This window comes from Clostridium collagenovorans DSM 3089, from assembly GCF_900130005.1.
Taxonomy (GTDB): Bacteria; Bacillota; Clostridia; order Clostridiales; family Clostridiaceae; genus Clostridium_D; species Clostridium_D collagenovorans.
The window spans coordinates 13,951-71,621 of the sequence record NZ_FQXP01000011.1 but is presented as its reverse complement, the minus strand read 5'-3'; the positions used below and the strand labels follow the sequence as shown (position 1 = coordinate 71,621).

At 29.2% G+C, this 57,671-nt stretch carries 45 protein-coding genes, 1 pseudogene and 1 riboswitch (1 of these 47 running past the window's edge); of the genes and pseudogenes, 42 read left to right on the top strand and 4 right to left on the bottom strand.

Translation table 11 applies throughout. The features are described 5' to 3' along the window. From BUA48_RS12860 to BUA48_RS12850, 3 genes are all read left to right on the top strand, one after another. Nucleotides 1–119, top strand: the end of a protein-coding gene (locus BUA48_RS12860) for a DUF5662 family protein (RefSeq protein ID WP_072832474.1). The gene continues 436 nt to the left of window position 1, outside the view; only the last 119 of its 555 coding nucleotides appear in the window; the start codon falls outside the window, past its left edge; the stop codon is at nucleotides 117–119. Between the two features lie 164 nt (nucleotides 120–283). Next, nucleotides 284–988 (top strand): response regulator transcription factor, encoded by a 705-nt coding sequence (locus tag BUA48_RS12855; protein ID WP_072832473.1) that lies wholly within the window; start codon nucleotides 284–286, stop codon nucleotides 986–988. Further along, the gene (locus BUA48_RS12850; protein ID WP_072832472.1) at nucleotides 966–2,369 is read left to right on the top strand and encodes a sensor histidine kinase; all 1,404 of its coding nucleotides are present in this window, start codon (nucleotides 966–968) and stop codon (nucleotides 2,367–2,369) included. Before BUA48_RS12855 ends, BUA48_RS12850 begins: the two co-directional genes overlap by 23 nt. Before the next feature lie 310 nt (nucleotides 2,370–2,679). On the opposite strand, the gene BUA48_RS12845 is transcribed toward BUA48_RS12850, so the two are convergent. Together BUA48_RS12845 and BUA48_RS12840 are read right to left on the bottom strand one after the other, a co-directional pair. Next, the gene (locus BUA48_RS12845; protein ID WP_072832471.1) at nucleotides 2,680–4,062 is read right to left on the bottom strand and encodes a PH domain-containing protein; all 1,383 of its coding nucleotides are present in this window, start codon (nucleotides 4,060–4,062) and stop codon (nucleotides 2,680–2,682) included. Between the two features lie 3 nt (nucleotides 4,063–4,065). Then, on the bottom strand, nucleotides 4,066–4,464 hold the full coding sequence (locus BUA48_RS12840) for a GntR family transcriptional regulator (protein WP_072832470.1): 399 nt from the start codon (nucleotides 4,462–4,464) through the stop codon (nucleotides 4,066–4,068). Between the two features lie 545 nt (nucleotides 4,465–5,009). Here BUA48_RS12840 and BUA48_RS12835 point away from each other — a divergent pair. From BUA48_RS12835 to BUA48_RS12800, 8 genes are all read left to right on the top strand, one after another. After that, the gene (locus tag BUA48_RS12835; protein WP_072832469.1) at nucleotides 5,010–6,401 is read left to right on the top strand and encodes an aspartate ammonia-lyase; all 1,392 of its coding nucleotides are present in this window, start codon (nucleotides 5,010–5,012) and stop codon (nucleotides 6,399–6,401) included. A 35-nt stretch (nucleotides 6,402–6,436) separates the two neighbouring features. Further along, the gene (locus BUA48_RS12830) at nucleotides 6,437–7,666 is read left to right on the top strand and encodes an NAD(P)-dependent malic enzyme (protein WP_072832468.1); all 1,230 of its coding nucleotides are present in this window, start codon (nucleotides 6,437–6,439) and stop codon (nucleotides 7,664–7,666) included. 528 nt (nucleotides 7,667–8,194) lie between these two features. Further along, the gene (locus tag BUA48_RS12825; RefSeq protein WP_072832467.1) at nucleotides 8,195–8,659 is read left to right on the top strand and encodes a C-GCAxxG-C-C family (seleno)protein; all 465 of its coding nucleotides are present in this window, start codon (nucleotides 8,195–8,197) and stop codon (nucleotides 8,657–8,659) included. Nucleotides 8,660–8,670: 11 nt separating this feature from the next. Further along, a complete protein-coding gene (locus BUA48_RS12820) occupies nucleotides 8,671–9,609 on the top strand; it encodes a TDT family transporter (protein WP_072832466.1) in 939 nt (312 codons plus the stop codon). 508 nt (nucleotides 9,610–10,117) lie between these two features. After that, the gene (locus tag BUA48_RS12815; protein WP_072832465.1) at nucleotides 10,118–11,737 is read left to right on the top strand and encodes an ABC transporter substrate-binding protein; all 1,620 of its coding nucleotides are present in this window, start codon (nucleotides 10,118–10,120) and stop codon (nucleotides 11,735–11,737) included. Nucleotides 11,738–11,792: 55 nt separating this feature from the next. Beyond that, nucleotides 11,793–12,722: an ABC transporter permease gene (locus BUA48_RS12810; protein ID WP_242944353.1), complete on the top strand. Its 930-nt coding sequence runs from the start codon at nucleotides 11,793–11,795 to the stop codon at nucleotides 12,720–12,722. A gap of 18 nt (nucleotides 12,723–12,740) precedes the next feature. After that, on the top strand, nucleotides 12,741–13,598 hold the full coding sequence (opp1C, locus tag BUA48_RS12805; protein ID WP_242944352.1) for a nickel/cobalt ABC transporter permease: 858 nt from the start codon (nucleotides 12,741–12,743) through the stop codon (nucleotides 13,596–13,598). 21 nt (nucleotides 13,599–13,619) lie between these two features. Continuing rightward, nucleotides 13,620–15,620: an ABC transporter ATP-binding protein gene (locus tag BUA48_RS12800; RefSeq protein WP_084666330.1), complete on the top strand. Its 2,001-nt coding sequence runs from the start codon at nucleotides 13,620–13,622 to the stop codon at nucleotides 15,618–15,620. A gap of 145 nt (nucleotides 15,621–15,765) precedes the next feature. Here BUA48_RS12800 and BUA48_RS15415 read toward each other — a convergent pair whose 3' ends face one another. Further along, nucleotides 15,766–15,942 (bottom strand): hypothetical protein, encoded by a 177-nt coding sequence (locus tag BUA48_RS15415; RefSeq protein WP_143147724.1) that lies wholly within the window; start codon nucleotides 15,940–15,942, stop codon nucleotides 15,766–15,768. A gap of 713 nt (nucleotides 15,943–16,655) precedes the next feature. On the opposite strand from BUA48_RS15415, the gene BUA48_RS12795 reads away from it, so the two are divergent. From BUA48_RS12795 to BUA48_RS12670, 26 genes and pseudogenes are all read left to right on the top strand, one after another. Next, nucleotides 16,656–18,248, top strand: coding sequence for an ABC transporter substrate-binding protein (locus tag BUA48_RS12795; RefSeq protein ID WP_072832461.1), 1,593 nt, complete (start codon nucleotides 16,656–16,658; stop codon nucleotides 18,246–18,248). Between the two features lie 101 nt (nucleotides 18,249–18,349). Then, nucleotides 18,350–19,306, top strand: a complete 957-nt coding sequence (locus BUA48_RS12790; RefSeq protein WP_072832460.1) for an ABC transporter permease — start codon at nucleotides 18,350–18,352, stop codon at nucleotides 19,304–19,306. A 137-nt stretch (nucleotides 19,307–19,443) separates the two neighbouring features. Further along, on the top strand, nucleotides 19,444–20,259 hold the full coding sequence (locus BUA48_RS12785; RefSeq protein ID WP_072832522.1) for an ABC transporter permease: 816 nt from the start codon (nucleotides 19,444–19,446) through the stop codon (nucleotides 20,257–20,259). Nucleotides 20,260–20,273: 14 nt separating this feature from the next. After that, a complete protein-coding gene (locus tag BUA48_RS12780; RefSeq protein WP_072832459.1) occupies nucleotides 20,274–21,443 on the top strand; it encodes an amidohydrolase in 1,170 nt (389 codons plus the stop codon). Nucleotides 21,444–21,854: 411 nt separating this feature from the next. Next, nucleotides 21,855–22,250, top strand: a complete 396-nt coding sequence (gene rbsD / locus BUA48_RS12775) for a D-ribose pyranase (RefSeq protein ID WP_072832458.1) — start codon at nucleotides 21,855–21,857, stop codon at nucleotides 22,248–22,250. Continuing rightward, entirely contained in the window at nucleotides 22,251–23,741 is a 1,491-nt protein-coding gene (rbsA, locus tag BUA48_RS12770; protein WP_072832457.1) for a ribose ABC transporter ATP-binding protein RbsA, read from the top strand. It begins immediately after the preceding gene. A 3-nt stretch (nucleotides 23,742–23,744) separates the two neighbouring features. Beyond that, nucleotides 23,745–24,722, top strand: coding sequence for a ribose ABC transporter permease (gene rbsC, locus BUA48_RS12765; RefSeq protein WP_072832456.1), 978 nt, complete (start codon nucleotides 23,745–23,747; stop codon nucleotides 24,720–24,722). A gap of 16 nt (nucleotides 24,723–24,738) precedes the next feature. Continuing rightward, nucleotides 24,739–25,644, top strand: a complete 906-nt coding sequence (gene rbsB, locus BUA48_RS12760) for a ribose ABC transporter substrate-binding protein RbsB (protein WP_072832455.1) — start codon at nucleotides 24,739–24,741, stop codon at nucleotides 25,642–25,644. A gap of 580 nt (nucleotides 25,645–26,224) precedes the next feature. Beyond that, nucleotides 26,225–26,473 carry a TM1266 family iron-only hydrogenase system putative regulator gene (locus BUA48_RS12755; protein WP_072832521.1) on the top strand — a complete coding sequence of 83 codons (249 nt, stop codon included), beginning with the start codon at nucleotides 26,225–26,227 and terminating at the stop codon, nucleotides 26,471–26,473. A 3-nt stretch (nucleotides 26,474–26,476) separates the two neighbouring features. Next, nucleotides 26,477–27,529: a [FeFe] hydrogenase H-cluster radical SAM maturase HydE gene (hydE, locus tag BUA48_RS12750; protein ID WP_072832454.1), complete on the top strand. Its 1,053-nt coding sequence runs from the start codon at nucleotides 26,477–26,479 to the stop codon at nucleotides 27,527–27,529. Nucleotides 27,530–27,533: 4 nt separating this feature from the next. Next, nucleotides 27,534–28,910, top strand: coding sequence for a [FeFe] hydrogenase H-cluster radical SAM maturase HydG (gene hydG, locus BUA48_RS12745; RefSeq protein WP_072832453.1), 1,377 nt, complete (start codon nucleotides 27,534–27,536; stop codon nucleotides 28,908–28,910). A gap of 10 nt (nucleotides 28,911–28,920) precedes the next feature. Next, a complete protein-coding gene (gene hydF, locus BUA48_RS12740) occupies nucleotides 28,921–30,120 on the top strand; it encodes a [FeFe] hydrogenase H-cluster maturation GTPase HydF (RefSeq protein ID WP_072832452.1) in 1,200 nt (399 codons plus the stop codon). A gap of 259 nt (nucleotides 30,121–30,379) precedes the next feature. Further along, nucleotides 30,380–31,288 (top strand): ribokinase, encoded by a 909-nt coding sequence (gene rbsK / locus BUA48_RS12735; RefSeq protein ID WP_072832451.1) that lies wholly within the window; start codon nucleotides 30,380–30,382, stop codon nucleotides 31,286–31,288. Nucleotides 31,289–31,629: 341 nt separating this feature from the next. Then, nucleotides 31,630–31,810: riboswitch (cobalamin riboswitch) on the top strand. 199 nt (nucleotides 31,811–32,009) lie between these two features. Continuing rightward, the gene (locus BUA48_RS12730; RefSeq protein ID WP_072832450.1) at nucleotides 32,010–33,149 is read left to right on the top strand and encodes an ABC transporter substrate-binding protein; all 1,140 of its coding nucleotides are present in this window, start codon (nucleotides 32,010–32,012) and stop codon (nucleotides 33,147–33,149) included. Nucleotides 33,150–33,271: 122 nt separating this feature from the next. Next, on the top strand, nucleotides 33,272–34,300 hold the full coding sequence (locus BUA48_RS12725) for a FecCD family ABC transporter permease (protein WP_072832449.1): 1,029 nt from the start codon (nucleotides 33,272–33,274) through the stop codon (nucleotides 34,298–34,300). Next, the gene (locus BUA48_RS12720; protein WP_242944351.1) at nucleotides 34,297–35,496 is read left to right on the top strand and encodes an ABC transporter ATP-binding protein; all 1,200 of its coding nucleotides are present in this window, start codon (nucleotides 34,297–34,299) and stop codon (nucleotides 35,494–35,496) included. Before BUA48_RS12725 ends, BUA48_RS12720 begins: the two co-directional genes overlap by 4 nt. A gap of 17 nt (nucleotides 35,497–35,513) precedes the next feature. Beyond that, nucleotides 35,514–36,656 carry an adenosylcobinamide amidohydrolase gene (locus BUA48_RS12715; RefSeq protein WP_084666326.1) on the top strand — a complete coding sequence of 381 codons (1,143 nt, stop codon included), beginning with the start codon at nucleotides 35,514–35,516 and terminating at the stop codon, nucleotides 36,654–36,656. Next, nucleotides 36,649–40,440 (top strand): cobaltochelatase subunit CobN, encoded by a 3,792-nt coding sequence (gene cobN / locus BUA48_RS12710; protein ID WP_072832447.1) that lies wholly within the window; start codon nucleotides 36,649–36,651, stop codon nucleotides 40,438–40,440. The genes BUA48_RS12715 and cobN overlap by 8 nt, the downstream gene beginning before the upstream one ends. A 38-nt stretch (nucleotides 40,441–40,478) precedes the next feature. Continuing rightward, on the top strand, nucleotides 40,479–41,480 hold the full coding sequence (locus BUA48_RS12705) for a radical SAM/SPASM domain-containing protein (protein ID WP_072832446.1): 1,002 nt from the start codon (nucleotides 40,479–40,481) through the stop codon (nucleotides 41,478–41,480). Between the two features lie 22 nt (nucleotides 41,481–41,502). Continuing rightward, nucleotides 41,503–42,528, top strand: a complete 1,026-nt coding sequence (locus tag BUA48_RS12700) for a magnesium chelatase ATPase subunit I (RefSeq protein ID WP_072832445.1) — start codon at nucleotides 41,503–41,505, stop codon at nucleotides 42,526–42,528. A gap of 12 nt (nucleotides 42,529–42,540) precedes the next feature. Beyond that, the gene (locus tag BUA48_RS12695; protein ID WP_072832444.1) at nucleotides 42,541–44,481 is read left to right on the top strand and encodes a magnesium chelatase subunit D family protein; all 1,941 of its coding nucleotides are present in this window, start codon (nucleotides 42,541–42,543) and stop codon (nucleotides 44,479–44,481) included. A 385-nt stretch (nucleotides 44,482–44,866) separates the two neighbouring features. After that, nucleotides 44,867–46,210: a magnesium transporter gene (gene mgtE, locus BUA48_RS12690; RefSeq protein ID WP_072832443.1), complete on the top strand. Its 1,344-nt coding sequence runs from the start codon at nucleotides 44,867–44,869 to the stop codon at nucleotides 46,208–46,210. A gap of 239 nt (nucleotides 46,211–46,449) precedes the next feature. Continuing rightward, complete coding sequence (locus BUA48_RS12685; RefSeq protein ID WP_072832442.1) at nucleotides 46,450–47,208, top strand: Cys-Gln thioester bond-forming surface protein; 759 nt, start codon at nucleotides 46,450–46,452, stop codon at nucleotides 47,206–47,208. Continuing rightward, nucleotides 47,209–47,352 (top strand): annotated as a pseudogene (locus BUA48_RS15850) (preQ(1) synthase); the annotation flags it as partial. Between the two features lie 247 nt (nucleotides 47,353–47,599). Then, nucleotides 47,600–48,964, top strand: coding sequence for an MATE family efflux transporter (locus BUA48_RS12675; RefSeq protein ID WP_072832441.1), 1,365 nt, complete (start codon nucleotides 47,600–47,602; stop codon nucleotides 48,962–48,964). Nucleotides 48,965–49,168: 204 nt separating this feature from the next. Further along, a complete protein-coding gene (locus BUA48_RS12670; protein ID WP_072832440.1) occupies nucleotides 49,169–50,935 on the top strand; it encodes an NTP transferase domain-containing protein in 1,767 nt (588 codons plus the stop codon). Nucleotides 50,936–51,070: 135 nt separating this feature from the next. Here BUA48_RS12670 and BUA48_RS12665 read toward each other — a convergent pair whose 3' ends face one another. Next, the gene (locus BUA48_RS12665) at nucleotides 51,071–51,760 is read right to left on the bottom strand and encodes a cyclic nucleotide-binding domain-containing protein (RefSeq protein ID WP_072832439.1); all 690 of its coding nucleotides are present in this window, start codon (nucleotides 51,758–51,760) and stop codon (nucleotides 51,071–51,073) included. A 188-nt stretch (nucleotides 51,761–51,948) separates the two neighbouring features. Here BUA48_RS12665 and BUA48_RS12660 point away from each other — a divergent pair, with 188 nt between their 5' ends. The 5 genes from BUA48_RS12660 to BUA48_RS12640 all read left to right on the top strand — a co-directional run bounded on the left by BUA48_RS12660 (nucleotide 51,949) and on the right by BUA48_RS12640 (nucleotide 57,605). Beyond that, the gene (locus BUA48_RS12660) at nucleotides 51,949–52,371 is read left to right on the top strand and encodes a DMT family transporter (RefSeq protein ID WP_072832438.1); all 423 of its coding nucleotides are present in this window, start codon (nucleotides 51,949–51,951) and stop codon (nucleotides 52,369–52,371) included. Between the two features lie 13 nt (nucleotides 52,372–52,384). After that, the gene (locus BUA48_RS12655; protein WP_072832437.1) at nucleotides 52,385–52,825 is read left to right on the top strand and encodes a DMT family transporter; all 441 of its coding nucleotides are present in this window, start codon (nucleotides 52,385–52,387) and stop codon (nucleotides 52,823–52,825) included. A 411-nt stretch (nucleotides 52,826–53,236) separates the two neighbouring features. Continuing rightward, nucleotides 53,237–53,944, top strand: a complete 708-nt coding sequence (locus tag BUA48_RS12650) for an ABC transporter ATP-binding protein (RefSeq protein ID WP_072832436.1) — start codon at nucleotides 53,237–53,239, stop codon at nucleotides 53,942–53,944. A 1-nt stretch (nucleotide 53,945) separates the two neighbouring features. Continuing rightward, nucleotides 53,946–56,477, top strand: a complete 2,532-nt coding sequence (locus BUA48_RS12645) for an ABC transporter permease (protein ID WP_072832435.1) — start codon at nucleotides 53,946–53,948, stop codon at nucleotides 56,475–56,477. Between the two features lie 420 nt (nucleotides 56,478–56,897). Continuing rightward, nucleotides 56,898–57,605, top strand: a complete 708-nt coding sequence (locus BUA48_RS12640) for an ABC transporter ATP-binding protein (protein WP_072832434.1) — start codon at nucleotides 56,898–56,900, stop codon at nucleotides 57,603–57,605. Nucleotides 57,606–57,671: the final 66 nt, after the last annotated feature.

Sequence of the window (57,671 nt, the reverse complement as noted above, 5' to 3'; positions counted from 1 at the left end):
GCAAAAGGTTATTAGAGTTTTTACTTAATATGTTAGCAGAGCAAGGAGAAAAATTTACTCTTAAGTATATTAAAGAAGATATATTAAAGAATAAAGATTTGGAATTACTTTCGAAATAGCTATATTTTTACAAAAATTATGGTGAAGTTATATAGAAGTTAAACTTTAATGTGAAAATTAAGAAAAAATTTAGTATTAAAGGTATATAAATTGGTGGTATTATAGTATTATGCAAGCTTGTATGTAAAATAAAATTAAAAAATATTATTTATGGAGATGAACTGTGAATAAGAATGTACTTATAGTAGATGATGAAAAGGAAATTGTTGAATTAATCGATTTATATCTAAGAGATAAAGGTTATACAATAGAAAAGGCTTTTAATGGTTTAGATGCCTTAGAAATTATAAAAAACAAAAGTATAGACTTGGCTATTGTTGATATAATGATACCTGGTATAGATGGATATTCTTTAATAAAAGAGATAAGAATGATTTCTAATATACCTATTATTATAGTATCGGCTAAAATAGAGGGAATTGATAAGATATTAGGATTAAACATAGGGGCTGATGACTATATTACTAAGCCTTTTGATCCATTAGAACTTCTAGCAAGAGTAAATGCTTTATTTAGAAGAATTTATTTTTTAGAAGATGAAGAAAAGAGTAGAGAGATTGAAGTAGGGGATTTAGTACTTGATAAATCAAGGGGCTCTATAAGTAAACGAGGAAAAGAGTTATTGCTGACGTTTAAAGAGTTCAAACTACTCGAAGCTTTTATGGAAAATAAAAATAAGGTTTTAACTAAGAAAAGCTTATTTGAAAAGGTTTGGAATGAAGAATATTTATATGATGATAATTTAATAATGGTTCATATAAGTAATTTGAGAGATAAAATAGAAGATGATAATAAAAATCCTAAATACATTAAAACAATAAGAGGAATCGGATATAGATTTGAAGATGAAAAAAGCAAAAGGAAATAAGAGTTTACTTAGGCTTTTTTTTATTAATTATACATTTTCATTAATTATATTTATTGTAGCTATAGGTATTTTTATTAGCATCTCCATAGTAGGATTAGCTTCAAATTTATCGGTGACAGATAGAGAAATACGACTTATGGAAGAAAACTTTCTAGTAGAAGATTTTGAAAAATTAGATGTAGAGGGAATACTAGAGGTCGGGGGATGGATTGAGCGTTTAGAAGATAATAGAGTTGTTGAAATAATAGGATCAAAAAGGGATAACATAGAAGAATATACTGTATTAAATGTAATAAGTGAGTACGAAAACTATGATAGTTTTGGTAAGAAATATAATAGTAGAGCGTATTTGCATGATTCATTTGTATATGTAGTAAAGGTTCCTAATGGGGAATATTTACTTAATAAAAGGTTGGATGATAAGACCTTAGGTGAAAGTTTTAGGGGAACCATAAAATATTCTTTAACTGTTTCTATTGGATTTATGGTAATTACTATGTGTATATTATTTTGTAAATCAATAAAAAAGGTTGAAGCACCTCTTAAAAAGATAGAGAATGGTATTCAAACTATGATAAATGGAGACTATACCATAAGGTTAAGCTTTAAGACCTATAAAGAGATTGACAAAATAAGAGAAAGTTTTAATTACATGGTTTCTAAGCTTGAAGAAGCAGAGGCCTCCAAGAAAGTAGCTGAAGAAAGTAAAAAGAACATGATAAGAGATATAACTCATGACATAAAGACACCTATAACATCTATTATGGGATATTCGCGAGCCTTATATGATGGAAAGGTAGAAAGTCATGAGGAAGAAAAAAGATATTTGCAATATATATTTAATAAGACATTGAGACTTAACTATTTAATTAACGAGCTCTTTGTATTTACAAAATTAGAAAGCTCTGAATACAAGGTATATCCTAAGATAGAGGAAATGGGTAACTTTTTAAGAGAAGTTGTTGCATTATATTATGGAGAAATTGAGGAAGCGGAGTTTGAATTTGAACTTATTATTCCTGAAAATGAGATATATTGTAATATAGACTTCAAGGAGCTAGAGAGAGCTGTTATAAATTTAATGGTAAATTCATTAAAGTATAATGATAAGGGTACAACTCTAATAATAGAGTTGAAGGAAGATGTAGAAAAAGCAGTAATAATAATAAGGGATGATGGAATCGGTATAAATAAAGAGTTAAATGAAAGTGTCTTTAAAGAATTTGTAAGAGGGGACAGTTCAAGACAAACTAATGGCGGTAGCGGATTAGGTTTAGCTATTACTAAAAGGATAGTAGAGCTACATAATGGAAGTATTTCTTTAAGAAGTGAAATTAATAAGGGAAGTGAATTCACAATAAAGTTGCCTAAAGTAAAATAGAATATATTTTTAATTTTATCGGAAGAGTGATAATAGTTACTATAATTAAGCTTTTAATTATAGTAACTATTATTATTTTTAGAATTAATATATTGTATTAAATTAACTTTAACTATCTTCATAGTCAATTATAAGTAGTTATAATAGTTTTCACTTCGTATCTAATTAAGAAATTAGTTCTCATGGTGATTCATGCCTAACAACAGCTTGAATAATACACATATTACTACCTCCGTAATCTACTTAATAAATGGGAAATTAAATAGAATATATACTAGAAGTACTAAGAAATACTTAAAAAGTTTTAAGTTTATTTAGTCAATTTTAATAAGGTTTCGTAATAGTTATTAGTTTCTTCAGGCGTAAATCCATTTAAAAATACATAAGTATCTTTTAACTTAATGCATATGAATGGAGGGCTTTTTCTGTAAATAAATACTTTACAATTACCGTAACCATCTAATTTGTAATTACCTAAACTATATAAATTGGTTCCTACTCCATTTGTTTTGATTCCTTTAGGAGGAAGTTCATTTAATAACTTAATATCCTCGATTTCATTTACATCAAAACTATAATTATACATAGGAGCATCAATACTAGCATGAATGCCATCAATTGACAAATAAAACTTAGTAAAATCTAGTCTAAGAAAGAATATAGAGAAACCTATAAATACTACAAATAAAATTACATAAAAGCTATAATTTATAATTTTCCCCTTAGTAGTTGCAAGATTATAGCATAATCCATAACCTACACGATTTTCTACCATCAATCTAGGGTCGTAGGGATTAGAATAATAGCCTTTCTCCCAAAACTCATCATTATCTGTATAAATCAAATCCTTAGTAGTTGCAAGTAAAGAACTTTGTTCATTTCTAACTTTAGTATAAGTAAATAGTATACCAGCACATATAGTTATAGAGGTTGTTATAGGTACAATTATAAGAAACATGTTAGGGTTATTTGAAAAAATATTATAATATAAAACTAAGGTCGATATACTGGTAACAAATGCGCTGAGTATCCAAAGTAATGACCAGGATTTTTGATGAATCATTGCATAAGCTAAGTTTATTTCACTATTTTCACTAGGACTCTCAGCTCTTTGTTTAGTAAAACAATTATAAAGATATATAAAAGCAAGAGTAGAAGCTATAGGAATTAAGGAAACTAAAAAAGGCATATTAATAAAAATATTAATCTTAACTATAAAAGTAATAATAGGAATCATGGAAATAACTATAGAAGGAATAAACCAAAGCTTAGAAAAAGAAAGTTTATTTTTTATTCTACAGACCTCAGTATCTATAGAAAGTGCATGTTTTCCACCTACAAACCAATTTCTATCCTTTTTTAATTTCAATAATGTTCTGAAATATTTTAAATATAATCTGTCATTTGCGTAAAGAAATATTCCAATCCATATAAAGAAAAATATGATCACTAAAGAGGCATAATCTTGCAATATAAATATTGGTAGAGTAGAAGATAAATATAGTGCATAAAATTTAAAAGTAGCTTTTTTATAGTTATTTACTATATATAATACTTCTTCATTATTTAAATATTCATAGGGTAAGGTAACCCCTAAGATTATATTTTTATTCGGCTTTATTATGCTTTTAAGTTCCACAAAGGAAGATATAAGACAAATAATTAAGGCTAAATATAATATAGCTATAAACATGAGTTATCCCTCCATTTTAGTTGATTTTAAGCCATTCATATTATCAAAAATATCATTACACATAGATAAAAAATCTTTTTTATTAATTCCTTTAATACCTGACTCAGCAATTAAAAGCATTAATTCATCTTCAAGTTTTTCTTTAAATTCCATGGAAGAATCAAGTTTAGGATTAATCTTTGCTCCATGTCTGCGGTCTATTTCTATAAAACCTTCATTTTTGAGTATTGTATAAGTTTTGGATACTGTCATAGTATTAACCCCTATATCCTCTGCTAATTGACGGACCGTAGGTAAGTTTTCACCAATTTTTAATTTGCCATTACCAATTCCAAGTACAATTTCATTACGTAATTGAACATATATAGGCGTATCACTTGCCATATTTAGATTTAAAATCATTCTATAAAATCCTCCATAATATTAAGTATGCTTTGTATTATATATACTAATACAAAGCATACTTAGTGTCAAATCTATTCATAAAGCTTTAAGAGAAAGTATAGATAATAGAAATATGATATTATTTATTCAGAATATGAGTAAAATAAAATGATATGGATTATAAGCTTTGAATCTTTAATAAGGAATATTAGTAATTAGAATTAAAAATCTTTATAAAGCGTGCAGAATTATTGAAAAATAAGTTTTATTTGAAGGGAAATAAGGTAAAAAAAGATAAAAAAACTTTTTATTGCAAGTAAATCGTTCAATTTACTAACTAAAGAATTAAAAATTGCATAAATGAAAGAAAAACTTCAAAAACTGAATAAATTCAATGCAAATCTAAAATTAAACGGATTTTTTCCCTCATAATGGACTTAGACAGTAAGCTACAATCATGCTAATATACGAGTGAAAGTTACGAATCATTAAGAAAGTTTGGAAAATTAATATTTTAAAAATAATTCATGAAATAAAATTTTAAGATTTATGGAGGCAAGAAAATGGATTTTAGAATAGAGTATGATTCAATAGGTGAAAAACAAGTTCCAAAGAATGCGTATTATGGTGTTCAATCATTAAGAGGTGCAGAGAACTTTAGGATAACAGGTTACAATCTACATGAAGAGTTTATAAAGAGTCTTGCACAGGTTAAGAAGGCCTCTGTTATAACTAACCATGAAGTTGGTCTTATAGAAAAAAACATTGAAGAAGCTATAATTAAAGCTTGTGATGAAATAATAGATGGAAAATTACATGAAGAATTTATAGTAGACCCTATCCAAGGTGGAGCAGGTACATCTATGAATATGAATGCTAATGAAGTAATAGCTAATAGAGCTATAGAAATTTTAGGTGGGGAAAAAGGTGACTATAGTATAGTTCATCCTAATGATCACGTAAATTATGGACAATCTACTAATGATGTTATTCCTACAGCAGGAAAGCTTACAGCATACAAACTTCTTTTAAAAGCTATTGATGAACTAAAAAGACTTCATACAGCATTAAAAGAAAAAGCAGTAGAGTTTGATGATGTTATAAAAATGGGAAGAACTCAAATGCAAGATGCTGTTCCAATTAGATTAGGACAAGAGTTTAATGCATATAGCACAATTATAAATAAAGATATAACAAGATTAGAAAAGGTTAAAGAAGAACTAACAGTTATTAATATGGGTGGTACAGCAATAGGAACTGGTATAAATGCTGATAAAAAGTATTTAACAAGAATAGCTCCAGTACTTTCAGAAATATCAGGCATAAACTTAGAACAAGCTGAGGATTTAATTGCATCTACTCAAAGCTTAGATCCTTTTGTAGTTGTATCAGGTATTATTAAGACATGTGCAGTTAATTTATCAAAAATATCAAATGATTTAAGATTAATGTCATCTGGTCCAAGAACTGGTTTTGGAGAAATAAATCTTCCATCAAAACAAAATGGTTCTTCTATAATGCCAGGTAAGGTTAATCCAGTTATACCAGAAGTAGTTAGCCAAGTTGCATTCAATATAATTGGAAATGATATGACAATAACAATGGCAGCAGAAGCTGGACAGTTAGAATTAAATGCATTTGAGCCAGTTGTATTCTATAATTTATTCCAATCTATAGAGACTTTAACTAGAGGAGTAGATACATTTATAGAAAATTGTATCTCTGGAATAACTGCTAATAAAGAAAAATGTAAAGACTTAGTTGAAAATAGTGTAGGAATAATTACTCCACTTTGTCCTCATGTAGGATATAAAAAAGCAGCAAGTGTTGCAAAAACTGCACTAAAAACTGGAGAATCAGTTAGAAGTTTAATTCTACAAGAAGGTATTTTAGAAGAAGCAGCTCTTGATGAAATATTAGATGCTGTAGCAATGACTGAGCCAGGTATATTATAAGAATAATTTTAAGGGATAATTAGAGGAGGATTACCATGAGCGATTTAAGAGAAAGAGCACTAAAATTCCATAAAGACAATGAGGGAAAAATAGCACTTAGATGTAAAGTTCCGGTAAAAACTAAGGATGATTTAACAATGGCTTATACTCCAGGAGTTGCAGAGCCATGTTTAGAAATAAACAAGAACTTTGATACTATCTATGATTATACATCAAGAGGAAATTGGATAGCTGTTGTAACTAACGGTACAGCAGTATTAGGTCTTGGTGATATAGGGGCAGGTGCAGGTCTTCCAGTTATGGAGGGAAAAGCTGTATTATTTAAAGCTTTTGGTGGTGTAGATGCTTTCCCAATATGTTTAGACACAAAAGACGTTGATAAAATTGTTGAGACTGTAAAGCTTATGGAGCCTACTTTTGGCGGAATTAATTTAGAGGATATAAAAGCACCAGAGTGTTTTGAAATAGAATCAAGATTAAAAGAAATTTGTAATATACCAATTTTCCACGACGACCAACATGGTACAGCAGTTGTTTCAGCAGCTTGTATAATAAATGCTTTAAAGTTAACTAAGAAAAACTTTGAAGATTTAAAAGTTGTTGTTAATGGTGCTGGTGCAGCAGGTATTGCAATTACTAAATTACTATTAAGCATGGGAACTAAAAACATAATCATGTGTGATACTAAGGGTGCAATATACACAGGTAGACCAGTTGGAATGAATAAATTTAAAGATGAAGTAGCTGAGATTACAAACCCTAATAAAGAACAAGGTAATCTTGCAGAAGTATTAAAAGGGGCAGATATATTTTTAGGAGTATCTGTAGCTAATTGTGTAACTCAAGAGATGGTAAAATCTATGAATAAAGATGCTATAATTATGGCTATGGCAAATCCTAATCCAGAAATACTTCCAAACTTAGCTGTAGAAGCTGGAGCTAAGGTTGTATGTACTGGTAGATCAGATTTTCCAAACCAAGTTAACAATGTTCTTGCATTCCCAGGAATATTTAGAGCTGCTTTAGATGTTAGAGCAAGTGAGATTAACGAGGAAATGAAAATAGCAGCAGCTAGAGCTATAGCAGATCTTGTAAGTGAAGATGAATTAAATCCAGAGTATGTAATACCTAATGCTTTCGACTTAAGAATAGCACCAAAGGTTGCATTATATGTTGCAAGGGCAGCAATAGAAACTGGAGTAGCTAGAAGAAAAGATGTAACACCAGAAATGGTTGAAAATCATACTAAAGAATTATTAAAATAGCTAAAATTTACTAGTAAAATTAGTTTAAGTAGCTTTACTTGAATGTGACCCAGTTGAATTATTTATATAAATAAACAATAAAAATAAGTTAGGCTTAATTAACTTGTTATTGGTCTATTAGTAAACAAAAGATACAATATCTAAATATTATATAAAATGAAGGTAGTACTACTAAATGGTGCTACCTTTATTTGTTTTCTAAGAATTATAGCTAATACGACCATTAAAGTATATTATACAATCTGTATTATAGTTTTGATATTTTAAGAGAACTAAATTTAAAGAGTTAGTAATAATAATTTATAATTAAGTATAAAAATTCATTAGAAATTTAACTTAATATAAATTAAATTACTTTAAATGTAAAACCTATGATTAAAATATAAATAATATAATAAGAATGCATTGTAAAAACAAATAAATAGACAAAAATGTATAGATATAATCTATTGGACTGAAAAAAATAGAATCTTATATAATTACATTATAATATTCTCAAAAGAATATGGATTTTAGGAGGGCTAAGAAATGGTTAAGGAAGTAAGTATTAAAAAGATTCAAAGTGATGCAGAAGAATTATTTAGAAAAGGAGATTTTTTCTGTTCAGAAGCAATAGTAAGCTCTATTAGAAGTAATTTTGAATTGGACATGCCTGAAGAAATGATAGCTATGGCATCTGGATTTCCAGTAGGCATAGGTAGATCTAAATGTGTTTGTGGGGCAGTTTCAGGAGCTATTTTATGCTTAGGTTATTTCTTTGGAAGAAGCAAAGGGGGAGATCCAAAGGTTAATAAAACATTAGAGTTAGCAAATGAATTACAAGCAAGTTTTAAAGAAAATCATAAGGTTTTATGCTGTAAGGTATTAACTCATGGAATGGATATGGGATCAGGAGAGCATAAAGCTCAATGTATTTCATTCACAGGAGAAATGGCTAGAAAGGCAGCTGAAATTATAGTAAGAGAACTTGGAATAACTAATTTAGATGTTTAAGGGTGGCTATTATGAATAAAGTGTTTAAGAAGGTTCCAATACCTATGGCTGGATTAATGTTGGCTTTAGCTGCAACGGGGAATCTAGTTTTGTCTTATGGAGAAGTATATAGAAATATTTTTGGAATATTAGCATCCATAATATTAATATTTATATTAGGTAAGCTTATAATTGATTTCAAGGATGTACTAGAAAATTTAAAGAATCCTGTAATGGCAAGCATAGCACCTACCTTTACAATGGGTATAATGATATTATCTACATACATAAACAAGCTTTCAAGTTCTGTAGCTTTGTCTATATGGGTTATTGGACTAGTATTACATATAATACTTATAGTTTATTTTACATTAAAGTTTATATTGAAATTTGATGTGAATAAAGTTCTTCCTAGTTATTTCATAGTTTATGTTGGAATAGTAGTTGGAAGCATAACTGCACCAGCATATAACTTAGCAAAAGTAGGACAAGGATTATTTTGGTTTGGTTTAGTAAGTTATGCTATTTTATTACCTATAGTAATTTATAAAGTTTTCGTAATAAAAAAGATACAAGAACCACTAAAACCGATTTTAATAATATTTGCAGCTCCTGCTAGTCTTTGTCTAGCTGGATACTTAGCAAGCTTCCCAGAAAAGAATATGACTATAGTGGGAATTTTAGCTGTTTTATCATTGATAATGTATTTAGGTTCATTAGTAATTTTACCTAAGTTATTAAAATTAAAGTTTTATCCAAGCTATTCAGCTTTTACCTTCCCTTTAGTAATAAGTGCAATTGCTATAAAGCAAACTAATGGTTTCTTAATTAAAAAGGGAACAGAGATTGTTTTATTAAAGTATGTTGTTTACTTTGAAACAATTGTAGCAGTTTTAATAGTTGCATATGTTTTCTATAAGTACATGAAATTCTTATTTGCAGGAAATGTTCAGGAAAAGGTAGCTAAATAATTAAAATATAAAGTTCAAGAGAGTTATTTTATTATAACTTTCTTGAACTTTTTTTATTTCAAAAGGAAATTATATAGAGGTACAATTTAAGTAATTATTTTAATAATAGATACAAATAATGAAATGTATAGTTAAAGCTTATAAATAAAACCTAATCTATAGAAGATTAATATAGTTGTAGAAAAAATATACATAATATACTATGATTAGAATCGTTGAACATATGGGGAAAAATGTAGTTGAATTTTATTTCATAAAAAGCTTTTTAAAGAAACATATCAAATTCACACGAATACTTTACAGTATCAAAGTGAAATACATAATATTTACAAAAATTATAAAATAAATTATAGAGCTATATTTAAAATTGATTTTGTCAACTTAATATTAAAATACTTACATTTTTAGTTGTCTTGTTCGTTGCGACCTTCTTTTACGTAGGTTTAATCTATGAAAGAAGCAATGTTCATATAAGTAATATAAAAAAGTTCAATTAAGGAGATTAAGGATGAGAAAGAGATTAAGAAAAGTAATTACATGTGTAATTGCTGCTACTATGGTGTTTTCGTTAGCTGGATGTGGTTCTAGCAAAACAGAGGGTAATTCTGATAGCAATGGGGTAGCTGCAGAAAACAAACAAAATAAGGTACTTAAATATGGTGGTAATTTAGAACCAGTTGGTAATTTAGATACTCACCTTACGAATTACAGAAATGTATTAGAGATATCAGCACATATCCAAGAAAGCTTACTTAGGCTTAATAGTGATACTTTAGTAGTTGAGCCAGCTTTATTAAAAAGTATGCCAAAGGTATCTGATGATGGAAAAACATATCACTGTCAATTAAAAGAAGGTATAAAATTCCATGATGGATCAGAGTTAACAACAGAGGATGTAGAATTTACATTTAATAAAATCTTTGATCCAACAACAAAAAATATTAATGCATCAGTTGCAGATATGATTGTTGGTGCAAAAGATATGTTAGATGGTAACGCAAAAGAGCTTTCAGGATTGAAAATATTAGACAAGTATTCTTTTGATATTGAAATAGAAGAAGTAAACTCTTCCTTTAACAAGGTATTAGCTAATAGTTCATTATGCATATATCCTAAAAAGGCTTATGAAGAAGCAGGAAGTGAGTGGGGTACTACAAAATTTGTTGGTGCTGGTCCATATAAGCTTAAAGAGTTTAACGCTAAAAGCAAAGTAGTCCTTGAGAAGTTCGATGATTACTTTGATGGTAAAAAGAAGCTTGCTGGTATTGAGTTCTTAAATATGGATGAAAGCACAAGTTTACTTGAGTTTGAAAAAGGAAATATAGATATAGTTGGACTTAAGAGTGACAAAGTTGATGAATATTCAGGAAATGAAAAATTCAAAGACAATGTACGTTCTACTCAAACACTTGGAATTGTTACCTTTGGATTGAATAAGGATATGGCTCCACTTGATAATGTAAAAGTAAGAGAAGCTGTGAATCTTGCTATAGATAGAGAGAGTTTAGTAAATGACTTCTTAAGGGGACATGCTGTAATACCTAATGGATTTATACCAGCTGGAATGGAAGGTTATGATAAATCTGCGGCTAAACTTGAATATAACACCGAAAAAGCTAAAAAGCTTTTAGAAGAAGCTGGATATCCAAATGGAATAGAATTAAATGCTGTTATTTCAGAAGCTGTAACTCTTGTACCAGTTGTTGAAGTTGTACAACAACAACTTTTAAAAGCAAATATTACTTTAAATATTAATAGAATAGATCATGCCTCATATGTTGATATGAGAAGCGCTGGAAAAGTTCAAATACCTTTACTAATTTGGTCTTCTGGAGATCCAGATGCATATTTTAGATTAGTATATGGAGATGATTCTCAAACATATTCAACAAATTATTTTAATAAAGAATTCGACGGTATGTATGAAGAAGCTAGAAAAACTCTTGATGATGCTAAGAGATATAAAATATATACTGAAATGGGCAATAAGGTTCAAAATGAAGACTTTATAGTTGCACCACTTTATTATCCAGAAAGTTACTACCTTGTATCAGATAGAGTTAGTGGAGAGCATTTGATGAAAAATTCATATTTTAGATTCTATGATGCAGAGATTAAAGAAAAATAAGAATATATTAAAATTTAGAAAAGAGCTATCTATATGATAGTTCTTTTTCTAAGAGGTGAGGAATTTGAAAAAATATATTTTAAAAAGAGTTTTTCAAACTATTATTGTGCTAATGGGTGTTACATTTGTGACATTTTTTTTAGTTAATGTTTTACCTGGTGATCCAGTGAGTGTAATGATGGAAGGAAGAGCTGATAAAGCTACTATAGAAAGAATACGTCATGAAATGGGGTTGGACAAACCATTAATGAATCAATATGGAGATTTTCTTAAAAATGCAGTAACAGGAAATTTTGGAGCTTCATTTTCTACAAAGATGGATGTTAAGGATATGATAAGAAAAAGTTTTGTGTATACGGCAAAGTTAGGAACTTGCTCTTTACTTTGGGGGGCTAGTATAGGTATTTTTATAGGAATAATTTCAGCCTTAAATAGAGGAAAGGTGTGGGATAGAATATTGATGGGCTTTGCTATGCTAGGTATAAGTGCACCTTCATTTTGGATAGCTATCATTCTTCAAATTATATTAGGGTTAAAAATTGGTATTTTTCCTATATCAGGTGTAGATTCAGTAGCTTCATTTGTACTACCTACTATTGCTTTAGGTAGTAGATATGTAGCATCTTTTTCACGAATCACTAGAACGAGTATGGTAGAGGTTTTAAGTAATGACTATATTAGGACATCAAAGGCTATGGGAATTTCTGAAGTGAAAATTGTTTTTAAGTATGCTTTGAAGAATGCACTTAGTCCAATAGTAACATTTTTGGGGCTTAGCGTAAAAGGTGTTTTAGGGGGAGCAGTTTTAATAGAAACTGTATTTTCTATACCTGGAATAGGAAGGCTAATGGTAAGTTCGGTTATGGCAAGGGATATACCACTTATACAAGGATGTACTATTTATATTGCCTTTATTTTTGTAGTTGTAAATTTAATAGTTGATATTTTATATGTTTTCTTAGATCCACAAGTGAAAATTTCATAAAAGAGGGAAGGCGAAATTTTGAAAGAAAAAGTTGTATTGAATAATTTATATTCTGATGCGTGGGAGAAATTAAAAAAAGATAAAGTTGTTATGATAAGCTTGGCAGTTTTAATAGTGATTATTTTATTGGCAATATTTGCTCCTGTGATTGCACCATATCCTCCAGAACAGCAAAATATGAAAAATATGCTTAGTACTTTTTCGAAGGAGCACTTATTAGGAACAGATGAATTTGGAAGGGATATTTTAACAAGAATATTATATGGAGCTAGGGCATCATTATTAGTTGCAGTACTTGGAGAAGTTATCTCTGTAATAATAGGTGTCACCTTAGGTGTTGTAGCTGGTTATTTTGGCGGAGTTGTAGATGCCATAATATCACGTATTATTGAGATATTTTCTTCATTTCCACAAATATTATTTGCAATTGCAATTATGTTTGCTCTTGGACCTGGTATAGAAAATGTTTTTATAACAATAGGTATAACTGGATGGACAGGTATTGCGCGTATAATAAGAGCTGATGTGATGAAACTTAAACATAATCAATACATAGAGATGTGCAAAATAAGTGGGGGGAGCACTTTGAGGATTTTGGTAAGGCATGTCATACCAAATTGTCTTTCTACTATTACTGTAGTTGCTACTATGAATATACCAGGTAATATTATGTATGAGGCAAGTCTTAGCTTTTTAGGATTAGGTGTACAACCTCCTACTGCAAGTTGGGGAGTTATGATAAATACTTCAAGAAACTTTTTAAGAACTAATCCCACATATAGTATATATCCAGGTATAGCAATTATAATTACTGTTTTGGCTTTTAATATCCTAGGTGATGGCTTAAGAGATGCGCTAGATCCAAAATTGAATTAATTTGAAAGAGGTGTTTATATTTTGGATAATATTTTGTTACAAGTAAAGAATTTAAGCACAACTTTTTATACTTCAGAAGGAAGTGTAAAAGCTTTGGAGCATGTATCTTTTTCTATTGAAAGAGGAAAAACTCTAGGGATAGTAGGAGAATCAGGTTGTGGTAAAAGTGTCTTATCGCTATCTATTATGGGGTTACTACAAAAAGAAAAGTCTAAGATTGATAATGGAGAAATTATATTTGAAGGAAAAAATTTATTAAAGCTTAGTGCAAAGGATATGAGGAATATAAGAGGAAAAGAGATATCTATGATTTTTCAAGAACCGATGACTTCTCTCAATCCTGTTTTTACCATTGGCGAGCAACTAAAAGATATCATAAAACTTTACAATTTTGATAAGAAGGTGGATTACGGTAAAGTAGCAAAGGAGCTTCTTGAACTTGTTGAGATTCAAGATGCTAAAAGTAAGTTAATGCAATATCCACATGAATTATCGGGAGGTCAACGCCAGAGAGTAATGATTGCTATGGCATTAGCATCAAAGCCTAAGTTGCTTATTTGTGATGAACCTACAACGGCACTTGATGTTACTATGCAAAGAGAAATATTATTACTTATAAATAATTTAAAAAAGCAAATGAATATGGCTGTTATAATGATAACTCATGATTTAAGTGTTATTAAGGCTGTGTCTGATGATGTTATGGTTATGTATGCTGGCAAAGTAATGGAGTATAACTCTGTAAGTGATATTTTTGAAAAGTCACTACATCCATATACAAGGGATTTATTAAATTCTATTCCTATTATAGGAAGAAAAAGTAGTAGGTTATCGACTATTCCTGGTATGGTTCCTAATTTAAGTAATAAGCCTAAAGGATGCTTATATCATGAGCGTTGTAAAATATCAACTTCTAAATGTAGAGTTGAAGCTCCGGAGTTTTTGATTTTAGAAGAAGATAAAAAGGTTAGATGTTTTAATTATGATTTATTATATAAAGAATCAAAGGAAAAAATAAATAATGAAAGTAGCACGGCTAAATCTAAAGTAAAATCTAGTAGTATTGTTTTAGAAGTATCCAATATTGAAAAAACATTTTCTCAAAGAGGTTCTTTTAATAAAGTGTGGAGCAGAATATTTAAAAAGCCAGAGTGCTGTAGTGGAGCTAAGGATGAAATAAAAGCTGTTGATAATGTTAGTTTCTCAGTAAGAAAAGGTGAAACCCTAGGAATAGTTGGGGAATCAGGTTGTGGTAAGACTACCTTGAGTAGAATTATTCTAGGTTTATTAAAACCTGATAAGGGAAATGTAACTTTCGATGCTAAACTACAAGCTGTTTTTCAAGATCCATATAGCTCTCTTAATCCAAGAATGAATATTTTTGATATTATATCTGAACCCCTTGATATAGAAAGAAAATTTACTAAGGCAGAAAAAATAAAAATAGTACAAGATATGATGAAAAAGTGTGGATTAAATGAGATGTATATGCATAGATATGCTAATGAATTCTCAGGAGGACAAAGACAAAGAATAAGTATATGTAGGTCACTGATAAATGAACCTGAATTAGTGATTTTAGATGAACCTGTTTCTGCTTTGGATATGTCTATAAAGTCTCAGATTTTAAACCTCTTATCAGATCTTCAAGAAGAATTAAACTTGACATATATTATGATATCACATGATTTGAGTACACTATATCATATAGCTGATAGAGTAATTGTAATGTATTTAGGTGAGATTGTTGAAATAGCTTCAAAGGAAGAATTATTTAATAATCCAATACATCCATATACACAATTACTTTTGAAATCAATTTTATCTATGGATAAGCTAAATGATGCAGAGGGACATTTAAATAATGAGAGCAATAAAGTAATTAAAAATGAAGTAAGAGGTTGTAAATTTTATGATAGATGTCCTTATAAAAGAGATGACTGTAAGACAAGGGTTTATAAACTTATAGAAGTTACAAAAGAACATTTTGTATCTTGCAATTTAGGAGAGTTAAGTGATTAAATTCTTTGAATAAGTAGTTTATAACATAAAATATAAGTTTTCAGTTTGAATTGATTTTGATAAATAACCCAATATAAAGTGGATAATAAATTTACAAGTTTATATTGGGTTTTAATATTTAAAAGTAAATGCTAAATGTTTTAATTTAAACATATTTAGCAAGGTAATAAATCACATATACCCAGCTCATTAGTCCATGTATAATAGCCCAAGGAATAGATTTCCATGCAGTGTAAGAAATAATCATTGCTAAACAAGAGCCAAAAGAAATGCCGTTCTTAACAGTTGATTTTATAACATTGTTGTTATTGTTTGAGCCCACTAGTATTCCCTCCTTTCTTAGAAAATTTAAAATGAAAAATTCATTATAAGAATGTTTTAACTTAATGTAATGTAACAAGTATGTATATTTAAATTATACATGATTTATATATAATAATCTTAGAAATTATACAAAAAATGTATTTATATAAATTTATAGTATATAAAATTCTTAATGACAGTAGGACTAGGGTATATATTATTATTTAAAATCAGGTCTTAAGTCTATGCAAGTTTATTTTAATAATAAAAGTGATTATAAATTTGATCTTTTTTATGCTTAAACTAAAGAATTGTGGAAAATTGAGTTTAATTTTAATGATATTAATTTTAAATATCATGAGATTAAAAGAAGTAAAAATACCAGTTAAATAATTATTATAAAAAATACATTAAATTTATAAGATGGAGATTTTATTTGTAAAATCAATGGAATTAGCTTTGATTATTATGAAAATAAATACTTATAAGTAATTATATAGAAAATAGATATAGGTAAAACTTGATTGATAGAAAATTAATATAGTTGTGGAAAAAATACAAATAATAAATTATTATTAAAGTCGGTAAATACATGGGGAAAAATGTAGTTTATAAAATATTATTTTGTGAAAAATCAAACATTATACCGAATTATGGAAAAGTTTTTATAAATTACATAATGAAATTACATAAAAATTATGATATGGGTATTTTTATTAAGGGGAGGACAAAATGAAAAAGAAAAAGATTTTAGCTATGGTTTTAGCAACTGTATTTTGTTTAGGTATGGTAGGATGTGGAGAAAAATCATCTTCAGCAGATAATTCTAAAAATGAATCAGCTGTTGAAGAAAAGAAGGTCGATGGTGGAGATTTTATAATTCCTATGCCAGGGGATGTATCTACATTAAATCCTCTTGTTGCACCAACTAAAGAAGATGCTATAATTTTAAATCCTATTTATGATCCACTATTTATGACTGATTCTAATGGAACTAGATATTATTTAGCGGAGAAATATGAATGGTCAGAAGATTATTTAAGTTTAACGATAAAGTTAAAAGATAACTTAAAATGGCATGATGGACAGAAGATAACAGCAGATGATGTTGTCTTTACTGTTGAAAGTATTTTAGATGAAACTAAGGGAATAAAGTCAAAGAATTCAGTTATGGTTAATGGAAAGCCTGTTAAGGTTTCAAAGGTGGATGAAACAACAGTTAAATTTGATTTGCCTTCAGTATCAGCACCATTTATTACACTTATAGGTAGACTTAATATACTTCCAAAACATATTTATGAGGGAGAGGTAGACCTTGCTAAATCTGAAAAAAATAATCTTGGTATAGGTTCAGGACCTTATAAGGTTAAGGAATGGAAAAGAGGCGGAAGTTTAGTTCTTGAAAGATTTGAAGATTATCATATGGGTAAACCTAATTTTGCAAAGGTAGTATTTAAAATAGTTCCAGATCAAAGTGCTCAAGAGTTAGGACTTCAAAATAAAGAATTAAGTATGAGAGAAATAAATGACGACTCTAAATACGATAAATATGAGAAAGATAAAGATTATAAAGTCTATGCTTATCCAGAGGGAAGAGTTAATTACATGGCATTTAATTACAACTCTCCTATAATGAAGGATGTAAAATCAAGAGAAGCAGTGGCACTTGCATTAAATGTAGATGAAATAGTACAGGGTGCTTATGGTTCAGAAAAAGTAGCTAAAGCTGCTAATTCATGTTTTAGTCCATCAGCATATTTCTATGATGATAAAATTGAAAACTATAAACAAGACTTAGATAAAGCTAAAAAACTTGCTGAAGAATCAGGATTAAAAGGTAAAACTATAAAATTAATTTATAATTCAAATAGAGGAAATCAAGAAAATACCGCATTAGTAATTCAACAACAATTAAAAGAAATAGGTGTTAATGTAGAAGTAATACCATATGAAACTCAATCATTCTTTGCTAAGTTCTTTACTCATGATGAGGATTATGAGTTAGGGTTAAATGGATACCCTGCACCAGACGAACCAGATTCATTTAAGGGAATGTTTGTTACTGGAGGAGCTAATTCACAAACTGTTTATAGTAGTGAGGAAGCTAATGCACTTTGGGCAGCAGGTGTTGAGGAAATGGATAAAACTAAAAGAGAAGAAATATATAAGAAGTTACAGCAACAAATTAAAGATGATTTTACCATATATCCTATAGCATATCCTAACTTTAGTATGGCTACACAAAGTCAATTTAGAGGATTAGATGCAATTAAAGCTATTCCTATTTTTGAAGATTATATGAAATTATATATGGTAGAGAAATAATGTGAAAAATAGGAGGACAAACTTAGGTCCTCCTATTTTTAAGTAAGTTTTATAATTGTTATTTAGTTAAGAGTTTTCAAGAAGGGGAGCTGTAATAATTTATGAAAAACTTTGTTTTAAAAAGAGTATTGCAAATTATACCGGTTATATTTTTGGTATCAGTTTTTGCATTTTTAATAATTAATTTAGCACCGGGAGATCCGGTAAATATGTATATAGACTCTTCTATGACTGAACAGGATGTCGAGAGAATAAGAGTTGAAATGGGATTGGATCAACCAGTTCATGTAAGATATGTTAAGTGGATTAAGAATGTTGCCAAGGGGGATTTGGGTTATTCCATTGTTAATCATCAACCGGTTTCGACTTTAATTAAGGAACGTATACCTGCAACTGTTGGATTAATGGGAACATCCTTACTTATATCTATCATCATCTCTATACCTTTAGGGTTAATAGCCGGACTCAACAAAAATAAAAAAATTGATAATGTTATAGGATTTGTTTCTTATATAGGAGTCTCTATTCCTTCATTTTGGTTTGCTATATTACTTATAGTACTATTCTCATTAATCCTGAAATGGCTTCCGAGTAATGGAATGAGAACTGTGGGTGTTGAATCTATGTGGGATTTGATTAAACATGGAATAATGCCTGTTATAGTACTTAGCTTATATAATATTGCAGTTTTTACCAGATACATAAGAGCCAATACAATATCACAACTATCAGAGGATTATGTTATGACAGCAACGGCTAAAGGGTTGTCTAGAAATGAAGTATTAATAAAACATATATTAAAAAATTGCTTATTACCTATAATTACTCTTGTAGGTATGAATTTAGCACATTTAGTATCAGGAGCTTTCATTACTGAAACTGTATTCGGGTGGCCTGGAATGGGTAGTTTAGGAATGAGTGGAATATTATCAAGAGATTATCCTGTGATTATGGGATTCACTATGTTATCTTGTTTGCTTTTAGTAATAGGAAATATGCTGGCTGATACTTTATATGGTGTAATAGATCCTAGAATTAAGCAGGGGGTGAAGTCATAATTATGTTGGAAAATATAGAGGTTAATAATAGTGATATAGAGTTATCTAAGGAACTTTTTACTGATATTGAAATTAATGATGGAAGTTCAGAAAATGAGGCATTAAGAAAACCTAGAAGTACTTTTTCTAATATAAAAATGATTTTAAAGACTAATAAATTAGCTATGATATGTTTAATTACACTTATTGTAATAGGTTTAGCTTCTATATTAGCTTTTTTATCTCCTTATGATCCTGATGCTTTGAATTTAGTTAACAAACTACAAACGCCAAGTTTAGCACATCCTTTTGGTACGGATGATTTAGGAAGAGATTACTTTACAAGAGCTTTATATGGAGGAAGGGTATCCTTAACTGTTGGAATATTTTCTATGTTGATATCCGTTACAATAGGTACTTTGGTAGGTACTATAAGTGGATATATTGGTGGAAAATTAGATGCTATTTTAATGAGATGCATAGATATTTTAATGTCAATTCCAAGTTTTTTATTGATTATAATAATAAATGCTTATGTTAAACCTAGCATGACTACGGTTATTGTGATTATAGGTATGTTTGGTTGGATGGGTGTATCTAGAATAGTTAGGGCTGAGACTATGAAGTTAAAAGAAAGTGAATTTGTTTTAGCGGCTAAGACCTTAGGAGCTTCAAATATTAGAGTGATATTTAAGCACATATTACCTAATATAACATCATCTATTACAGTAGCAGCGACTATAAGTATAGCAAGTGCAATACTTACAGAATCATCTTTAAGTTTCTTAGGATTGGGTGTCCAATTACCAAAGGCATCTTGGGGAAGTATGCTTCAAAATGCTCAAACATACATGATGGAATCACCGCTTATGCCAGTATTTCCAGGGCTATTAATACTATTAACTGTATTAAGTTTTAATGTATTAGGGGATGCTTTTAGAGATGTATTAGATGTGAAATCACTAGATAAATAATTAGGGGGAAAGCTATGTCTACAAGAGAATTATCTTTAGATTTAAAAGAATATATAGTAGATTTAAGAAGGTCTATACATAAAAATCCTGAATTGGGATTAAATGAGTTTAAAACAAAGGAATTAATTATAAGAGAATTAGAAAAAGAAAATATTAAATACGATCTTACTTGTGAAACTGGTGTAATAGCTTATATAGAAGGTAAAAACAGTGGAAACACAGTGGTATTAAGAGCTGATATGGATGCTTTACCAGTAGAGGAAGAAACAGATGTTGATTATAAATCGCAAGTTCCAGGAATAATGCATGCCTGTGGACATGATGCACATACAGCTATGTTATTAGGTGCAGCGAAAATACTTAATAATATGAGAGAGAAAATTAATGGTAGGGTTAAGTTAGCTTTTCAGCCAGCAGAGGAAATTGGGGGAGCATCATATAGAATGCTTAAAGAAGGTTTGTTAGATGATGTTAATACAGCTTTTGCAATTCATGTACTACCTGATATTCCAGCTGGAAAAGCTTCCGTGCAAGAAGGACAAAGAATGGCTGGAGCAGATGGCTTTAGAATTAAAATCAAAGGAAAAAGTGGACATGGATCAATGCCTCATCAAGGAATAGATGCTTTGTTTATAGCTTCATCATTAGTGGTTAATTTACAAGCTTTAGTAAGTAGAGAAATTAATCCACTTGACTCTGTTGTTGTAAGTATAGGTACATTCCATTCAGGAAAAAAAGCTAATATATTAGCTGATGAAGCAGAATTACAAGGATCTATAAGATACTTTAATAAGGATTTAAAATCTGTTTTACCAGAAGCATTTAAAAGAATAGTAACTAAAACTGCTGAGATGTATAGAGCAGATGTAGAGTTAGATTATAGAGTTGGTATAAATCCAACAGTTAATGATAAAGAATGTAGTAGAATAGCTGAAGTAGCTTTGAATAAAATAGCAGGAGAAGAAGCTGTGTATATTCAGGAAAAAATTCCAACTGGAGAGGATTTCTCTCTTTATTTAGAACGAGTTCCAGGCGTTTTGGCATTCTTAGGAGTGGGAAATAAAGAAAGGGATACTTGTTATCCTCTTCATCATCAAAAGTTTAATATAGATGAAGATACTTTAGAACTTGGAAGTGCTTTATATAGTCAATATGCTATTGAGTATCTTAATAATATAGAATAATTTATTAATCATCATGAAAAATTAATAAAACTATTGAATAGCTAAAACTTTGTATTAAAAATAATACTTAAGTTTTGGCTATTTTTTATGAATGTAAATTGATAATAATTCAAGAATTGAAAAAATAAATACTAAATATTGATTAAAGTATTAAAAATGACATTAAGTATATAATAAATTTAAAAAAATACGCAACAATAATAAAAAAATATACTATAAAATGCAAAAAAAACATTTAAAAGTAGAAAAATGTTGAAGTATAATTTTAAATGTGTTATTCTATATAAGAAAAAAATTCAATAAATATGATTATATAAGCATATTTATTGAATTTAACATATGTTAAAAATATATATTACACATAAAGAGTTTAAGTAAGTAATTAATATATAAACTTTAAGAGGTAAAAAAATGAGAAAAACTAAGTTGATAAACAGTGAAATATCTTATGTGGTTTCAAAATTAGGTCATACTGATAGTTTAACCATAGGAGATTGTGGATTACCAATACCGGATAATGTTCAACGTATTGATTTAGCACTTAAGTATGGAGTTCCATCTTTTTTAGAAACTCTAGATACAGTACTTGAAGAACTATGTGTTGAAGAAATAATAATAGCTAGTGAAATTGAAGATAAAAATGCAGAGATGTATGAAGAAATAAAAAAGAGATTTAAAAATATAAATATAATTAAAATTTCTCATGAAGAGTTCAAGGAGTTAACTAAGACTTCTAAGGCTGTAGTGAGAACGGGAGAGTGTACTCCTTATTCTAACATAATACTAAAATCGGGAGTGGTGTTTTAAATGGAAAAACCTATTCTTCAAATGAAAAATATCCTTAAGAAATTCCCAGGAGTAAAGGCTTTAGATGGAGTTAATTTAGAGCTTTGGGAAGGAAAAGTTATGGGACTTATGGGTGAGAATGGTGCTGGTAAGTCTACACTTATGAAAATATTAAGTGGAGTTTATAAAAAAGATGGTGGAGAAATATTTTATAAAGGTAATTTAGAAGATATTAAAGGGCCAAAGGATGCTGCCGAAAAAGGAATAGCTATAATACATCAAGAACTTAATTTAGTTAAGGATCTAACTATAGGAGAGAATATCTTCTTAGGAAGAGAACCTAAAAAAGGCTTTAAAATAGATTTTGATAAAATTTATGGTGATGCGGACAAGCTATTAAAAAGACTAAATATATCTATAAGTTCTAGAGTATTAGTTGAAGAGTTAAGTGTAGCACAACAACAAATGGTTGAAATAGCAAAGGCCTTATCTTTAGAAGCTCAAATTATTATTATGGACGAGCCTACTGATGCTCTTACAGAAAGAGAAACAGCTAGTTTATTTAAAGTTATAAATGAGCTTAAAAATGAAGGAAAGGCTATAGTTTACATATCTCATAGGTTGAAGGAGATTTTTGAGGTTTGTGATTATATAACTGTTCTAAGGGACGGAAAATATATAGGTCAAGAAGAAGTTGAAAATATAGATGAAGATACGATGATTGAAATGATGGTGGGAAGAAAGCTTACAGATCAATTTCCAAGAGTTAACAATGAGATAGGTGATGTGATACTTAAGGTTGATAATCTTACTAATCATTTAATACATGATATATCCTTTGAAGTTAGAAGTGGTGAAATATTAGGAATATCTGGACTTATGGGTGCAGGTAGAACAGATCTTGCTAAAACTTTATATGGTCGTTTTAAAAGGACCAGTGGAAGAATGTATATTAATAATAATGAAATAGAAAACAAAACATCTAAAGATGGATTGAAAAATAAAATAGCTTATGTTTCAGAAGATAGAAAGGGAGATGGATTAATTTTAGATCTTTCTATTAAAGAAAATATGACTATATCATCTTTAGATAAAATATCTAATTTCTTTAAGGTTGATAAGAAAAAGGAAGCAGAAGTTGTAAAAGATTATATAAAGAAAATGAGTATAAAAACTCCAAGTGAAAATCAATTAATAAGAAATTTGAGCGGTGGAAATCAGCAAAAGGTAGCTATAGCTAAAGCACTTATGACTGAACCAGAAGTTCTTATATTAGATGAACCTACTCGTGGAGTAGATGTTGGTGCTAAAAAGGAAATATATGACCTTATAAATGAATACAAAAGTAAAGGTAAAGCTGTAATTATGATATCTTCTGAAATGCCTGAGATATTAGGATTAAGTGATAGAATTATAGTTTTAAATCAAGGTAGAGTAACAGGTGAATTTGATAGAAAGTCAGCAACTCAAGAGGCTATATTAAAATGCGCTGTTGCATCAAAGGAGGCATAAACAATGAAAGAATCACAAGCTATGGAGAAAACTAAATCTAATAAGATAGATTTTAAAGAACTTATTATAAAGTATAAATCCTTAGTGGGGTTAATATTATTAGTAGTTGTAGTATCAATACTTAGCCCAGCATTTTTAAGTACAAAAAATATTTTAAATGTACTTAAGCAAACTTCTGTTAATGCTATAATAGCAGCTGGTATGACTTTTGTCATTTTAACAGGAGGTATAGATCTTTCTGTAGGATCAATACTAGCTATTAGCGGAGCTTTTGCAGCTAGTTTATTAGTAGGTGGGCATAGTATAATCATAGCTGTTATAGTAGCTATTTTAGGTGGAGCTTTAGTAGGATTTTTAAATGGAATTGTAATATCAAAAGGAAAGTTACAGCCATTTATAGCAACACTTGCAACAATGACTATACTTAGAGGTGCAACTTTAGTTTTTACAGATGGTAAACCTATTACCTTAGGAAGCAATGATATTGCTATGTCTTTTGGTAAAATCGGTGGGGGTAGCATACTTGGCATTCCTGCTCCAGTAATTATAATGGTTTTGGTATTTATAGTATGTTTTTATATACTTAATAGTACTAAAACAGGAAGATATACTTATGCTTTAGGATCAAATGAAGAAGCAACAAAGTTATCAGGAATTAGTACAGATAAAATAAAGATATGGGTATATACAATAAGTGGTATATTAGCAGCAATAGCAGGGGTAATAATAACTTCTAGATTATACTCAGCACAACCAACAGCAGGTACAGGATATGAATTGGATGCAATAGCAGCTGTAGTTCTTGGTGGTACAAGTCTTTCAGGTGGTAAGGGTAAAATAACAGGAACAATAATAGGTGCTTTGATAATTGGTGTATTAAGTAATGCATTAAATATATTAGATGTATCATCTTATTATCAAATGATAGTTAAGGGTATAGTAATTTTAATAGCAGTACTTTTAGATAGAAAAAGTAATTAAGAAAGGAAGAGATGATATGAAAAAGTTTCTTTCTATAATAATGGTTATAATAATAACTAGTTTAAGTTTAATTGGATGTGGAAGTCAAGAAAGTGGAAGTAAAAAAATAGGTCTTATAGTTTCTACTTTAAATAATCCATTCTTTGTGGATTTAAAAACGGGTGTAGAAAATAGAGCTAAGGAACTTGGATATGAAGTAGTTGTTTTAGATTCTCAAAATGACCCTGCAAAAGAAGTTTCTAATATGGAAGACATAAGTGTTAAAAATGTTTCTATGGTACTTTTAAATCCAGTAGATTCTGACTCAGCAGTTGCATCAGTTATGATTGCTAATAACTCTAATTTACCAGTTATGACTGTTGATAGAGTAGCTAATGGAGGAGAAGTTGTATCTCACATAGCTTCTAATAATATAGCGGGTGGCGGTATGGCTGCTAAGTATGTTATAGATCAACTTGGTGGTGTTGGAAATATAGTTGAGCTTGAAGGATTAGCAGGTTCATCTGCTACAAGAGATAGAGGAAAAGGCTTTGAAGATGGTATTGCAGAAAGTTCTATAAATATAATATCTAAGCAAAGTGCTGATTTTGATAGAACTAAAGGACTTACTGTAATGGAGAATATACTTCAATCTAAAAGTGGAATAGATGCTGTATTTGCACAAAATGATGAGATGGCATTAGGTGCTATGAAAGCTATAGAAGATGAAGGAAGAACAGATATTTTAGTTGTAGGATTTGATGCTACAGAGGATGCTGTTAATTCTGTTAAGCAAGGGAAGATGGCTGCAACAGTTGCACAACAGCCTTTATTAATAGGTAAAACTGCAGTAGATGCAGTGGATTCAGTATTAAATGGAAAAATTGTGGATAAATTTATTCCTGTAGAACTAAAACTAGTTTCTAGAGAAGATAAAAATTAAAGTATAGATAGTTAAAGAGGTTTCTATTAGTTTTATATATTAAAATTAATAGAAACCTCTTTTGTATTTTATAATAAAATTTAATATTATACAGCTGTAATTAAAGAGTTTGTATTTGATTTATAACTTTAGAGTGAAATATTGAGAGGTAACTAAGGTATTATAGTGAAGTTGTAATATTATAAAGTATATATTTCAAAATAAGTGAGAACTTATTTTGAAAGTTAAAATAAAACTAGAAATTTTATGTAAAAATTAAATTAATGTATAAAAAACCAAGAAAAAACAAGATAAAGTAGAAAAATTTTACGAAAATAGGGTTAAATTAAAAAATATTATATTTTAAATATTATGAATTTATATGATATAATGAATTAAATAGCTTATACAAAGAGAATAAATCTTTTTATATGAGGTATAAATAAAAAAATAAATTAAAAAAATTCTAACAGAAAAGAGAAATCTAATCTGACAGAAGCTAGAGGAAAAAACTTGATTTTACATCAGGTTATATTTGTGTTAAGTAACTTTAAGCTTCATTCGATTAGAATGGAGTTTTTTTAATTTGAAGGGAGTTACTATGGCGAAAATAGCTGTAATAAGTGCAATTTTAGAAAATCCAAGTCAATGTCAACAAGAATTTAATGATGTTATTTCCATGTTTAGAGGAAGTGTAAGAGGAAGAATGGGTATTCCTTTTGAGGAGGGAATATCAGTTATATCCGTAACAGTTACTGGAGAAGTAGATGAAATAAACAGTTTAACAGGAAAATTAGGAAATATAAATGGAGTAACTGTAAAAATTGCCATAGCTAAAAAGGAGATTTAGTTTATGGATATCTTTAAAACTATTGATAAGCTATATGAAAATAATAGCTGTGAAAGAGAAGAACTTATATATATATTAGATAATTTAGATATAGAAAGTAAGAGATACTTATTAGAAAAGGCTCATAAAACTAGAATGAAAACTTATGGAAATACGGTTTATATGAGAGGATTAATTGAATTCACAAATTATTGTAAAAGAAATTGTGTTTACTGTGGAATAAGAGCTGAAAATAAAAATGCAGATAGATATAGATTGACCATAGATGAGATTTTAGAATGTGCAGATTTAGGGGATAAACTGGGATATAAAACTTATGTACTTCAGGGTGGAGAGGACCCGTATTTTACTGATGAGGTAATGGTAGAAATAATAAGTAAGATAAAAAAGAAGTATCCTGAAAATGCAATTACCTTATCTATTGGAGAAAGAAGCTATGAGTCCTATGAAAAGATGTTTAAAGCAGGGGCAGATAGATATCTTTTAAGACATGAGACAGCAACTAAGAAATTATATGAGAAGTTTCATCCTAATGCTAGTTTTGAAAATAGAAGAAAGTGCTTAAATGACTTGAAAAAAATAGGGTATCAAATAGGTGCTGGTTTTATGGTAGGTTTACCAGGGCAAACCAATGAAGATTTAGTAAATGACTTAATGTATTTAAAAGAATTAGAGCCGCATATGTGTGGAATTGGTCCTTTTATACCACATAAAGACACAGAATTGAAAGATGAACAAGCTGGAACAGTTGAAAATACTACAACAATGCTTGCTTTAGTTAGATTACTATTACCTAATGTGCTACTACCTTCAACTACAGCACTTGGAAGTATAGATCCCTTAGGAAGAGAAAAGGGAATAAGAGCAGGTGCAAATGTAGTTATGCCGAATCTTTCACCAACTACGGTAAGAGAAAAATATTCTTTATATGATGGGAAGATATGTACTGGTGATGAAGCAGCAGAGTGTAGAAAATGTATTGAAAATAGAATAAATAGAACAGGATTTAAAGTTGAAGTTGGTAGAGGCGACAATATAAATTGGACAAGGAGATAATGTTATGTTTATAGATAAAAATTATATAGAAGGATTACTTGAAAAGGCAAAAAATGCTACAAGGGAAGATGTACAAGCTGTTTTAGAAAAAGCTAAAAAAAGAGAAGGATTAAAGCATGAAGATATTGCAGTATTATTACAAATAGAAGATAAGCAGCAATTAGATGAAATGTATAAATTAGCTGGAGAGATAAAAAAATCTATATACGGAAAAAGAATAGTTTTATTTGCACCTTTATATGTAAGTGATTACTGTGTAAATAACTGTATTTATTGTGGATACCATAAATGTAATTCATTTAAAAGAAGAAAATTAACTCAAGAAGAGGTTGCAGAGGAAGTTAAAATATTAGAAAAAATGGGTCATAAAAGATTAGCTCTAGAATTAGGAGAAGATCCAGTTAATGCTCCTATTGAATATGTTTTAGAGTGCTTAAAAACTATTTATAAGACTCAAAAGGATAATGGAGAGATTAGAAGAGTTAATGTAAATATTGCAGCTACAACAGTTGATGAGTACAAAATGCTTAAGGATGCTGGAATAGGAACATACATACTTTTCCAGGAAACTTATGATAAGGATATTTTTGATAAAGTACATCCTAAGTGTCTTAAGGGAAATTATGAGTATCATTTAACAGCTTTTGATAGAGCTATGGAAGCAAAGGTTGATGATGTTGGAGCTGGTGTTTTATTTGGACTTGCTGATCCTAAATTTGAAGTACTTGGACTTATGATTCACAATGAGCATCTTGAGGAGAAGTTTGGAGTTGGATTCCACACTATTTCAGTTCCAAGACTTAGACCAGCTAAAGGAGTATCCTTAGAAGAGTTTCCTCATCTTTTAGATGACGAGATGTTTAAGAAAATAGTAGCTATAATTAGAATAGCCGTACCATTTACAGGATTAATTTTATCTACTAGAGAAGAAGCTAAAATGAGAAAAGAGCTATTAAGGTACGGTGTTTCTCAGATGAGTGCTGGCTCTAGTACAGGGGTTGGTGGTTACAAAGAGAGAGAAGAAGGTCACAATGTAAATCAATTTGAAACTTCAGATGAAAGAAGTCCTATTGAAGTTATTAGAGAGCTAATAGAAGATGGATATATTCCAAGTTATTGTACAGCATGTTACAGAAAAGGTAGAACAGGTGAAAGATTTATGAAACTTGCTAAATCAGGGGATATACAATATGTTTGTGAGCCGAATGCTATGACAACATTAATTGAATATGCTTTAGATTACGGCGATGAAGAGTTACAGAAAAAAGCAGAGGAATTGGTTAGAAGAGAAGCAAACAATATGAAGAGAGAGGATATTAAAGAGTTATTCCTTTCAAATCTTGAAAAGTTAAAGCAAGGTCAAAGGGATTTATATTTATAAGGAGTTAATGATGAATAATACACCTAATTCAAATAGAAAGCACATAGTCATTTATGGAAATACTAATGTAGGAAAGTCATCTTTAATAAATAAGTTAGTTGGACAAGAAGTAGCTATAGTATCGGAGGAAGAGGGTACGACAACAGATCCTGTTTCTAAAGCTATGGAAATGATACCAATAGGACCAGTGTTATTTATAGATACAGCTGGAATGGGAGATAATTCGGTTTTAGGTGAAGCTAGAATGAACAAAACCCTTGAGTTTTTAAAGAGAACGGATATCGCACTTCATATTATTGATGTAAATAATATTGATACAAATGACATTAAAAGAATGGAATTAGAATTTAAAAAGTATGCTATACCTAATATAGTGGTCTTTAATAAAATAGATATGATAAGTAAAGAGAGACTTGAAAAAGTTAAAGATGATTTTAAAAATGCTATTTTTATTTCTACATTAGAGAATGAGGGAATAGAAAATTTAAAAGAAAAAATTATAAGCACTATAGAAGCGGATGAAGAAGAACTACCATTGATAGGAGATTTATTACCATATAACTCTAAGGTTATTTTAGTAGTACCAATTGATTCTGAAGCACCAAAGGGGAGATTGATATTACCACAAGTACAATGCATAAGGGATTGTTTAGACCATGGAATTAAGAGTTATATAGTAAGAGATACTGAATTATCACAGGCTTTAGAAGATATTAAAGACATTGACTTAGTAATTACAGATTCTCAGGCTTTTAAAAAGGTAGATGCTATAGTGCCTAAGCATATTAATTTAACTAGTTTTTCTATGTTGTTTGCAAGACAAAAGGGTGATATAGATGAATTTCTACAAGGAGCTGAGGCGATTAAAAGCTTAAAACCAGGTGATAAGGTATTAATTTCAGAAAGCTGTACTCATAATGTATCACATGAGGATATAGGAAGGATAAAAATTCCTAAAATGCTGAATAAATATGTTGGTGGAGAATTAGACTTTGATTTTAGAGTAGGTCATGATTTTCCAGATAATATTAAGGAGTATAAGTTTATAATACACTGTGGAGCTTGTATGATTAATAGAAAAACTGTAATTAATAGAATAAATCTTTGTAGAGAAAATAAAGTTTCTATATGTAATTATGGTGTAGTATTATCATTTTTAACTAATACTTTAGAAAGAAGCAAGAAAATATTTTTAACTTCTAAAATTTAAAAATTTTTATAAAAACACTATTTTAAACTATATACTATTAAATATATAGTCAATTAAAATAGTGTTTTTTATGTATAAATATATAGTACTTTCTAAGTTAATGGTATATCCATGCTAAATTTAGAGTATATAGTGTCGAATACTAAGCAAATCCTTAGAAAAATGTTGAATGACTTGTATAAATATGTTAGTCTATAAATATGTGAAAAAGTATAAGAGAATTCTTGATATAACTTACATTCATCAGGAGGTATATGTTGTGAAAAAAATATGTGTTATAGGAAGCTTAAATATAGATTTAGTAGTAAAAGTTGATAATATGCCTAAAAAGGGTCAGACATTAATAGGAAGCGATTTTAATGAAGTTCCTGGTGGAAAAGGAGCTAACCAAGCTGTTGCAATGGCTAGACTTGGTGGAGCTGTAAACATGATCGGAAAAGTTGGTGCAGATGGTTTTGGTGTTAGATTAATGGAACAATTAAAGAATAATAATGTTAATACTAATTATATAAGTGTAGAAGAATGTGCTACTGGAGTTGCTATGATAACTGTTGATAAAAATGCAGATAATAGTATAGTAGTTGCACCTGGAGCTAACTTCAAGGTAGATAAAGAATATATTGATAAAAGTATAGAAGCAATAAACTGTAGTGATATAATAGTTCTTCAACTTGAAACACCTTTAGAAACTATTAAATATGCATTAAAAAAATCAAAGGAGTTAGGAAAGTATACTATATTAAATCCAGCTCCAGCAGTAAAATTAGAAGATGAACTTATTGCTAATGTTGATTTACTTACACCTAATGAAACGGAATTAGAAATTTTAAGTGGTGTAGAAATAAAGAGTGATGAGGATATAGAAAAAGCTGCTAAAACTATGATTGAAAAAGGTGTTAAAGAACTTATAGTAACTTTAGGTTCAAAGGGTAGCTTATATATCAATAAAGATAGAAGCATATTTAAGAAGTCTTACAAAGTAAATGCTGTAGATACTACAGCTGCAGGAGACAGTTATACTGGGGCTTTAGCAGTAGCGTTTGCAGAAAATAAATCTATAGAAGAAGCTATGGATTTTGCATCAAGAGTTGGAGCATTAACAGTTATGAAAGAAGGAGCACAAAGCTCATTACCAACTTTAGAAGATGTGTTAAAATTTGAAGTTTAAATAATAAAAAGATATAAAATTTAAGAACAGACAAGAGGTCTTTACGTAATAAAAGTTTATTATGTGGAGACCTTTTTTATATTGGAATTTACTTAAAAGAACTTTTGCAGTAGCAATGTAAAATGGTTAATAATTGTAATTGTGCGAAATATATTTTATAATAATTAGCTCCTAAATAGATAAATTACCGCTTATGTATAGATAAATAAGATCTAATATTCAAGATTATATATGCAGTGATTTTAGGCATTATGAAAAGTAAAAAAGTACATTTTTAAAAATTATAAAAATTTAAAATATATTGAAAAATTGGTCTAATTAGAATATAATGAAGTAGTTAATTGAATAAGGATGTTTTTGGTACTCTATCAAGAGTTTAATAGGGAAAATGGTGAAATACCATTACAGCCCCCGCTACTGTAAGCGAATACAAAGTGATATACCCACTGGAATTTATATTCTGGGAAGGATCACGGAGGATAAGTCGCAAGTCAGGAGACCTGCCTAAAGCATACATACATAAAAGATTTCGGAGGGAGGTCAGTGTGAACACATAAAAGATTATAAATATGATTTTTTGTCATACTTATGATTTTATTTATGATGAGAACAACGTTAGTCAACATAGCTTCCTTTTATTAAAGGGAGTTTTTTTATGCGCAAAAATATATTTTGTAGCAACTAAGAGGCTAAAAAGCTAAATTAATTGGAGGGTCATATTTTGAAAAATACCAAGAGTTTATTAAAGAAAGTCATGTCTTGTTTTTTAATTTCTACAATGTTACTTGTGGGGGCAGTTGGATGTGGAAATGATGGAACAAAGGCTGAAAATAAAAGTGAAGTTAAAGAGAATGAAAAGCTAGAATTAAAATATGCTAAGGGATTTAGTATAGAGTATTTAGAAGATGGACTAAAGAAAGTTGTTGATGGAGAAAATAGGACTTTAATATTAGTTCCAGAGGGAAAAACTGTTCCTGAGAAGTACAAAAATGAAATAGTTATTAATACGCCAATAAAATCAGTATACATAGCATCCACAACTCAAGCATGTTCATTAAGAGCAATTGATGAACTAGGTACTGTAACAGCTGTAGATACAAAAGAATCTAACTGGACAATACCAGAAATTAAAGATGGGATTAAGGATGGAAAAGTTACATTTTTAGGAGATGCAAAGAATCCAGATTATGAAAAGTTAGCGACTTTAAAACCAGATTTAACTATAGTTTATACTGGGCCTTCAGGACAACATGATTTAATTGCTAAATTAGAAGAATTAAAATTAAACTACGTTGTTGATAATGAATATATGGAAGATAATCCATATGGAAGAATGGAATGGACTAAATTAATTGCTGCTTTTTATAATAAAGAAAAAGAAGCAGGAAAACACTTGGATGAGGCTGTTAAAAAGGTAGAAGAAGCATCTAAAAAATTAAATACAAGTAAAAAGCCAAAGATAGTTTGGGCTATGGTAAGTAAGGGAACTGTTTATGTGCCAAAGAAGGACTCATATGTTGATAAAATGATAGAGATGGCTGGGGGAGAGAATGTATTTGATAGCATGGATGTAGGAGATGGAAAGATCAGTTTAGAGCAATTATATGAAAAAGCTAAAGATGCAGATATTTTCATGTACTCTTCTACAAGAAATTATACTCCAGATCTTCAAGCGATTTTTGAAAAAGCTCCATTGTTAAAGGATATAGATTGTGTTAAGAACGGAAACATGTGGGTATTCCATGAGGACTATTGGCAGTCTATAGATAAGACTGATGAAGTAATAATAGATTTAATGGAAGTTTTATATCCAGGACAAACAGGAGAACAGGTAAGACACTTTTTAAATTATAAAGAATAGATAACATAAAATTTCACTGAGGAATGTGATGATTTAATAAGTTATATAAGTAACTTACTTCTTCATATTCCTCAATTTTTTAAATAAGTATTAGGAAATATTATGAATTGGGAGTTAAATAAATGGATTTTATAAAGAAATCAAAACTTAGAGTTAGGATTACATTTATATTATTAATAATAACTTTAGTAGTGGCGTTTTTATTTTGCATAGGATTTGGTTCTGTGAAAATAGGAATTAAAGAAGTGGTAGAGATATTATTTAATAAAAATAATATTGATAATACTTATAGCACTATAATTTGGAATATTAGATTTCCAAGAGCTCTTGCAGCTGTATTAGGTGGATGTGCTTTAGCTACAGCAGGCCTTTTATTACAAATCTTTTTTAAGAATCCTATTGTTGAGCCATATGTACTAGGTATATCATCAGGATCAACATTAGCTGTTGCTCTTATAATGTTAGGAGGATTTTCTTTAGGCTTTAAAAGTATATCGGCTTTAACTATGTTTTTAGCTGCATTTTGTGGATCTCTTATAGTAATGGTAATAGTAATTATATTCGCTAGAAAAGTAAAAAGCGTTGTTACATTACTAGTTATTGGGCTTATGACAGGATATATATGTAGCGGAGTTACTAATATCTTGACAGTTTTTGCAGATAAAGAAAAAATCCAAGGATTCACTATATGGACTATGGGAAGCTATTCAGGCTTCACTTGGGAACAGGTAAGAGTTTTGTGCATAATAGCAATTCCAACTTTAATTTTAAGCTTATTTTTAGTTAAACCACTTAATGCCTTTTTATTAGGAGAAGAATATGCTAAGAGCATGGGTGTTAATATAAAGTTCTTTAGAGTTTCAATTGTTACTATAGCAAGTTTATTAGCAGCAGGAGTAACTGCTTTTGCTGGCCCTATTGGATTTATTGGACTTGCAGTACCACAGATTTCTAGATTGGTATTTAGAACCTCAGATAATAAGATACTTGTACCAGGAACCATACTTTTAGGTGGAATAGTTTCTTCACTTTGTGATTTGATTTCAAGAACAATTTTATCACCAATGGAATTACCTATAAGCTCAATAACAGCATTTATAGGTGCACCTATAGTTATTACTCTTATATTGAGGAGGAAAACTTCAATATGATTATGTTAAATACAGAAAACTTAAATGTAGGCTATGGAAAGAAAATAGTTGTTGATAATGTAAATATTCAAGTTAATAGAGGGGAAGTTCTATGCCTTTTAGGAGCAAATGGTGCAGGAAAAACAACAACTTTAAGAACTTTATCAGGATTACTAAAACCTATGGGTGGTAAGGTGTTTTTAAAGGGACAAGATATAGATAAAATTAATAAAAAGGAATTAGCTAAGAAGTTAGCTTTAGTTTTAACCAATAGATTTTCAGGCAGTTTAATGACCGTATATGATATTGTTGCCATGGGTAGACATCCTCACACAGGATTCTTTGGAAAACTTACAGAGGATGATACAAATAAGATTTTCAGTGCTTTAGAAATCGTAAATGCTAGATATTTAGCAGAACGATATTTTGATGAGCTTAGTGATGGTGAAAAACAAAAGGTACTTGTTGCAAGAGCCTTAGTACAAGAGCCAGAAATAATTATTTTAGATGAACCTACCACACATTTAGATATAAAACATAGATTAGAACTTATGGATATTTTAAAAACCTTAAGTAAGAAGAAAGATATAGCGGTTATACTTTCTTTGCATGAAATTGATATAGCTTTAAAAAGTTGTGATAAAGTCATGCTTATAAAAAACAATAAGGTTTTAGCTTATGGAGAACCAGAGGATACTGTGGATGAAAATATTATAAATGGTCTTTATGGACTTAATGAAAATAACTTCAATAACCTTTTAGGTTCTGTTGAATTAAGCAATTTAATTAAAAAAAGAGTTTTTGTAGTGGGAGGCAATGGAATGGGAACTCCTATATATAGAGCCCTTACTAAAAAAGAAATAGGAATATGTTCAGGTGTATTGCATGAGAATGATATAGATTATGAAATAGGTAGAACCATAGGAATCAAGATGACTACTATGAAAGCTTTTGAAAGTATAACTACCAATATATTTAATAAGGCTTTAGAGGATTTATATGAGTCCGAAGTTCTTATAGATTCTGGTTTTCCAGTAGGAGAATTAAATATAAAAAATGTAGAGCTTGTAAAAATAGCTTTAAGTAAAGGTAAAAAGGTATTTTCTTTAAGAAACATAGAAGAAGGAAAAGAAATTTTCAAGGATTTAAATAAGCAAATAATATACAAGCGTGATATTTCTCAAATTATTAAAGAAATAACTAAAAAAGATATGTAAGTATAGGAGTGATTATGGTGAGGATATATAAATTATCTACAGGTGATGAAGTACATAGATATAGTAAAAGTGTAGTTGTACAGTTTAAGGGAAAAAGGGGAGTTTTAAGCACATCCCCTTTTAATGGTGGTTACCAAGAAAACTTACAATGTGTATTTAATTATGATTCTAAGCCAGGAGCAGGAATGGCATGCACTATGAAGGCTCCTACTTATGAAGAGCATATGAAAATAATAGCTAGGGAAATAGAATTAGATCCAAGTATTTGCGCAGGTATTTCTACAGCCGCTCAAATGGAGAATTTATCTATACAAAGTGAAAGTTATGATGATTTTACAGTTACAGCTTTAGTTACAGGTGGAATTGAAGTTAATGGTGGAAGAGTTGGAGATAAGGCATCTTATCATGAAAAGCAAGGTAAAGCTATACAGGTAAAGGAAGGAACTATAAATATTATATTAATTATTGATGCAGATTTACCGGCACCTACTATGGCTAGGGTATTAGTGACTTGTACAGAAGCTAAAACTGCTGCAATTCAAGAGTTAATGCTTGGAAGTAATTATTCAAGAGGATTAGCTACAGGTTCAGGAACAGATGGAACTATAATTGTAAGTAATAGTGAATCAAAAGTTCATTTAACTAATGCAGGTAAGCATTCTAAGTTAGGTGAATATGTAGGAAGAGTAGTAAAAAAAGCAGTTAAGGAAGCTTTATATCTTCAAACAAAGGTATGTCCAGAGTATCAATATAGCTTATTAAAAAGAATGAAAAGATTTGGAGTTAATGAAATAGATATAATTAAAAAATATAAAGGTCTTTATGAAGGGCATTTAAAATCAATGGGAAAAGAAGAGCTTACAACAGTAGAATTTATGCATAATCTTCATAAGATAGATAAAAATTCAGAGGTTATAACTTTATCTTCAATTTATGCACATTTAATAGATCAATTTGATTGGGATATGCTTAAAAGTGAGGATGTTATAAAAGAATGTAATAATATTTTAAATAGATTAGGGAAAAAAGAAGGCGAAATTAATACTTCACATGGTTATATAAAAAATATTAAGCAAAGTAAAGAAGAGCTTATTAATGAAATTATAGAAATGTATATTACAAAAATATCTTTTATAGTGGGATGTGAAGAGTATGTTTAAAATAGTTTTTTTAACTACAATGTATGATTCAAATTACATAATAAATAAAGTAAGCAAAAAACTTAAAGATGAATATGGGAATCTATTTAGCTTTAGAAGTTTTTCAACTTATTATATGGATAAGGATGAAGAGGTATTAGAAGAGGCTTTTAATGAAATAGAAAGTAGTAATTTAGTTTGTTATTTTGCTCATGGAGGAGTGAATAAATTCAAAAACTTCACTGAGATGATGAATATTTTTGGTGAAAGTAAGTACTTTTTTATGCACTCAGGTATGGAAGATGAGGCTAAAGAACTTATGAGAAAATCTAACATGCCAGAGGTCATTTTCAATGGAATGTTAAGATATTTCTTAAATAATGGGGAAGAAAATATAGAGAATCTTATAAAATTTGCTGCTAATAAATTAGGAAGTGTAGATATAGAATATGGAAAATTAGTATTCCCACAGTGGGAAGGAATATATTATAAGAAACAGATATTAAGTAAGGAAGAAGAAAAGCAATTTTTAAATAGAATATATGAAGAAAATAAACTAGTAATAGGTGTACTTTTTTATGGAAACTTTATGCATAAAAACAATTTGAAACATGTGGATTGTGCAATAGAGGAAATTGAAAAACAAGGAGTAAATGTACTAGCTGTATTTACTCATACAAGTAAAGATGAATCCATAGGGGCAAAGGGTATACAATGGAGCTTTGAAAATCTGTTTACCTTCAAAGAAAGGTTACTTCCAGAGGTTATTATTAACTTTATGGGAATGTCAACTAGTATATTATCTACTCCAGGTGATGGAAATAGCGTTGTTGATAAAAGTATATTTGAACAACTTGATATTCCAGTAATTCAAGCTATGACTACATATCAAAGCTATGAAACTTGGAAGGATAGTGTGCAAGGAATAGATGCAATGTCACTTACGAGTAATGTTTATTATCCAGAGTTTGATGGACAAATAATAAGTGTTACTACTAGTTATGCAGAGTATGAAAGTGATGATTGTGGTGATAGGATTGTGTACAAGCCTATAGTAGAAAGAATTAATAAGGTAGTTAGATTAGCTGAAAATTGGATAAGACTAAAAAGAAGTAAGCCAGAGGAAAGAAAAGTAGCTATAATTTTTCATAACATGCCTCCAAGAAACGATATGATTGGATGTGCTTTTGGACTTGATACTCCAGCTACAGTTTTTAATATAGTTAATGACCTTAAAAAAGAAGGAGTAAAACTAGATTATGACTTTAAAAATGGTGATGAAATAATTTATAGAATTATAGAAGGTGTATCTAATGATAAAAGATGGCTTACAGCTGAACAAGCTTTAGAAAAATCAATTGATATTATAGACAAAAATAAATATGAGAGTTGGTTTAAAACTCTTTCATCTAAGGTTCAAAATGAGATGAAAAGAGATTGGGGAAAGGCACCAGGAGAGTTTTTAGTATTTGATGAGAAAATGCCTATACCTGGTATTCTTAATGGAAATGTATTTATTGGATTACAGCCTTCCAGAGGTTTTATAGAAAAAGCAGAGGAAGCTTATCATAGTACAGATTTAGTTCCTCCACACCAATATTATGGTTTTTATAAATGGATAAAAGAAGACTTTGGGGCTCATGTAATTGCACATATAGGAACTCATGGTACCTTAGAGTGGTTACCAGGAAAAGAAGTGGGATTAAGTAATGAGTGTTACCCAGATATTATGATAGATGATTTGCCACACTTGTATCCTTACAGTATAAATATAACAGGAGAAGGAATTCAAGTTAAAAGAAGATCTAATGGAGTAATACTATCACATTTGATAGCTTCTATGACTTTAAGTGAGGGATATGATGATATATCAGAATTAGATGATTTAATAAAACAATATTATCAAGCTGTCATTATGGATAATGGTAAAATGCCAATTATTAAAGAAAGTATAATAGAGCTTTGTATAAAAAATAAATATGACTTAGATTTAAAGATTGATAAGAAGTATATGGAAGAAAACTTCTCGGAGTTTATGAATAAAATTCATGCTTATATAGAGGAGCTAAAAGGAAATTTAATAAAGGATGGACTTCACATATTTGGTCAATGTCCTAAGGAAGAGAGATTAAACAATTTAATTTTTGCTTTATTAAGAATTGATAGTGAAAATATACCTTCAATAGGAAGGGCTGTAGCTGAGATTTTTAATTTAGATTTTAACTACATGAAGGATAATGGAACTGAAATAAATTTTAATGCAATTACTAATTATATGATACTTGATGATATAACAAAATTAGCTTTAGAAATAATAAATAATTTCTCCTTAAAGGATTTTGATTTATGTATTATAGATGAATGTTTAAATTTAACCTTAAGTAATCATAAGGGAGTTTTAAATAATTTCATCAATGAGTGTAACATAGATTCACAAAAATCTATAAAAAAGCTTATGAAATATATAAGTAATGTTATGCTGAAAAAATTATATGCAACTGAGGAGGAACTTATAAATTTCTGCAAGGGAGCTCGAGGAGAATTTGTAATTCCGGGTAAATCTGGATGTCCTACTAGAGGTAATATAGATATATTACCAAGTGGTAGAAACTTTTATTCCATAGATCCTAATTGTGTTCCCTCAAGAAGTAGTTATATTGTTGGAAGTTCCTTAGCTAGTGATCTAGTTACTAGATATTTGAAGGATGAGGGCAAATATCCAAATCAAATAATGATTATAGTTTATTCTGGTGAAACTATGAAAACTAATGGGGATGATATTGCGGAGATTTTAAACTTAATGGGAGTTAAACCTATATGGTTAGAAGGAACTGATAGGGTAATAGGTTTAGAGGTGATTCCTCTTGAGGAGTTAAAGAGACCAAGAATAGATGTAACACTTAGAATAAGTGGATTGTTTAGAGATACCTTTCCTAATTTAATAGAACTTATAGAAGAAGCTGTTACTTTAGTAAGTCAATTAGATGAGCCAGAGGAAATGAACTTTATAAAGAAAAATATAAATGAAGAAATAAAAGAGCTTATAGAGGAAGGTATTTCACTTGAGGAAGCTACAGAAATATCAGGATTAAGAGTTTTTGGATGTCCTCCTGGAACTTATGGAGCAGGTATTTCCCAATTAATAGAGAGTAAACAGTGGAAAGATAATGATGACTTAGGAAATTCCTATGTTAATTGGAGTGCTCATGCTTATAGTAAAAAGCTTCATGGAAAGAAGCTAGAAAATACTTTTATAACTAGACTTTCCAAAACAGATGTTACAGTAAAAAATGAGTCTTCTAAGGAAATTGATATGTTAGAAAGTGATGATTATTATAATTATCATGGAGGAGCAATAGCAGCTGTTAAAATGGCTAAGGGAGAGTATGCTAAGGCATACTGTGGAGATGCCAGTGATCCTTCAGATACTAAGTTAAAGGATATAAATGAACAAACAGCCTTTATTATGAGATCCAGAATCCTCAATCCAAAGTGGTTCAATGGATTAAAAGAGCATGGATATAAGGGGGCTCAAGAAATTTCAGCCATGGTGGATATTGCTTTTGGTTGGGATGCCACATCAGAGGTAGTAGAAGATTGGATGTACGATAAAATCTGTGATGCTTATGTGCTTAACAAGGAAAGAAGAGAATGGATTAATGAGGTTAATAAGTGGGCTATGCATAATATGAGTGAAAGATTGCTAGAAGCCAATCAAAGAGGTATGTGGAATACCACTGATAAAAGATTAAAAGAGCTTAGAAAAGTTTATATGAATACAGAGGGAGAATTAGAGGATAACTAAAGAATCTCCACAAAAACTATAGGAGTGTTTTAATAGATTTGAATAATTCAAAGGGTAGAAAAATAAAATATTTAGTTTTATGGTGTACTAATAAATGTAATTTAAATTGTTCTTACTGCTATGCAAAAGATAACTTAGGAAAGGAAGATATGAGCTTTAGTATAGCTAAAAAAGCTATTGATATTTTAGAGGATGAAGGAACATTAATACTTGCAGGGGGAGAACCTTTAATTAATTTTAAATTAGTTAAAGAGATTTGTACTTATATAAATAAAAATAATAAAAAAGTGAAAATAAATATACAAAGTAATGGTACTTTAATCAATGAAGAAATAGCTAAAGAACTTAAAAAATTAAAGGTTGGCATTGGAATAAGTTTTGATGGAAAACCAAGAATAAACGATTTAAATAGAGGATGTAGTGCAAAGGTTATTAAGGGAATAGAGAATTTAAGAGAAGAAAATATATTAATTAATGTAAATGCCGTAATTACTAAAAGTAATGTTAAGGAATTGAGTTCACTTGTAGATTTAGCTTATTATCTAGAAAATGTTAATGGTATAGGACTAGATTTGTTAAGAAGTGAAGATACAACCCTTAGAACTACACCTAAGGAAGTTTATAAGGCAATAAATGAGGCGTATGAAAGAAGTATAGAGTTAGAAAAATTAACAGGAAAAAAAGTTTTTATAAGAGAAGTGGAAGATGCTAAAAGAAGAATTAAAACTTCTTATGTATCTTGTAATTACTGCTATGCATCTAAAGGACAAGCAGCCGTCGTTATACCTAATGGAGATATGTATTTATGCAGTTCTTTAGTTGGAAAAAAAGAATATTTTTTAGGTAATATAGAAGGATCATATGAACTCAGAGCTTTAAAAGATATAGAATTCGAAGAATGTAAGCAGTGTGAGTATTATGATAGATGCAGAAAGATATGTCCTTCTAGAGGGATAATTAACAATGTTGAAGGGGTTATATCTAAGGAAGAATGTGCCTTAAGAAAGGCATGTTTTTCAATAGTGGAAAAGAGTTGCTAAGGGAAAAGGAGAGTTATAGAGTATGAAGAGAAAAAATGTTTATCCATTTACAGCTATTGTAGGTCAAGAGAGGATGAAAAAAGCCTTGATATTAAATATAATTAATCCTGAGTTAGGTGGAGTTCTTATAAAGGGTGAAAAAGGAACTGCTAAATCAACAGCAGTTAGAGCCTTAGCAGAATTATTACCTGAAAGAGAAGAGGTCAAGGAATGTGTTTTTGCATGCGCCCCTAAGGATAAAGGAAATTTCTGCAGTGAGTGTAGAGAGAAAATGGATAAAAATCAAGAACTTCATGTTACAAAAGGAAAAATGAAAGTCATTGATTTACCAGTAAGTGCAACAGAAGATAGGGTAGTTGGTACTTTAGATATAGAATATGCCATAAAGAATGGTGAAAAGAAATTTGAAAAAGGAATATTAGCACAAGCAAATAGAAATATATTATATGTGGATGAAGTAAACCTTTTGGATGATAGTGTTGTGGACATACTATTAGATTCAGCAGCTATGGGAGTTAATACCATTGAAAGAGAAGGAATTTCATATTCTCACCCATCACGTTTTGTTTTAATTGGAACAATGAATCCAGAAGAAGGAGATTTAAGACCTCAACTTTTAGATAGATTTGGTTTAGTTGTAGATGTGGTAGGAGAAAAAAATGCAGAGAAAAGAGTTGAAGTTATAAAAGGAAGATTAGAATTTGAAAAGGATAGTGACAAATTTATAGAGAAACAAGAAAAAGCTCAGGAAGAGTTGAGAAATAAAATAATAAATGCAAAGGAATTGCTTCCTAGGGTGGAAATAGATGAGGAGCTACTATTTAAAATAGCTAAACTTTGTATAGAATTACAAGTTGATGGTCATAGAGCAGATATAAGTATGATAAAAACAGCAATTACTATAGCTGCATTTAATGGAAAAGAGAAGGTTACAAAAGAGGAGCTTATGGAGGCTAGTGAATTAGTATTACCTCATAGAATGAGAAAAAGACCATTTGAAGAAAATAGCTTTGACTTTGAATTAGTAAAAAGGATTATCGAAGAATAGGAGAGAGGGAATATGAAAAAAAATAGTGTATTTCCTTTTGTAGCAATTATTGGTCAAGAAAAACTAAAAAGAGCTTTAATTTTAAATATAGTAAATCCTAAGATTGGTGGAGTTCTGATTTTTGGAGAAAAGGGAACGGCTAAGTCTACAGCAGTAAGGGGCATTGAGAAAATAGTAGCTGATATAAAAGTTATAGATTTACCTCTGAATGTAACAGAAGATAGGCTTATAGGTGGTATAAATATTGAAAGTGCCATAAGTAAAGGAATCAAGGAATTAGAAGGTGGAATTTTAAAAAGAGCTAACAATAACATTCTTTATGTAGATGAAGTAAATCTTTTGAGTGAGCATATAGTAAATTGTATTTTAGGAGCTTCAGGAGTGAATAAAATAGAAAGAGAAGGTCTATCAGAGGAACATGATTGCCAATTTATCTTAGTTGGAACTATGAATCCAGAAGAGGGAGCTTTAAGAGCTCAATTTCTTGATAGATTTGGACTATATGTAGAAGTTAAAGGATGTAATAAGGCTTTAGAAAGAGTAGAAATAGTAAAAAGAAGGTTAGCCTATGAAAAAAATCCTATTGAATATGAGAGATTATGGGATGATGAAGAGGAAATATTAAGAAGTGAAATTAATAGAGCTAAGGAATTAATGAAAAAAGTTCAAGTAAAAGAGCAAGCTATTAATTTAGCAGCTCAACTTGCTAATAGTGCCAATTGTGATGGTCATAGAGGAGAACTTGTACTTATAGAAACAGCGAAGGCTATTGCTGCTTTAGATAATAGAAACTATGTAAACTCAGAAGATTTGAAAGAAGCAGCTGAATTAGCATTACCTCATAGAATTAAGGAAGCATCGAAACAAAATAATGAGAAAAAGGATGAAAAAGACTCTGAGGAAGAATTGGAAGAAAATAATTCAGAGAAAGAAGAAAAGGGATCTGAAGAGGATGAGAATAGTTTAAGTGAAGATGCGCAAGGAGATGAGCAACAGGAAGAAGAGAAGTCCCAATTAGAAAATGAGGAAAATGAAAATCAACCTGAAGCTAATAATGAAAAAGAAGAAGAAAATCACGAGGATAGTAGTAACTTAGATGGAAATTTAAAAGAAGATATTTTTGATATAGGCAAGGTATTTAAGGTTAAAAACTTAAATATTAAAATAAAAGATAATAAAAAAAGAGAAGGCAGTGGAAAAAGAACTAAGACTAAAAGTAATACATCACAGGGCAGATATATAAAATATAAACAAAGCAAAGATAAGGTAGTAGATTTAGCTTTTGATGCAACCATAAGGTCAGCTGCAGTACATCAAAAATTTAGAAAACATAATGCTAATACTGCCATAGTTATTAAAAAAAGTGATATAAAAGAAAAGGTAAGAGAAAAGAGAACGGGTGCTACTATTTTATTTGTAGTAGATGCTAGTAGTTCTATGGGAGCTAATAAAAGAATGACAGCTGTAAAAGGTGCTATTATGTCCTTATTAACAGATGCATATGAAAAAAGAGATAAAGTAGGAATGATAGCTTTTAGAAAAGATAAAGCAGAGGTCTTATTAAATGTAACTAGAAGTGTAGAGTTAGCTCAAAAACAACTGAAATCTATGCCTACTGGTGGAAAAACTCCATTAGGTTATGGAATACAAAAGGCTTATGAAGTATTTAAAGCCTGTGAAAAGAAAGATAAAGATATAGTACCTGTAATGGTTTTAGTTTCTGATGGAAGAGTTAATTATCATGGAAATTCTAAGGAGCCACTAGAGGAAACATTGAAGATTGCCAAGGAAATAGGAGAAAAAAATATTCAAAGTATAGTGATAGATTGTGAACAAAGCTTTGTTAAATTAGAATTAGCAAAAGAAATAAGTGAAGCTTTAAAAGGAGACTATTATAAAATAGATGATCTAAAAGCTGATGAAATAGCAAGTGCAGTAAGGAACTTTGTTTAAATTATTTATATATGCTATCAATTCTTTTATGAATGTAAGATTAGGTGCATTTAAAAGCGTTATTTTATCATATTCATTTATAAAATAAAGGGCTATTTTTAATATGTTAAATTTCTCAGATTACCGTTAATTAATTATGTTATACGTTTTATTGACTTATAAAAGATATGAGTATATTATAAATAGTGGAATGAATTTTTAGACTTTTAGCATAGGCTTAAAGTCTTTTTTATTTCATAGAAGTATTGAAGGGATATAGGGGGTGATATAAATGGAATCTGACGAACAGAGTTGTTTTACAAATGCAAAAAAGATAAATGCAGAAGAAGATGAAGTTTATTCACTCAGTAAGTACTTCATCCTCTGATTTAAAGGAGGATTTAATGTGAGTTTAGATTTAGAAAGAAATGAATTATTAGAAAGAATATTAAATGGAACTGATGAAGAGGTAAGCAAATTAGTAGAGGATTTGCATCCAGTAGATATATTAGATTTGCTTCATGATAACCAAGAGGAGTTTTTAGAGGTTCTAAAAAAGTTACCAGATTGGCTTATTGCAGATATAGTAGATGAAGAAAAAGATGAAGAGAAGTATGAAATTTTAAAAAAGTTTTCAGAGGCTAAGCAAAAGAAGATTTTAGAAGAAATGTCTTCTGACGAATTAACTGACCTTGTTGGAGCCTTAGACGAGGAAGAGTCTAAAAATATTTTAAAGAACATGAATGCGGAAGATAGAGAGGACGTACGTCAGCTCTTAACATACAAGCCTGACACAGCAGGTGGTATTATGGCTAAGGAGTTCTTAGCTATAAGTGAAAATCAGACTATTGAGGAAACTTTAAAATATCTTCAAAAGGAAGCTCCAGAAGCAGAAACAGCTTATTATATTTATGTTGTGGATGATAATGAGATTTTAAAGGGTGTAGTTTCCTTAAGAGATATAGTAAGTAGTAAGTTTAGTACTAAGATAGCTGATATTACTCATGAAAATGTAATTTCTGTACCGTATGATATGGACCAAGAAGAAGTTGCTCAAAAATTCACTAAGTATGGATTTTTAACAATGCCTGTTGTAGATGAGGATAATATAATATTAGGTATTATAACTATAGATGACATTGTAGATATAATGCAAGAAGAAACTACAGAGGATATTCACCGTCTTGGAGGACTAGATGAGGAAGAAAAGGTTAATGGTTCCCTTAAAGACTCTATAAAAAGTAGATTGCCATGGTTAATAGTAAACTTGGTAACAGCAATTTTAGCAGCATCTGTTGTAGGAATATTTGAAGGAACAATAAGTCAAGTAGTTACCTTGGCTACATTTATGCCTATAGTAGCTGGAATGGGAGGAAATGCAGGAACTCAATCACTTACTATAGTTGTTCGTGGTATAGCACTTGGCGAGCTAACAGGTGAAAATGCAAAAAGAGTATTTTTAAAGGAATTATTAGTAGGATTAACTACGGGTATAGTAATTGGTGCTATTATTGCAGTTTTAGGATACATATGGGAATCAAATGTTATATTTGGAATAGTTATTGGTGTTGCAATGATATTAAATATGCTTGTTGCAACTATGTCAGGTTTCATAGTTCCAGTAATATTAAAGAAATTGAAAGTAGATCCAGCTTTAGCATCAGCGGTTTTTGTAACTACAGTTACTGATGTTTTAGGATTCTTTTTCTTCTTAGGACTTGCAACAGTATTTTTACAATATCTTATTTAAGGTCAAGTTATTTATATGATTTAAGGATAGTATAGCAATTTATATATAAAGAAAAATATCTTCTATAGAATGATTTCTATAGAAGATATTTTTTTGTTTTACGAAAATTTATTTAGAAAATATAGTTATATTTAGGGGGAATGCTTTTGTAGAAACTATGTATAATAAGAATTTATATGTATAAAACTTTATTTCCAAACTAATACTAAAGTAAAATTATATTTGGAGAGTGTATTTATATGAATAAATTAAAGCGAATAGGAACCTATTTTATTTTAGTTTTTATGGTATTGGCTATAACTTTAACAGGTAGTATAAAAACATATGCAGAGAGCAAAATACCTGATAAATTAATTGTAGATATTCAACATCAAAGTATGGGAAAGTTATATTATGATGACTTTTCTATCAGTGCTAATAAAATAGTATCAAATATAGGTATAGGATATTGCTTAGAAATTGATAAGGATTACCCTCATGGACAGGAGTTTAGGTTAAAGGGCGATTGCAGTGAAGCAATTAGAAATATATTAATTGCAGGATATCCTAATAAATCTGCACAGGAATTAAATTTAGATTCTGAAAAGGACGCATATTTTGCTACTCAAGTTGCAATATGGAGTGTTATAGAAGGCTATGATGTAAATAGATTTAGAGGTGGAAGTGACAAGTTATTGAGAGCAATTAAAGAGATTTATAGTAGCAGTCAAAAATCAAATAGAGGAAAGCTAGTGTATGAAGCTAAGGAATACTATACAAATGAGGATACTCAAGATATAGTGATGCTATTTAAATCAGAGGATTTTGGAGTACCAATACCACCAATAGAGCCACAACCACCAGTAGAACCTCAAAAACCAGAACCACCAGTAGAGCCAGAGACACCAAAGGAACCACTACCTCAAACAGGAGTTGAGGATAATATAGGCTTTATAGTAATAGGGTTAGGTGCAATTTTAACAGGAATATATTTAAATATACATAAAAGGGAAGCGTAGATATTTAGTGAATTTACTCCAAGAGGAGGAATATAAATTGATCCATATTGTAACTATGGAAAGCCAGGTAGAAAGTGGGAAGAAGTAGCTTTTAATAGACTTGCTAATCATGATATGTACCCAGAAAAGGTAGATAACAGATAAAACTACTTATATAAAAGGCGTAGAAGTTATATTTAATGATGAAGCTAATGAAGAAAGTATAAAGCATTGTATAATAGAAACAGGATTTGAGGTTTAAAGATAATATAGAATATATATAAATATATAAAACAGGAGAAAACCATGGTTTTCTCCTGTTTATATATTTTATCTATATTACAAAGATTTATTTATTATAGTATACTTAATTTGTATAAGTAAAAAATTAAACTGGGGATGGGAGATGAACATGGAAAAGAGCCAAAGGGAATTAATGAAAAAACTGTTTTTAATTGCAATTCCAATTGCATTACAAAATCTTATTAATGTTGGAGTAAGTGTAACAGATACTTTAATGATTGGTAATATTAACGAATTACAGCTTGCTGGAATTTCACAAGCCAATCAACCATATTTTATTTTTACAACACTAATATTTGGACTAGCTTCTGGTTCCATGGTACTTAATGCTCAATATTGGGGAAATGGGGATAAGGATTCTATTAGGGCTATAATGGGACTTATCATGAGAATTGGTGTGGTAGCTGGTGCGTTAGTAGCTATTTTAGTTATTTCATTTCCGAATAAGGTACTATCAATATTTACTAATGAGGCTATGGTAATTAATTATGGAGCAGAATATATAAAAATAGTAGGATTGTCTTATGTTTTTTCTGCTTTTACAGGAGTATATTTAATGGGGCTTAGAAGTATTGAAGATGTTAAAACTTCTATGTATATATATGGTATGTCCTTTGTTTTAAATGTGATTTTAAATTATATCTTAATTTTTGGACACTTTGGAGCACCGAGATTAGAAATTAGAGGAGCAGCTTTAGCAACTCTAATAAGTAGGATTTTTGAAAGTCTCTTAGTGTTAATTTATATGTATAATTTTGAAAAAAATTTGGGATATACATTAAAAGATTTATTTCACAAAACATCTATGTACTGGAAAAAGATTACGAGGTACAGTTTACCAGTACTTTTTAGTGAGATAAATTGGGGACTGGGAATATCAGTGCAAGCAGCTATTATTGGTCATTTAGGAGCAAATGTAATTGCCGCTAATAGTTTTATAAATGTATTTCAACAGTTAGTAAGTATTGCCATTATAGGCATAGGAGCTGGATCATCTATTATAATAGGAAACTTAATTGGTAAAGGCAAAGAAAGTGAAAAGGAAGTACTAAAGTTTTCTAAGTTATTAGTAAAGATAAGTATATTAATAGGTGCAGTAATTGTATGCTTAACTATGCTTATTAGACCAATAGCACCATCATTCATTAATGCTTCACAGGAAACGGCTAAGTTAATAAAAGATATGATGTATGTATCAGCATTTTTATTATTCTTTCAATCTATCACAATTGTTACATTGGCAGGAGTGTTAAGAGGTGGCGGTGATACGATTTTCTGTGCGATTAATGATGTAATAACTTTATGGTTTTTAAAAATAGGCTTAGGAACTCTTTGTGCCTTTGTTCTAAAGTTAAACCCTGTACTTGTATATTTAATTCTATCAAGTGATGAGTTCTTCAAAGCATTAGTTACATTACCGAGACTTTGGAAAGGAAAATGGATTCACTATACTACAGTCAGTAATGAAGTTTAAAAGAATTTATATAAAAGTAATTTGCATAAGAGTGGATTTAAAGGTAGTAGAAACATAAAAAAATTATGATTTTTTTTGTATCTTATTGAAAAAAATAATAAAATATATTATTATACAAGTAATGTTCATAATATGAACTGTAAAATTAAGGATTTGGATTAAGCTAAAATTAAAAAAGTTAAGGGATGACATGGAGGAGTAACTATGATGTCTAAAAGTGAATTTGAAATACTATGTTTATTATATAAGAATTCTATAAACTGTGAGGCTGAAATATTAGAGAAAAGCAGCCTTTCATTAGAGGAAGTAAAGGAAGGAATTATAAGTTTAAGAAAGCAGTCTTTTGTAGAAGAGTTTAAAGTTACAGAAGAGGGGAAAAGTGAATTAAGCAAATATAAAGTTGATAATGCAATAATAATGGCAGCGGGCTTATCTTCTCGTTTTGCACCATTATCCTTTGAAAGTCCAAAGGGGCTTTTAGAAGTTAAAGGTGAAGTTTTAATTGAAAGACAGATAAGACAGTTAAAAGAAGCTGGAATTGATAATATAACTATAGTTGTAGGATATATGAAAGAAAAGTTTTACTATTTAAAAGATAAATTTAATGTTGAAATAGTAGTAAATGATGAATACAATAAGAGAAATAATAATTCAACACTTTATTTAGTAAAAGAAAAATTAAATAACTCATACATATGTTCATCAGATAACTATTTTACTAAAAATGTATTTGAAGACTATGTATATTCAAGTTACTATGCATCTGTATATGATGAAGGTGAAACTGAAGAGTATTGTTTGACATGCGATAAAGATGGATTAATTACAGAGGTTGCTGTAGGTGGTCATGATTCATGGGTAATGCTTGGACATGTGTATTTTTCTAAGGAGTTCTCAAAGAAGTTTGTAGATATATTAGTTAAGGAATATAATGAGCCTGGTGTAGATAAAATGCTTTGGGAAGATATCTATATTAACCATTTAAGTGAACTTCCTATGTATATTAATAAATACAATAAAGAAGATATTTTAGAATTTGATTATTTAGATGATTTAAGAGCTTTTGATAAATCTTACGTAAAGGATTCAAGATCTAAAATCATAAAAAATATATGTTCTGTTTTAAAATGCGAAGAAAAAGATGTTGAAAAAATAGTTTTAATTAAAAAGGGACTAACGAATTCATCCTTTATATTTGAAGTTAAAGGAAATAAATATGTATATCGTAATCCTGGTGTAGGAACAGAAGAAATAATTAATAGAGAAAGTGAAGCATTTTCACAAAAGGTTGCTAAGGAATTAGAGTTAGATGATACATTTATATATATGAATGCACAGGAAGGCTGGAAAGTATCTAAGTTCATAGATAACTGCGTAGATTTCGATTATAGAAATCAAGATGATGTTAAAAAAGCTATGAAATTAGTTAAGAAGCTACATGATGCATGTGTTCCTACAAAGTGGGAATTTAACATATTCAAAGAAGGCGGAAAATTATTAGATTTAGCAAGTAAAAGTGAGTCTATGCCTCACTTTGATGATACATATGATATATGTGAAAAAATAAGTAAAGTATATGATTTAACAGAAAAGGATAATGTTCCAAAGAGATTATGTCATAATGATTGCTATGATCCTAACTTCTTAACAAATGGAAAAGAGATGTATCTTATAGATTGGGAGTATTCAGGTGGTGCAGACCCAGCAAGTGATATTGGAACTTTTATTTGCTGTTCTGATTATAGTGTTGAAGAAGCAATAGAAATATTGAAAATTTATTTTGGTAGAGAATTAACTTTAGAAGAAAGACGCCATTACTTAGCTTATGTATCTATAAGTGCATATTACTGGTTTGTTTGGGCTTTATATAAAGAAAGCCTAGGTGAGGATGTAGGTGACTACTTAAAGATATGGCATGATTATGCTAATGAATATTCTGATATGGCTTTAAAGTTATATGAAGAAAAGTAATTAGGCTTAATCATATATAAAAACAAATAAAAATAATCTTTTATAAAGTTATAACATTAAAAATTACTAACAATATATTATTTTTATTAAAGAACAATATATTGTTAGTTTGTATTTTAATGGTATAGCTTTACTTTATTTATAAAGATCATTAGCTAAGGATTTTAAATCTTCGAGGTTTAGAATCCTTATTATATTTTTTTCTTTTTTTAATATGTTTTTATCACTTAGAGTTTTTATCACTCTATTTAAGTGCCTGTAGCTTGAACCTAATAATTCGGAAATATGAGTTACACCTTCAATTTCTATAATTAAAGAATCTAAGGAGGTAGAAGGCAGTATAGATAAAATATAACTAGCAAATCTATTTTCCAAAGGATATAACATGTTAATAGCACTATAGGTAGAATTATTTCTAAGTTTTTTATGTAATGAAGTTATAATAAATTTTAAGAAATTTTGATCTTCATAAGCAAATTCTTTAATTTTATCTATTGGTAGTGCTAAACATATAGATTCTTCCAAGGTAAGTACATTGCAGTCTGCAAGATTATTATCCATGAATTCGATATCTCCAATTATGGATAAGGGTTTATTAAAACATATAAGAAGAGACTTACCTGTAGACAATAAAGTATACACCTTGGCTTTTCCATGAACTAAAAAATACATATAGTGCATTTCTTCATTTATAGTTGATATTAATTCATTTTTATCAAATATATGTAGCTCACAACTTTCAATTAAATTTAAATTAAGATATTCTCTTAAAGAATATTTATCTATATAATTATTTTTTAACTTCTCATTAATTATTTTTTTCATAAAGTATTTTTAGTCATATATGTTATTAAAATATATAAATATATCACTAAGACCTCCTATTAGTAATAGCATTTTACATTTAATATTTGGAAAAGTATAATTTAATTATAGGACAAATGTCCTAGAAGTAAAAGAGTATATTTGATAAGATAAGGTTGCAATTATTAATTTACTTGGAGGAAATAAAAATGAATAGTATATTAGCTTTAATAATAGGTGCATTAATTTCTATTATGATTACTTTCAATGGAATGTTGGAAAGTAATATTGGAGCAATTAATTCGCTTATAATTATACATATAATGGGCTTGATAACTATAAGCTTATTAATGTTAATAAAAAGACAAAAGGTAAAATTAGATAAAAACATTCCTTTATACTTATTCTCAGGGGGAGCTGTTGGAGTAGCTTTAACTCTAGTTAACTTAATGACTATTGGTAAAATAGGTGTTTCATTAACAACTTCCTTAGCGGTTTTTGGACAATTAATATTTTCATCTTTAATAGACCATTATGGATTCTTTGGAATGAAAAAGTATAAATTTAATCCTAAAAAAATAATTGGATTTATAATAATAGCAATAGGATTAGTTGTAATGACTGTAGTTTAGGAGGAAGATGAAAATGATGATTATTTTAGCAATAATAGGTGGAGTCTTAACTACTTTATCTATGGTTATAAACTCTTCTCTTGGTAAAAGGATAGGTGTTTTACAAAGCACTTTAATAAATTACATAGTTGGTTTAACATTTTCGGTATTAGTATTATTAGTTGTAGGTAGTGGAATGAAGATTGGCTTTAGTGAGTTGAAAAGTATTCCATTTTATATGTTTTTGGGTGGAGTTATAGGAGTGTCAATCGTATACTCTTCTAATATAGTTATACCTAAAATTCCGGTTGTTTATAGCACGCTATTATTATTTATTGGGCAAATCGTTGCAGGAATACTAATAGATTTTATTATGATGGGTGAAATAGCAACAGGCAAAATTTTGGGAGCTGTAATAATGACTGTAGGAATACTGTATAATTCTTGGATAGATTCTAAGGATCAAAATGCATAAATTTATATTAAAGGAGATAGTTAAAAATAAACTATCTCCTTTTTAGAGTTAATAAAGTTAAATTTACTTATTTTTCAAGAGTGATTTTTCAATTATTAGTGTGTACATAAGCCAATACTAGACTACTATGTTAATTTGATTTAGGAGTTATATTGAAGATTATAAATTTTATATAAAATACCTAAAGTAAATATTGTAATTAATTTATATAAGGAGTAAGATATAGTTATAAAAATTGTAAATAATGTTATAGTTTAGGTATAACATTATTTATGTAGAATATAATTTAAACATCACATCAAATAATTCATTTCATATATAGCATTTTGAAATAGAAATTAAAAAGTAAGAAACCTTATAAACTATAAAACCTTCTAAATTTAAAATTTATAGTTATAGGAGGAAATCAAAATGAGTTTATTAGAAACATCAAAGTTAATAAAGACCTATGGATTAGTTAAGGAAACTAGGGTAGAGGCGTTAAAGTCCACAAATTTGCATATAGAACAAGGGGAATTTGTATCTATTATAGGGGCTAGTGGTTCAGGAAAAAGTACCTTATTGCATTTAATGGCAGGACTTGATACTCCATCAAGTGGAAAGGTATATATAGCTGGCAATGATATATATACAATGAATGAGAAGGAATTAGCTAAATTCAGAAGGCAAAACATAGGATTCATATTTCAATTTTTCAATTTAATACCCATTTTAACAGTTGAGGAAAATATAAAACTTCCATTAATAATGGACAAACAAAAAATAGATGAAGCATATTTTGAAGAAATTATACAAGTATTAGGGCTTCAGGATAGGAAAAAGCATTTACCAAATGAAATATCAGGAGGACAACAACAAAGAGTCGCAATAGCAAGGGCGTTAATGTCAAAGCCAAAGATAATATTTGCAGATGAGCCTACAGGAAATCTAGATAGTAAAAACACGCAGGAAGTATTAGAACTTTTAGCAAAATCAATAAAGAAATATAAGCAAACCTTAGTTATGATAACACATGATCCAGAAATAGCAAAAACAGCAGATAGAATTATAGTCTTAAAGGATGGAGTAGCATATGAAGGGGAAGAAGCCTTAAGTTCACTTACTATGGTGGAGAAGTAAGATGAAGAGCTTTTATGGTTTAATACCTCGTTACTTAATGAAGAATAAAAAGAGAAACTTATTTTTAGGACTAAGTATAATGTTTTCGGTTTTGATAATGACATCCTTTAATATATGTTTTAATGAAGCTATGGAGGATACAGTAACAAGAAATGAAAATAAAAGTTTAATTAAATATGATTTAAGGGCAGTTATTAAAGAGCAGGATAGAAATTCACTAGATGAAATAGGTAATAGTGAACTTATAGAGTCTGAAACAGAAGTTTTATACTTTGGGAAAACTAATTTTATGGACTTAAAAGAGAATATAAGATATGAGCTTAAGGTTGAGGGATATGACGATAATGTAGAAGAGTTTTTCAATATTAAATTATTAGAGGGACGATATCCTAAAGATAATAAAGAAATAGTTTTTGAAAAATGGGTATTACCTTATTTTGGTGAAAATTTATCCGTAGGAGATACTGTAAAGTTAAAACTATATATTGGGGATGAGAATAAAGAACCAGTGTATTTTGATGAAGAATATAAATTAGTAGGAATTGTAGAGAATAATACTGAGTTTAAGTTAAATGAATTTGGAGCTGAAGCATTTGTTTCTAAGGACTTTGCAGAAGAAAATAATATACAGAATCAATCAACTATTATTAAATATTATAAGGTGAAAAATGGAGAAGATATACTTACCACATATAATAAGTTAATTGCCCATATAAGTGAATCTATAAAAAATAGCGGTTATAATTCTGAAAAAAACTCTATTATGCAAAAAGTAAAACAATTAAATACTACTAAATATATTGGAAGTGTAATAATGACACTTGTATCAAGTATATTAATTTATAATATGTTTAGTGCAACTGTAGCTTTAAGAATGAAGGAATTAGGAATGCTTGAAGCTATAGGGGCAGATAAAAAGCAAATAAGTTTTCTGCTTTTAGGAGAGGCAATATTAATAGGAGTAATATTTATTTCTATAGGTATATTTTTAGGTGCAGGCTTCAATGAAGTTCTTAGTTGGTATTCATTCAAAGACACTTACAAATTTAATGGATTGAATATTACTTTATCAATAGTATTAGTGAGCATAATTTTTTCTTTTCTTCCTATGATTTGTGGAGTACTAATATGTAATGTTAAATTGAATAAAAGATCAGTAATAGAGACTATGAATTACAAAAACAGTGGAAATATAAAAAATGCAAAGGATACATCAAATATTAAGAATTCAAAGAAGTTTTATAATGATATGGCATCTAAAAATATAAAAAGGACGAAAGGTAAATTTATAAATACAGTAATTTCTTTAAGTATAACCATAATTATGTTTATGATGATTAATTATATAGTAAGTTGTGTTAATCCTATGAGTAAGGATAAAAATATAAAAAAGCCTACTTTTATTATAAGTGAATCAGGAAATGGGATTAAGGAAGAAAGCATAAATAAGATAGGTAAACTTAATGGTGTAGATAATGCATATGGAGTTGAGTCTATCTATAGTACTATTATAAAAGTTCCAGAGGATAGAATAACAATGGAAGGTAAAAGGCTAATAGAAAAGCGTAATTTAGAAATGGGGATTAAGAATGAAGGGACAGAGAATGGATATGCTTTAAGCTATGAACATTGTGGATATAGTGATGATATGATAAATCAACTCAAACCCTTTGTATTAGAAGGAAAAATTGATTTAGAGGAACTTAATAAGACTAATAAGATAGTGTTAGTTCAGAATTTAAATAACAATGATGTATCTAAATATGCTCTTGGAGATAAAATAGTAATTTCACCAAGAAAGGAGGTAATGGAGGAACTTAAAAATAGCAACGTAGAAAAAAATCAACCTAAGGGTAGGGTAGAGCCGGTGGAGTATGAGATTGCTGCTATTTTAGACCCTCAAAAATATATAGTAGATGAGATGGCAACAACAAGAGTAATTATGAGTTACAATATCTTTGAAGAAAATTATGGTAAAGGATCGATTTGTAGTGTGGAAGTTTATTTAGGGGATGATGAATATCATGATGAAGTACTAAAAGAGATAAATAATGAGTTTGACAAGAGAAATTATAGAATTATAGATAAACAAAAGGTAGAAGAAGGAATCAAAAAGGCTTCAGCTAGAATTTCTACGCTACTATATAGTTTTATAGCTATACTAGTAGTTATCAGCATTTTTAATATAATAAATATAATGTACATGAATATATCTTCTAGGAAAAAGGAAATATCCATGTTAAGAGCAATAGGCATGAGTAAAGATGAAGTTAAAGCTATGGTAGTTAAGGAAACCTTTTATTATTGTATATATGCAGCAATAATATCAATACCATTAGGAACCTTGAGTACCTATGTATTCTTCCAATTAACTAAAAGAGTATTTATTTCAGGAATGGTATGGTCTTTACCAATAGGAACAATTCTAAGTATTTTTATTGTTATGGCTTTAGTATGTTTATTTGCTAGTTTAAATGCTTGCAAGAGTGTTTTAGATGAAAGTATAGTTGAAGGAGTCAAAGCAGTAGAATAAGGAAATAAAAGGTCTCAATACAAATTTAAATATTAATTTGTGTTGAGATTTTTATTTAAAATCATGGATAGCGCATTAAATATACTTTGCGTATTTTTATAACATTATAGTAAAACATTAGAAGTTTACTAAGATATTATAGTGTAGTTATTATATTATAAAGAATATATTAGAGAAGATAAAATCTTAAATTAAAGAAGAAAATCTATTGCAATTACTTTGTATAAGATGTAACATAATATAAAATAACAATTAATTCAATATATGGTTATAAATATAATAGTGTAGAATATAATTTAAACATCACATCAAATAATTCATTTCATATATAGCATTTTGAAATAGAAATGCAAAAATAGTAACCTTATAAACTATAAAGCCTTCTAAATTTTAAATTTATAGTTATAGGAGGAAATCAAAATGAGTTTATTAGAAACATCAAAGTTAATAAAGACCTATGGATTAGTTAAAGAAACTAGGGTAGAGGCGTTAAAGTCCACAAATTTGAATATAGAACAAGGGGAATTTGTATCTATTATAGGATCAAGTGGTTCAGGAAAAAGTACCCTTTTGCATTTAATGGCAGGACTTGATACTCCATCAAGTGGCAAGGTATATATAGCTGGCAATGATATATATGCAATGAATGAGAAGGAATTAGCTAAATTCAGAAGGCAGAATATAGGATTCATATTTCAATTTTTCAATTTAATACCTATTTTAACAGTTGAGGAAAATATAAAGCTTCCATTAATAATGGACAAGCAAAAAATAGATGAGGCATATTTTGAAGAAATTATACAAGTGTTAGGTCTTGAGGATAGGAAAAAGCATTTACCAAATGAAATATCAGGAGGGCAGCAACAAAGGGTAGCAATAGCAAGAGCATTAATGTCAAAGCCAAAGATAATATTTGCAGATGAGCCTACAGGAAATCTAGATAGTAAGAACACGCAGGAAGTATTAGAACTTTTAGCCAAATCAATAAAGAAATATAACCAAACCTTAGTTATGATAACTCATGATCCAGAAATAGCAAAAACAGCAGATAGAATTATAGTTTTAAAGGATGGAGTTGCATATGAAGGGGAAGAAGCCGTAAGTTCACTTACTATGGTGGAGAAGTAAGATGAAGAGCTTTTATGGTTTAATACCTCGTTACTTAATGAAGAATAAAAAGAGAAACTTATTTTT

What these genes read in the sequence shown, in the direction of transcription:
- BUA48_RS12665 (WP_072832439.1), bottom strand. Translation starts at nt 51,760, where the DNA reads ATGAAAAAAATAATTAATGAGAAGTTAAAAAATAATTATATAGATAAA.
- BUA48_RS12815 (WP_072832465.1), top strand. Translation starts at nt 10,118, where the DNA reads ATGAGAAAGAGATTAAGAAAAGTAATTACATGTGTAATTGCTGCTACT.
- BUA48_RS12670 (WP_072832440.1), top strand. Translation starts at nt 49,169, where the DNA reads ATGATGTCTAAAAGTGAATTTGAAATACTATGTTTATTATATAAGAAT.
- BUA48_RS12720 (WP_242944351.1), top strand. Translation starts at nt 34,297, where the DNA reads ATGATTATGTTAAATACAGAAAACTTAAATGTAGGCTATGGAAAGAAA.
- BUA48_RS12725 (WP_072832449.1), top strand. Translation starts at nt 33,272, where the DNA reads ATGGATTTTATAAAGAAATCAAAACTTAGAGTTAGGATTACATTTATA.
- BUA48_RS12845 (WP_072832471.1), bottom strand. Translation starts at nt 4,062, where the DNA reads ATGTTTATAGCTATATTATATTTAGCCTTAATTATTTGTCTTATATCT.
- hydF (WP_072832452.1), top strand. Translation starts at nt 28,921, where the DNA reads ATGAATAATACACCTAATTCAAATAGAAAGCACATAGTCATTTATGGA.
- cobN (WP_072832447.1), top strand. Translation starts at nt 36,649, where the DNA reads ATGTTTAAAATAGTTTTTTTAACTACAATGTATGATTCAAATTACATA.
- hydG (WP_072832453.1), top strand. Translation starts at nt 27,534, where the DNA reads ATGTTTATAGATAAAAATTATATAGAAGGATTACTTGAAAAGGCAAAA.
- rbsA (WP_072832457.1), top strand. Translation starts at nt 22,251, where the DNA reads ATGGAAAAACCTATTCTTCAAATGAAAAATATCCTTAAGAAATTCCCA.
- BUA48_RS12640 (WP_072832434.1), top strand. Translation starts at nt 56,898, where the DNA reads ATGAGTTTATTAGAAACATCAAAGTTAATAAAGACCTATGGATTAGTT.
- BUA48_RS12655 (WP_072832437.1), top strand. Translation starts at nt 52,385, where the DNA reads ATGATGATTATTTTAGCAATAATAGGTGGAGTCTTAACTACTTTATCT.
- BUA48_RS12685 (WP_072832442.1), top strand. Translation starts at nt 46,450, where the DNA reads ATGAATAAATTAAAGCGAATAGGAACCTATTTTATTTTAGTTTTTATG.
- rbsC (WP_072832456.1), top strand. Translation starts at nt 23,745, where the DNA reads ATGAAAGAATCACAAGCTATGGAGAAAACTAAATCTAATAAGATAGAT.
- BUA48_RS12780 (WP_072832459.1), top strand. Translation starts at nt 20,274, where the DNA reads ATGTCTACAAGAGAATTATCTTTAGATTTAAAAGAATATATAGTAGAT.
- BUA48_RS12675 (WP_072832441.1), top strand. Translation starts at nt 47,600, where the DNA reads ATGGAAAAGAGCCAAAGGGAATTAATGAAAAAACTGTTTTTAATTGCA.
- BUA48_RS12790 (WP_072832460.1), top strand. Translation starts at nt 18,350, where the DNA reads ATGAAAAACTTTGTTTTAAAAAGAGTATTGCAAATTATACCGGTTATA.
- BUA48_RS12835 (WP_072832469.1), top strand. Translation starts at nt 5,010, where the DNA reads ATGGATTTTAGAATAGAGTATGATTCAATAGGTGAAAAACAAGTTCCA.
- BUA48_RS12755 (WP_072832521.1), top strand. Translation starts at nt 26,225, where the DNA reads ATGGCGAAAATAGCTGTAATAAGTGCAATTTTAGAAAATCCAAGTCAA.
- BUA48_RS12795 (WP_072832461.1), top strand. Translation starts at nt 16,656, where the DNA reads ATGAAAAAGAAAAAGATTTTAGCTATGGTTTTAGCAACTGTATTTTGT.
- BUA48_RS12645 (WP_072832435.1), top strand. Translation starts at nt 53,946, where the DNA reads ATGAAGAGCTTTTATGGTTTAATACCTCGTTACTTAATGAAGAATAAA.
- BUA48_RS12700 (WP_072832445.1), top strand. Translation starts at nt 41,503, where the DNA reads ATGAAGAGAAAAAATGTTTATCCATTTACAGCTATTGTAGGTCAAGAG.
- BUA48_RS12695 (WP_072832444.1), top strand. Translation starts at nt 42,541, where the DNA reads ATGAAAAAAAATAGTGTATTTCCTTTTGTAGCAATTATTGGTCAAGAA.
- BUA48_RS12785 (WP_072832522.1), top strand. Translation starts at nt 19,444, where the DNA reads ATGATTTTAAAGACTAATAAATTAGCTATGATATGTTTAATTACACTT.
- BUA48_RS12650 (WP_072832436.1), top strand. Translation starts at nt 53,237, where the DNA reads ATGAGTTTATTAGAAACATCAAAGTTAATAAAGACCTATGGATTAGTT.
- rbsB (WP_072832455.1), top strand. Translation starts at nt 24,739, where the DNA reads ATGAAAAAGTTTCTTTCTATAATAATGGTTATAATAATAACTAGTTTA.
- rbsD (WP_072832458.1), top strand. Translation starts at nt 21,855, where the DNA reads ATGAGAAAAACTAAGTTGATAAACAGTGAAATATCTTATGTGGTTTCA.
- BUA48_RS12840 (WP_072832470.1), bottom strand. Translation starts at nt 4,464, where the DNA reads ATGATTTTAAATCTAAATATGGCAAGTGATACGCCTATATATGTTCAA.
- BUA48_RS12825 (WP_072832467.1), top strand. Translation starts at nt 8,195, where the DNA reads ATGGTTAAGGAAGTAAGTATTAAAAAGATTCAAAGTGATGCAGAAGAA.
- BUA48_RS12820 (WP_072832466.1), top strand. Translation starts at nt 8,671, where the DNA reads ATGAATAAAGTGTTTAAGAAGGTTCCAATACCTATGGCTGGATTAATG.
- BUA48_RS12830 (WP_072832468.1), top strand. Translation starts at nt 6,437, where the DNA reads ATGAGCGATTTAAGAGAAAGAGCACTAAAATTCCATAAAGACAATGAG.
- BUA48_RS12660 (WP_072832438.1), top strand. Translation starts at nt 51,949, where the DNA reads ATGAATAGTATATTAGCTTTAATAATAGGTGCATTAATTTCTATTATG.
- BUA48_RS12850 (WP_072832472.1), top strand. Translation starts at nt 966, where the DNA reads ATGAAAAAAGCAAAAGGAAATAAGAGTTTACTTAGGCTTTTTTTTATT.
- hydE (WP_072832454.1), top strand. Translation starts at nt 26,477, where the DNA reads ATGGATATCTTTAAAACTATTGATAAGCTATATGAAAATAATAGCTGT.